Annotated in this window: 54 protein-coding genes (2 of these 54 cut by a window edge); 37 read left to right on the forward strand and 17 right to left on the reverse strand. The window is 44.7% G+C overall.

Annotation, left to right across the window (positions count from 1 at the left end; all coding sequences use genetic code 11):
• From MHI32_RS05575 to MHI32_RS05595, 5 genes are all read right to left on the reverse strand, one after another.
• Positions 1 to 910, reverse strand: the 5' portion of a protein-coding gene (locus tag MHI32_RS05575; protein ID WP_076219686.1) for an alpha-glucosidase. Its footprint begins 779 nt before the window's first position; 910 of the gene's 1,689 nt are visible here — the first part of the coding sequence; the start codon lies at positions 908 to 910; its stop codon lies beyond the left edge, outside the window.
• 34 nt (positions 911 to 944) lie between these two features.
• A complete protein-coding gene (locus MHI32_RS05580) occupies positions 945 to 1,763 on the reverse strand; it encodes a carbohydrate ABC transporter permease (RefSeq protein WP_038574152.1) in 819 nt (272 codons plus the stop codon).
• Positions 1,763 to 2,629 (reverse strand): sugar ABC transporter permease, encoded by an 867-nt coding sequence (locus tag MHI32_RS05585; RefSeq protein WP_038568998.1) that lies wholly within the window; start codon positions 2,627 to 2,629, stop codon positions 1,763 to 1,765. Before MHI32_RS05585 ends, MHI32_RS05580 begins: the two co-directional genes overlap by 1 nt.
• A 77-nt stretch (positions 2,630 to 2,706) precedes the next feature.
• Positions 2,707 to 3,972 (reverse strand): extracellular solute-binding protein, encoded by a 1,266-nt coding sequence (locus MHI32_RS05590; protein ID WP_076129561.1) that lies wholly within the window; start codon positions 3,970 to 3,972, stop codon positions 2,707 to 2,709.
• A 155-nt stretch (positions 3,973 to 4,127) separates the two neighbouring features.
• Positions 4,128 to 5,132: a substrate-binding domain-containing protein gene (locus MHI32_RS05595; RefSeq protein WP_036680403.1), complete on the reverse strand. Its 1,005-nt coding sequence runs from the start codon at positions 5,130 to 5,132 to the stop codon at positions 4,128 to 4,130.
• A gap of 346 nt (positions 5,133 to 5,478) precedes the next feature.
• Here MHI32_RS05595 and MHI32_RS05600 point away from each other — a divergent pair, with 346 nt between their 5' ends.
• From MHI32_RS05600 to MHI32_RS05650, 11 genes are all read left to right on the forward strand, one after another.
• Entirely contained in the window at positions 5,479 to 6,432 is a 954-nt protein-coding gene (locus tag MHI32_RS05600; RefSeq protein WP_076195168.1) for an AraC family transcriptional regulator, read from the forward strand.
• Between the two features lie 6 nt (positions 6,433 to 6,438).
• Positions 6,439 to 7,515 carry a Gfo/Idh/MocA family oxidoreductase gene (locus tag MHI32_RS05605; protein ID WP_312150345.1) on the forward strand — a complete coding sequence of 359 codons (1,077 nt, stop codon included), beginning with the start codon at positions 6,439 to 6,441 and terminating at the stop codon, positions 7,513 to 7,515.
• Positions 7,516 to 7,566: 51 nt separating this feature from the next.
• Complete coding sequence (locus tag MHI32_RS05610; protein WP_038569006.1) at positions 7,567 to 8,298, forward strand: ThuA domain-containing protein; 732 nt, start codon at positions 7,567 to 7,569, stop codon at positions 8,296 to 8,298.
• Entirely contained in the window at positions 8,299 to 9,267 is a 969-nt protein-coding gene (locus tag MHI32_RS05615; protein WP_036680409.1) for a sugar phosphate isomerase/epimerase, read from the forward strand. It abuts the gene before it with no gap.
• Positions 9,268 to 10,992: 1,725 nt separating this feature from the next.
• Positions 10,993 to 11,904 carry a L,D-transpeptidase family protein gene (locus tag MHI32_RS05620; protein ID WP_076129557.1) on the forward strand — a complete coding sequence of 304 codons (912 nt, stop codon included), beginning with the start codon at positions 10,993 to 10,995 and terminating at the stop codon, positions 11,902 to 11,904.
• A gap of 378 nt (positions 11,905 to 12,282) precedes the next feature.
• A complete protein-coding gene (locus tag MHI32_RS05625) occupies positions 12,283 to 14,133 on the forward strand; it encodes an ABC-F family ATP-binding cassette domain-containing protein (protein WP_076303446.1) in 1,851 nt (616 codons plus the stop codon).
• Between the two features lie 147 nt (positions 14,134 to 14,280).
• On the forward strand, positions 14,281 to 14,580 hold the full coding sequence (locus MHI32_RS05630) for a hypothetical protein (protein WP_081386495.1): 300 nt from the start codon (positions 14,281 to 14,283) through the stop codon (positions 14,578 to 14,580).
• Between the two features lie 4 nt (positions 14,581 to 14,584).
• A complete protein-coding gene (locus MHI32_RS05635; protein WP_076220822.1) occupies positions 14,585 to 15,112 on the forward strand; it encodes a hypothetical protein in 528 nt (175 codons plus the stop codon).
• Positions 15,113 to 15,147: 35 nt separating this feature from the next.
• Entirely contained in the window at positions 15,148 to 15,687 is a 540-nt protein-coding gene (locus tag MHI32_RS05640; RefSeq protein ID WP_076145486.1) for an RDD family protein, read from the forward strand.
• Between the two features lie 117 nt (positions 15,688 to 15,804).
• Complete coding sequence (locus MHI32_RS05645; RefSeq protein ID WP_036680418.1) at positions 15,805 to 16,239, forward strand: MarR family transcriptional regulator; 435 nt, start codon at positions 15,805 to 15,807, stop codon at positions 16,237 to 16,239.
• A 46-nt stretch (positions 16,240 to 16,285) separates the two neighbouring features.
• Complete coding sequence (locus MHI32_RS05650) at positions 16,286 to 17,095, forward strand: SDR family oxidoreductase (RefSeq protein WP_076129551.1); 810 nt, start codon at positions 16,286 to 16,288, stop codon at positions 17,093 to 17,095.
• A 77-nt stretch (positions 17,096 to 17,172) separates the two neighbouring features.
• Here MHI32_RS05650 and MHI32_RS05655 read toward each other — a convergent pair whose 3' ends face one another.
• The 3 genes from MHI32_RS05655 to MHI32_RS05665 are packed head-to-tail and all read right to left on the reverse strand — an operon-like array spanning position 17,173 to position 20,316.
• Positions 17,173 to 19,464, reverse strand: coding sequence for a carboxypeptidase-like regulatory domain-containing protein (locus tag MHI32_RS05655; protein ID WP_076303370.1), 2,292 nt, complete (start codon positions 19,462 to 19,464; stop codon positions 17,173 to 17,175).
• On the reverse strand, positions 19,454 to 19,792 hold the full coding sequence (locus MHI32_RS05660) for a hypothetical protein (RefSeq protein WP_076129549.1): 339 nt from the start codon (positions 19,790 to 19,792) through the stop codon (positions 19,454 to 19,456). The genes MHI32_RS05655 and MHI32_RS05660 overlap by 11 nt, the downstream gene beginning before the upstream one ends.
• Positions 19,789 to 20,316 carry a sigma-70 family RNA polymerase sigma factor gene (locus tag MHI32_RS05665; RefSeq protein WP_254857114.1) on the reverse strand — a complete coding sequence of 176 codons (528 nt, stop codon included), beginning with the start codon at positions 20,314 to 20,316 and terminating at the stop codon, positions 19,789 to 19,791. Before MHI32_RS05665 ends, MHI32_RS05660 begins: the two co-directional genes overlap by 4 nt.
• 552 nt (positions 20,317 to 20,868) lie before the next feature.
• Here MHI32_RS05665 and MHI32_RS05670 point away from each other — a divergent pair.
• The 4 genes from MHI32_RS05670 (at position 20,869) to MHI32_RS05685 (ending at position 25,461) form a co-directional block, all read left to right on the forward strand.
• Positions 20,869 to 21,573 (forward strand): YjgB family protein, encoded by a 705-nt coding sequence (locus MHI32_RS05670; protein WP_076305344.1) that lies wholly within the window; start codon positions 20,869 to 20,871, stop codon positions 21,571 to 21,573.
• A 148-nt stretch (positions 21,574 to 21,721) separates the two neighbouring features.
• Positions 21,722 to 22,873 (forward strand): winged helix-turn-helix domain-containing protein, encoded by a 1,152-nt coding sequence (locus MHI32_RS05675; protein WP_076220633.1) that lies wholly within the window; start codon positions 21,722 to 21,724, stop codon positions 22,871 to 22,873.
• Between the two features lie 96 nt (positions 22,874 to 22,969).
• A complete protein-coding gene (locus MHI32_RS05680; protein ID WP_340012011.1) occupies positions 22,970 to 24,271 on the forward strand; it encodes an MFS transporter in 1,302 nt (433 codons plus the stop codon).
• Between the two features lie 623 nt (positions 24,272 to 24,894).
• Complete coding sequence (locus tag MHI32_RS05685; RefSeq protein ID WP_340012012.1) at positions 24,895 to 25,461, forward strand: histidine phosphatase family protein; 567 nt, start codon at positions 24,895 to 24,897, stop codon at positions 25,459 to 25,461.
• A gap of 791 nt (positions 25,462 to 26,252) precedes the next feature.
• Here MHI32_RS05685 and MHI32_RS05690 read toward each other — a convergent pair.
• The 5 genes from MHI32_RS05690 to MHI32_RS05710 all read right to left on the reverse strand — a co-directional run bounded on the left by MHI32_RS05690 (position 26,253) and on the right by MHI32_RS05710 (position 29,831).
• Positions 26,253 to 27,035 (reverse strand): TatD family hydrolase, encoded by a 783-nt coding sequence (locus tag MHI32_RS05690; protein WP_339189897.1) that lies wholly within the window; start codon positions 27,033 to 27,035, stop codon positions 26,253 to 26,255.
• The gene (locus MHI32_RS05695; protein ID WP_339189898.1) at positions 27,032 to 28,165 is read right to left on the reverse strand and encodes a copper amine oxidase N-terminal domain-containing protein; all 1,134 of its coding nucleotides are present in this window, start codon (positions 28,163 to 28,165) and stop codon (positions 27,032 to 27,034) included. The genes MHI32_RS05690 and MHI32_RS05695 overlap by 4 nt, the downstream gene beginning before the upstream one ends.
• 103 nt (positions 28,166 to 28,268) lie before the next feature.
• The gene (locus MHI32_RS05700) at positions 28,269 to 28,580 is read right to left on the reverse strand and encodes a hypothetical protein (RefSeq protein WP_076129542.1); all 312 of its coding nucleotides are present in this window, start codon (positions 28,578 to 28,580) and stop codon (positions 28,269 to 28,271) included.
• A 12-nt stretch (positions 28,581 to 28,592) separates the two neighbouring features.
• The gene (locus tag MHI32_RS05705; RefSeq protein ID WP_339189900.1) at positions 28,593 to 29,240 is read right to left on the reverse strand and encodes a hypothetical protein; all 648 of its coding nucleotides are present in this window, start codon (positions 29,238 to 29,240) and stop codon (positions 28,593 to 28,595) included.
• Between the two features lie 171 nt (positions 29,241 to 29,411).
• A complete protein-coding gene (locus tag MHI32_RS05710; RefSeq protein WP_076129540.1) occupies positions 29,412 to 29,831 on the reverse strand; it encodes a MarR family transcriptional regulator in 420 nt (139 codons plus the stop codon).
• Between the two features lie 218 nt (positions 29,832 to 30,049).
• Between MHI32_RS05710 and MHI32_RS05715 the strand changes: the two genes are divergently transcribed.
• The 14 genes from MHI32_RS05715 (at position 30,050) to MHI32_RS05780 (ending at position 44,060) form a co-directional block, all read left to right on the forward strand.
• On the forward strand, positions 30,050 to 30,616 hold the full coding sequence (locus MHI32_RS05715) for a sigma-70 family RNA polymerase sigma factor (protein WP_076129539.1): 567 nt from the start codon (positions 30,050 to 30,052) through the stop codon (positions 30,614 to 30,616).
• Entirely contained in the window at positions 30,613 to 31,575 is a 963-nt protein-coding gene (locus MHI32_RS05720) for a DUF4367 domain-containing protein (protein ID WP_339189901.1), read from the forward strand. Before MHI32_RS05715 ends, MHI32_RS05720 begins: the two co-directional genes overlap by 4 nt.
• A 613-nt stretch (positions 31,576 to 32,188) precedes the next feature.
• Entirely contained in the window at positions 32,189 to 32,776 is a 588-nt protein-coding gene (locus MHI32_RS05725) for a sigma-70 family RNA polymerase sigma factor (protein WP_339189903.1), read from the forward strand.
• Positions 32,763 to 33,521 (forward strand): DUF3600 domain-containing protein, encoded by a 759-nt coding sequence (locus MHI32_RS05730; RefSeq protein ID WP_076129536.1) that lies wholly within the window; start codon positions 32,763 to 32,765, stop codon positions 33,519 to 33,521. Before MHI32_RS05725 ends, MHI32_RS05730 begins: the two co-directional genes overlap by 14 nt.
• A 255-nt stretch (positions 33,522 to 33,776) precedes the next feature.
• A complete protein-coding gene (locus tag MHI32_RS05735; RefSeq protein WP_076194858.1) occupies positions 33,777 to 35,162 on the forward strand; it encodes a helix-turn-helix transcriptional regulator in 1,386 nt (461 codons plus the stop codon).
• 147 nt (positions 35,163 to 35,309) lie between these two features.
• Positions 35,310 to 35,483, forward strand: coding sequence for an aspartyl-phosphate phosphatase Spo0E family protein (locus MHI32_RS05740; RefSeq protein WP_076129534.1), 174 nt, complete (start codon positions 35,310 to 35,312; stop codon positions 35,481 to 35,483).
• Positions 35,484 to 35,689: 206 nt separating this feature from the next.
• Positions 35,690 to 36,775, forward strand: a complete 1,086-nt coding sequence (locus MHI32_RS05745; protein WP_076129533.1) for an outer membrane lipoprotein carrier protein LolA — start codon at positions 35,690 to 35,692, stop codon at positions 36,773 to 36,775.
• Positions 36,776 to 36,963: 188 nt separating this feature from the next.
• Positions 36,964 to 38,145: an alanine racemase gene (gene alr / locus MHI32_RS05750; protein ID WP_036686775.1), complete on the forward strand. Its 1,182-nt coding sequence runs from the start codon at positions 36,964 to 36,966 to the stop codon at positions 38,143 to 38,145.
• A gap of 215 nt (positions 38,146 to 38,360) precedes the next feature.
• Positions 38,361 to 38,642 carry a CopG family ribbon-helix-helix protein gene (locus MHI32_RS05755; RefSeq protein WP_025698676.1) on the forward strand — a complete coding sequence of 94 codons (282 nt, stop codon included), beginning with the start codon at positions 38,361 to 38,363 and terminating at the stop codon, positions 38,640 to 38,642.
• A 3-nt stretch (positions 38,643 to 38,645) separates the two neighbouring features.
• Positions 38,646 to 38,996 (forward strand): type II toxin-antitoxin system PemK/MazF family toxin, encoded by a 351-nt coding sequence (locus MHI32_RS05760; protein WP_036686777.1) that lies wholly within the window; start codon positions 38,646 to 38,648, stop codon positions 38,994 to 38,996.
• Positions 38,997 to 39,152: 156 nt separating this feature from the next.
• Positions 39,153 to 39,761: a TetR/AcrR family transcriptional regulator gene (locus tag MHI32_RS05765; protein ID WP_081383506.1), complete on the forward strand. Its 609-nt coding sequence runs from the start codon at positions 39,153 to 39,155 to the stop codon at positions 39,759 to 39,761.
• Between the two features lie 172 nt (positions 39,762 to 39,933).
• On the forward strand, positions 39,934 to 41,133 hold the full coding sequence (locus MHI32_RS05770; protein WP_076100052.1) for an MFS transporter: 1,200 nt from the start codon (positions 39,934 to 39,936) through the stop codon (positions 41,131 to 41,133).
• A gap of 172 nt (positions 41,134 to 41,305) precedes the next feature.
• Complete coding sequence (locus MHI32_RS05775) at positions 41,306 to 43,534, forward strand: Tex family protein (RefSeq protein ID WP_076280193.1); 2,229 nt, start codon at positions 41,306 to 41,308, stop codon at positions 43,532 to 43,534.
• 184 nt (positions 43,535 to 43,718) lie between these two features.
• Positions 43,719 to 44,060 carry a hypothetical protein gene (locus MHI32_RS05780; RefSeq protein WP_340012013.1) on the forward strand — a complete coding sequence of 114 codons (342 nt, stop codon included), beginning with the start codon at positions 43,719 to 43,721 and terminating at the stop codon, positions 44,058 to 44,060.
• Positions 44,061 to 44,102: 42 nt separating this feature from the next.
• Here the strand turns inward: MHI32_RS05780 and MHI32_RS05785 are convergent, their stop codons facing one another.
• Positions 44,103 to 45,158: a GIY-YIG nuclease family protein gene (locus MHI32_RS05785; protein ID WP_340012014.1), complete on the reverse strand. Its 1,056-nt coding sequence runs from the start codon at positions 45,156 to 45,158 to the stop codon at positions 44,103 to 44,105.
• A 169-nt stretch (positions 45,159 to 45,327) separates the two neighbouring features.
• On the opposite strand from MHI32_RS05785, the gene MHI32_RS05790 reads away from it, so the two are divergent.
• Positions 45,328 to 46,134 carry a hypothetical protein gene (locus tag MHI32_RS05790; protein WP_340012015.1) on the forward strand — a complete coding sequence of 269 codons (807 nt, stop codon included), beginning with the start codon at positions 45,328 to 45,330 and terminating at the stop codon, positions 46,132 to 46,134.
• A gap of 1,567 nt (positions 46,135 to 47,701) precedes the next feature.
• Here MHI32_RS05790 and MHI32_RS05795 read toward each other — a convergent pair.
• Positions 47,702 to 48,673, reverse strand: coding sequence for an S-layer homology domain-containing protein (locus MHI32_RS05795; RefSeq protein ID WP_076187528.1), 972 nt, complete (start codon positions 48,671 to 48,673; stop codon positions 47,702 to 47,704).
• A gap of 85 nt (positions 48,674 to 48,758) precedes the next feature.
• Positions 48,759 to 49,550 (reverse strand): SDR family NAD(P)-dependent oxidoreductase, encoded by a 792-nt coding sequence (locus MHI32_RS05800; RefSeq protein WP_076220605.1) that lies wholly within the window; start codon positions 49,548 to 49,550, stop codon positions 48,759 to 48,761.
• Between the two features lie 187 nt (positions 49,551 to 49,737).
• On the opposite strand from MHI32_RS05800, the gene MHI32_RS05805 reads away from it, so the two are divergent.
• From MHI32_RS05805 to MHI32_RS05815, 3 genes are all read left to right on the forward strand, one after another.
• The gene (locus MHI32_RS05805) at positions 49,738 to 51,717 is read left to right on the forward strand and encodes a translation factor GTPase family protein (protein ID WP_339189915.1); all 1,980 of its coding nucleotides are present in this window, start codon (positions 49,738 to 49,740) and stop codon (positions 51,715 to 51,717) included.
• A gap of 61 nt (positions 51,718 to 51,778) precedes the next feature.
• Complete coding sequence (locus tag MHI32_RS05810) at positions 51,779 to 52,264, forward strand: hypothetical protein (protein WP_076129525.1); 486 nt, start codon at positions 51,779 to 51,781, stop codon at positions 52,262 to 52,264.
• 61 nt (positions 52,265 to 52,325) lie between these two features.
• The gene (locus MHI32_RS05815) at positions 52,326 to 52,853 is read left to right on the forward strand and encodes a GNAT family N-acetyltransferase (protein ID WP_339189918.1); all 528 of its coding nucleotides are present in this window, start codon (positions 52,326 to 52,328) and stop codon (positions 52,851 to 52,853) included.
• 310 nt (positions 52,854 to 53,163) lie between these two features.
• On the opposite strand, the gene MHI32_RS05820 is transcribed toward MHI32_RS05815, so the two are convergent.
• Complete coding sequence (locus MHI32_RS05820; RefSeq protein WP_076305362.1) at positions 53,164 to 53,727, reverse strand: CGNR zinc finger domain-containing protein; 564 nt, start codon at positions 53,725 to 53,727, stop codon at positions 53,164 to 53,166.
• A 220-nt stretch (positions 53,728 to 53,947) separates the two neighbouring features.
• On the opposite strand from MHI32_RS05820, the gene MHI32_RS05825 reads away from it, so the two are divergent.
• The 4 genes from MHI32_RS05825 to MHI32_RS05840 all read left to right on the forward strand — a co-directional run.
• On the forward strand, positions 53,948 to 54,442 hold the full coding sequence (locus tag MHI32_RS05825; protein WP_036686798.1) for a DinB family protein: 495 nt from the start codon (positions 53,948 to 53,950) through the stop codon (positions 54,440 to 54,442).
• 301 nt (positions 54,443 to 54,743) lie between these two features.
• Positions 54,744 to 56,504 (forward strand): sensor histidine kinase, encoded by a 1,761-nt coding sequence (locus MHI32_RS05830; RefSeq protein WP_038569068.1) that lies wholly within the window; start codon positions 54,744 to 54,746, stop codon positions 56,502 to 56,504.
• Entirely contained in the window at positions 56,501 to 57,289 is a 789-nt protein-coding gene (locus MHI32_RS05835) for a response regulator (RefSeq protein ID WP_340012016.1), read from the forward strand. Before MHI32_RS05830 ends, MHI32_RS05835 begins: the two co-directional genes overlap by 4 nt.
• Positions 57,290 to 57,400: 111 nt before the next feature.
• On the forward strand, positions 57,401 to 57,671 hold the 5' portion of the coding sequence (locus MHI32_RS05840; RefSeq protein ID WP_076219625.1) for an extracellular solute-binding protein. It continues 1,052 nt past the right edge of the window; only the first 271 of its 1,323 coding nucleotides appear in the window; it begins with the start codon at positions 57,401 to 57,403; its stop codon lies off the right edge, out of view.

The raw sequence follows: 57,671 nt of genomic DNA on the forward strand, positions 1-57,671 counted from the left end.
TCCAAGGCTGTACATTCCATTTGCCTCCAGGTCCGGAATCGACGTCCATAAGCTCGAAATGGAATACCATGTTCAGCTCGTTGCGATCCTCGGAAACGTACAACGAAGCCTCCTCGGGAGTGACATTAACGGCTTCGCCCACTGTCATGATATCGTACTTGGACAGGACCTCACGGTTCATTTCCTGCATATACTCATGTACGCGTGGTCCGTTAACGAAATAGTCTCCTCCGAAGTGGTACGTAGGCTGTTCTCCGTTATTTTCTGGGGCAACGCTAGGTAATTCCGGTACTTTGGAGATCAAGTTGATTACATCCATACGGAATCCGTCAATGCCCTTGTCCAGCCACCAGGTCATCATATCGTAGACTTCCTGGCGCAGCTTAGGATTATCCCAATTCAGGTCGGGTTGCTTTCTCGAGAAGAGATGGAGGTAATATTCCTCCGACTTCTCATCGAATTCCCAAGCCGAACCGCTGAAGAAGGAACCCCAGTCGTTAGGCTTCTGTCCGTCCTGGCCCGGCCGCCAGATATAATAATCACGATAAGGATTATCCTGCGATTTGCGGGACTCCACGAACCAAGCGTGCTCATCAGAGGAGTGGTTGACCACAAGATCCATAATCAGCTTCATGCCGCGGCTGTGAAGTCCAGCTAGCAGTTCCTCCCAATCAGAGAGTGTTCCGAAATCATCCATAATACTTTGATAGTTACTGATATCATAGCCGTTATCGTCGTTTGGCGACTCGTATACCGGGCATAACCAGACTACGTCGACGCCAAGCTGATTTAAATAATCGAGTTTCGAGATAATGCCCTGCAGATCACCGATGCCGTCCCCGTTACTGTCTTTGAAGCTGCGGGGGTAGATTTGATAAACTACGCTTTCTTTCCACCATTTCTTATCCATGTATAACTCTCCTATCTCTCTATATAAATCTTAGTTATTTAATGGACCCTGATGTTAGTCCACTGATAATCCATTTTTGCGCGAACAAATAAACCACGAGCATCGGGGATAAAGCAAGCAGATACGAAGCAAAGGCTAAGTTGAAATCTGTGCTGAATTGACCTTGGAAGACATACTGTACAAGCGGAAGTGTGTATGAATCCTGATCACCTAGCAGAATCAACGGCAGCATAAAGTCATTCCAAGTCGACAGACAGGAGAGGATACCAATTGTTGCACTGACCGGAGCAAGAAGTGGGAAAATAATCTTCCAGAACGTTCCGAATGTCGTTGCACCATCTACTGTGGCAGCTTCCTCTAGCTCATAAGGAATAGAGCGGATATAGCCAGTGTATACAAACACGTTAAAAGCCAAGCCATAAACAATGTATAGAATAATAAGACCCAGAATGTTGTTCATATGCAGATCCGTTGTCACTTTGACCACAGGCAGCATAATAATCTGGAAAGGAATAAACATTGCGCTGATAAAATAAAAGTAGAGCGCTTTGAAGAATTTTCGGTTCATATTGCGGGCAATCGCGTAGGCTACCATGGAGTTGGTAAGCAAGATGAACACTACTGATGTTATTGTGATCGTGGCGCTATTTCCTAAGGCGTTGAAGAAATTGGTTGCCTTAATGGCATTGGCGAAGTTCTCAAAATGCAGGCCAGTCGGCAGTGAAAAGATGGATTGAGCCATTTCCTCGGGATTTTTTAGCGCGATAGCAATAGTCATGTACAGCGGAAAAAGGATCAGTAGTGAGCCTAGCGCGATAAGAATCGTTGCAGGCCAGTTGCTTGATTTTTTGATCATAAGTCCATCTCCCGTTTCTGCAGAAATTTAAGCTGAAGGGCGGAGATCACAACGATCACGATAAAATAAATCACGGCGTTCGCCGATTGATAGGCAAATTCTCCGCCTTGGAAGCCGCCTGTATAGATTAAGTGGGCAATGGATTGTGTTGAACGTCCAGGTCCCCCACCTGTCAAGGCTACGATTTGGTCGAATACCATTAAGCCGCCCTTCATCGCCAGCACCATGTTGATCGTGAAGAAGGAAGCAAGCATTGGAAAAGTAATACTCCAGAATTCTCTCCAGCGGCTAGCGCCGTCCAGATTGGAGGCTTCGTAAAGATCTTGCGGAATCGTCTGTAGACCTGCCAGATAGAGAATCGTGTTATAAGCAATTCCCTGCCAAACGGCTACAATGACGATACCGATCCAGGCCCAATCGGAGTTGCCGAGAATGTTCTGCGAAAGGAATTCGCTGCCAAGCTTCTCGCCCCAGATAGGGAATACATTTGCGAACAAATAGTTGAAAATAAAGCCGACAATCAGCACGCTGAGGATATTTGGCAGGAAATATACACCGCGGAAAAAGTTTTTGGCTTTAATCTTGGCGTTAAGCCCAAGCGCAATCAACAAACTGATGATGTTGATGAGAATAGTCGTTAAGATGGCATATTTAAAAGTGAACACATATGAATTCAGCACATTTTCATCTTGAAAAATGTTAATGAAGTTCTTAAATCCTACGTAATCAAAGCTGTCACTGAAGCCGTCCCAGTTAGTGAACGAATAATAAATACCCTGCAGTGCAGGAAAGGTGTGAAAGGCAAAGAAAAGAAGCAATGCCGGTATAGTCATTAGATAAAAGGCGACTCGGCGTTTGGCCATCATGTAATCCTCCTTGGAAAAGAGAAAGAGAAGGGGGAGTCCCGTTCTCTTTCTCGGCTCTTATTTGTCAGGTCTCGTTATTTCCGGTCAGCTACCTTATCCCATTCTTTATCAAGCTGTTTCAGGTACGCATCAACATCTTTCTTTTGCAGGAAGGCTTGATTGATGGTATCCACTTTCATTGCACTTGGGATGTAGTGGTCCGCAAAGTCGGCCAAGTTACCTGAGGTAAATGCTGCTTTGAAGCCGTCCATTGTTGGATCATCTTGAGTTACACCTTGCACAGCTGGGAATGCTTTTTGCTCGTTAATGTAGAGGCTGACATTCTCAGGCTGGAGCAGGAATTCAACGAATTTTTTAGCTTCTTCTTTATGTTTAGTGCTCTTAGAGATAGTCAACAATGTGTCTACGCCAGAAATGACCTTATTGTTAGCAGCATCATTTGTCGCTGGGAAAGGGAATACACCAAGCTCAATGGATGGATTAGCCTTCACGATTTCTGGGATCGCCCATACCCCTTGCAGATACATTGCAGATTCACCTTTAGCGAAAGCTGTGTTGCCGTCATTGTAGCCTTTTCCAAAAATATCTTTTTGACCGAATTCCGTCAGCTTAAGCAGCTTTTCAGCAATTTCGGTGAAGCTGTCTGCGAAAGTCACAGTACCTTCAGTACGTTGCTTGAAGAAATCATTGCCTTTAATGATTGTAGAGAGGGAGTTGAACGGCGTAAGGGTTGTCCAGGAATCCTTAAGGGTCAGGTAAAAAGCATTTTTACCGCTGTCCTTGAACTTTTGAGCGACGGCAATGAACTCATCCCAAGTGGTTGGCACGGTAACGCCGGCTTCAGTGAACATCGCTTTATTGTAAATGACACCACTTGCGTTCGAAGAGAATGGAAGACCATTCAGCTCGCTCGAACCTGTCAGGTCTTTCAGCATTTGAACATAAGCAGGCTGGATATTTTCAGCAAGTGGATCACTTGAGAAGTCTTCAAACAGACCACTTCCGGATAATGTTTTGTAGGTGTCAGTGGCACCGATACCGACCACGTCAGGGATGTCTTTTTTAGCTGCACGAGTCTTCAGCACTGTTTCGGCATCCGGTGGGTTCACTTGAGTGACTACGATGTTCGGATTGGCTTCATTAAATTTCGCAACCAGCTTGTCGAAGGTGGCTTTGGCTTCGGTCTTATTTTGGAAAAACTCGATTTTCACCTTGTCACCGGAGGAGTTCCCGCCGCTAGATGTGTTGTCAGCCGCATTGTTACCACTATTGCTACCGCAGGCGCTAAGCACGGACATAGCCAGTAGACTAACCATTACGGGTTTGATTGTTTTTTTCATGATAAATCCTCCTAATAATGTGTTGGTATTATGGTGAATTTGATAAGAGTAAACGTTTACGTTGACGGCAAACTTAAATGATGTTCGTGTTCTTCTAAGCGACGGGTATGCAATAAAGTGAACAGTAAACGTTTACGTAATATTGATAAAAAGACTTAGGTAAGCGATCTTACCGTTTGTCTTTCCACAATTGTGTGATCGACAATCTGGCTGTTGACAGACTCGCCTGTTTCAATCATCTGAATGAGCTTCTCCACGGCGATCTTTCCAATATCGTACAGCGGTTGGCGTACTGTTGTTAAAGGCGGAATAACCATTTTGGCTAATCCAAGATCGTCATATCCCATAATGGAGATATCCTCGGGCACGCTTAGACCATTTTTGATAACGGTGGAGAGGGCACCAATCGCCATTTCATCACTAGCAGCAAAAACGGCAGTCACATCAGGCGCTTGCTCCAAAAGAGTCTCCATAGCTATACTTCCGCTCTCATACAAAAAATCTCCGTAAGCAAGATAGCGGCTGTCAAAAGGAATACCATTTGCTTCAAGCGCATGCTTATAACCTTCTGCTCTTGGCGCACCAGCGATAAGATCGCTAGGGTTTCCACTAATCATGGCTATTTTGCGGTGACCTTTTGAAATTAAGTAGAGGATAGCGTCAAAAGCTGCTCGATAATCATCTACTTTCACATAAGGGACCTTGGCGAATTCTGTTTGGGAAGAGACCAATACAACGGGGATCCTCATGGTTTCGAGCACATCGTAATATTCTTTCTTAAGGACTTCACTAGAAAAAATAATGCCATCAACCTGTTTCTCTCTCAGGAGCTGTAAGTACTTCAACGTTCTTTTACCGTCCTGATCGGTATTGCATACCATCACACTGTAGTTCCGGTCATTGGCCAATTCTTCAATACCTTTGAGCAGATCGGAAGAGAAAGCACCAGAAACACTAGGGAACATAACACCAATGGTTTGTGTACGCTTATTGATTAGACCCCGGGCAATCGCATTGGGTTGATAACCAATTTCTTTGATCGCCTCATTTACCTTTTGTTTCGTTTTGTCCGAATACCCACTTAAATTGTTTAGCACGCGAGAGACTGTGGCAATGGAAACGTTCGCTTTCTGTGCAACATCTTTAATCGTTGGGTTCATTCCTATGAGCTCCTTAAACTACGGTTATCCTTGAATTAAACGCTTACGCTGATGAGAGTAAGTTATGAAAGAAGAGAACGTAAACGCTTACCCCGAATATAAATGCTGGTAGGCGCTTTTGTCAACTGTACCTAAAAAATAAAAAAATGATCAAAACTACGCAAGAGCAGTAATCTTTAAATAGGAATGAAACCAATGTATATACCAAAAATTTACTTGGAAATATCGGAATTGACAAAAGAATATTGGAGGTCTAACATTTAGAGAGTAAACGCTTACGTAAAATTTTTAAATATGGCATGCAAGCCCTGGTTATAATGATTTACTCGGATAAGGAGTTGCATTTATGAATATTTATCTCGAGATTCCGGATGTGGATAAGCACTTTCCTTACCGCAGTTTACTCTGCAATGGTGATACGTTGTGTTATCCGCATTGGCATAAAGAAATTGAAATTATTTATGTTACCAAAGGAAGCCTGAATCTGGGAATTAATGATACCCCTATTCACATGGAGCAGGGCGAGGTTCAGTTTATTAATGGTGGGGATGTGCATTATTTTCTCTCTTCCCCTGAGAGTGAACGGGTAGTGATTCAATTTGACCTGAATTTGTTTCAAGAAGTAGCCGCTTTGAACGGTAATGACTACTCACTTCGTGAGGTCTTTACGCTTATGGAGTATTCCAGTTCTAGATGGCCCGTGGCAACTGCCGCGAAGGTCAAAGGGCTGATTGAGAGTATTTACGAGGAAGATGTACAGCGTAGAGAAGGATATGTTTTTCTAATCAAGGCTAGATTGTTTGAACTGCTGACCGTTATTCTACGGGAGGTACCGAAGAGTCCGATCAAGAAACAGCCTAAGTTCTCGGAAGATACACTGAATCAATCCAGAGAAACACTGGAGAGACTAGAGCGGATTTTTATCTATGTGGAGCAGCATTACCAGGAGGCTATTACGCTGAATGAGGTAGCTAATTATATGGGGTTTAGTCCTTATTATTTTACCAAATTGTTCAAGAAAAACACGGGCATGACCTTTATCGCGTTCTTAAACGAATACCGGCTTAACAAAGCCAAATGGATCTTGATCAATGAAGATCTGCCGATGTCTGCCGTGGCGGAAGCAGCCGGGTTTGGCAGCGTGAAGACCTTCCATCATTTTTTCAAGGAAGCAACGGGAATATCACCGCTGAAATACCACAAGACAATATTCGGGAATAATACAGCAAGATTGCAGGAAGAAAGCCCTTCCTCAGCTTTGTATGATAGAGATATCAAAACAGGAATAAGTGGAGGTTAGACCAGAATGACTTTAACAGTAGGAATTATCGGCTGCGGAGGTATTGCGAACGGCAAGCACATGCCCGCGTTAAAAAAAGTAGAAGGTGCGCGAATGGTTGCTTTTTGTGATATCGTCGCTGAACGTGCCGAGAAGGCAAAAGCGGAGTTTGGAGATGAGCAGTCCGTAGTTTACACAGATTATAAAGAGCTTCTTAACGATGCAAGTATAGATGTGATACATGTATGTACGCCGAACATTTCCCATGCGGAGATTTCCATTGCGGCTATGGAAGCAGGCAAACACGTAATGTGTGAGAAGCCGATGGCTAAAACCACGGCAGAAGCACAAGCGATGATCGAGGCCTCAGAGCGAACTGGGAAAAAGCTGACCATCGGTTATCAGAACCGTTTCAGACCAGATTCAGCTTATCTGCATGCGGTATGTGAGAATAATGAGCTTGGTGAGATCTATTACGCCAGAGCTAAGGCTATCCGTCGTCGCGCGGTCCCAACTTGGGGTGTGTTTTTGGATGAAGAAGCGCAAGGCGGCGGTCCGTTGATTGATATCGGCACCCATGCGCTCGATTTGACCCTGTGGATGATGGATAATTACAAACCTAAATATGTCGTGGGCAACGCTTATCATAAGCTGTCCGGTCGTAAAAATGCTGCAAATGCTTGGGGCCCGTGGGATCCTGAGAAGTTTACAGTGGAGGATTCCGCCATTGGATTCATCACTATGGAGAATGGGGCTACCATCGTCTTAGAAGCAAGCTGGGCACTGAATACACTCGATGTCGGTGAGGCCAAAACGGTACTTTGTGGGACTGAAGGCGGAGCAGATATGGAGAAGGGTCTGCGCATTAACGGAGAAGCCTACGGTAAAACCTTTGAAAAGTATATCGGTCTGGATGCCGGTGGCGTCGACTTTTATGATGGTGCAGGAGATGATCCTGCGGTGATAGAGGCAGCTCAGTGGATTGACAGCATTGTAAATGACACCGAGCCTGTAGTGAAGCCGGAGCAGGCGTTGGTTGTGACTCGCATCTTGGAGGCTATTTATAAATCCTCTGAAACTGGTATGCCTGTGTTTTTTGAATAATCAAGCAAATTCGATGGTCATAGATAAATATGAACTAGGAGCGTGTCTCAAGTGACAAGAGTAACCGTATGGAATGAATTCCGTCATGAACGTCAGGAAGAAAGAATTCTTAAGGTCTATCCGCAAGGTATTCATGGACAACTGGCAAGTTTTCTGCAAGAGGCAGGACTGGACACTCAGACAGCTACGCTGGATGAACCAGAGCACGGACTGACGCAAGAGGTATTGGATAACACGGATGTACTGATCTGGTGGGGACATATCGCCCATCATGAAGTAAGTGATGAGATTGTAAATCGTGTACATGCGCGAGTGCTGCAAGGTATGGGACTTGTAGTGCTTCATTCGGGCCATATGTCCAAAATCTTTATGAAATTAATGGGCACCAGCTGCGATCTGAAATGGCGTGAAGCTGAGGAGAAGGAGCGTCTGTGGGTCATGGACCCAAGTCACCCGATTGCTGAGGGCATTGGTGAATACATCGACTTGGAGCAAGAGGAAATGTACGGTGCGCATTTTGATGTGCCAGCACCAGAGAGTCTTGTATTTGTCGGCTGGTTCGAAGGCGGCAACGTCTTCCCAAGCGGATCGACCTACCGTAGAGGCAGCGGGAAGATCTTTTATTTCCAGCCTGGTCATGAATCTTATCCAACTTATTACAACAAGGATATTCAAAAAGTTATCATCAATGGCGTGAACTGGTGTGCACCAACGAAACGTGACTATCCGGTTTACGGACATTCTGAAGCCTTAGAGCCTATCAAAGAAAAGGTGGTCGTATAAATGAAATTAGGCGTATTTGATCCTGTATTTGGAAGCTTGAGTCTTGACGAGATGTTAGATAAAATCGCCGCCGCAGGTTTGAATGCGGTAGAAATCGGCTCGGGCGGTAATCCCGGCAATGCTCACTGTCCGACAGATGAGCTGCTTGCGAGCGAGTCAGCACGACAAGAATATTTGGAAAAGTTCACGAAACGTGGCATTATGATCAGTGCCTTCAGTTGCCATAATAACCCGATTTCACCAGATAAAGAAGAAGCCCGCGCCGGGGATGAAATTCTCCGTAAATCGATCAAGCTGGCTTCACTCATGGGTGTTAAGGTCGTGAACACTTTTTCGGGAACGGCTGGGGACAGCGATGAGGCAAAAGCACCGAACTGGCCAGTCACACCTTGGCCTACCGTGTACAGCGACATCAAAACCTGGCAGTGGGAACATAAGCTGATCCCTTACTGGAAGGAAATCGGCAAGCTGGCCGAGGAGCATGGCGTTAAGATCGGCATCGAGCTGCATGGCGGCTTTCTGTGCCATACCCCTTATACGATTTTGAAGCTTAGAGAAGCAACCTGCGATGCTATCGGAGCCAATCTGGATCCGAGCCATCTGTGGTGGCAAGGTATTGATCCTGTAGGTGCTATCAAGATTCTCGGTAAAGCTGGCGCGATTCACCATTTCCATGCCAAGGATACTTACTTGGATCAGGACAACATCAATATGTATGGTCTGACCGATATGCAACCTTATGGCGATGTGCAGACCCGCGCATGGACCTTCCGCTCCGTTGGTTGCGGCCACAGCATATCTGAGTGGTCAGATATCATGAGCGCGCTGCGCACTTACGGTTATGATTATGTGGTGAGCATCGAGCATGAAGACCCTCTTATGACGGTTGATGAAGGCTTCCAACGTGCAGTAACCAATTTGCAATCCATTCTTATTCATGACCAGCCTCAGGGTATGTGGTGGGTGTAAGGTCGAATTAGAAAGCCTTGATTCTCTATTTAGAGAATCAAGGCTTTTTTTGTGTGTAGTGGGGATGGGGGGGGAGAGTGGAAGAGCGGAAGAGCGGAAGGGAGTAAAAACGAGCTGGCAAAGAGATAGGGAGGAGGTAGGGACGAGTAGGAGCTAATAAGAAACGAACTAGAAACTAACTAACTACCAATCAAAAATGAACTAGTTTGCTAACGGACTCAGATGCAGCTATTCGCGAGTTTTAGACCTTTTTGAGCAAGTTTCGGACCCGAGAGACCTTATTGTTCCTGAAAAGCAAGAAATTCGAGGTGTTTGAGCAAATAACTGCGCTGGAGTCCGATAGCATCTCAAAACAGCGGATTTGTTGCAAATAGGGTCTCTGGAGTCCGCGACTAATACGCTAGCTGATCTTCGATGGTAAAAACGTAGTTAGTTTGGTGTTAGAGCGTTAGAAGCGTGGTGGGGTGTGGGAGTAGATAACTGTGCTAACGGACTTAGATGCAGCTATTCGCGTGTTTTAGGGTTTTTGGAGCGAGTTTCGGACCCGAGAGACCTTATTGGTCCCGAAGAGCAAGGAATTCGAGGTTTTTTGAGCAAATAACTGCGCTGGAGTCCGATAGCATCCCAAAACAGCGAAATAGATGCAAATAGGGTCTCTGGGGTCCGCGACTTATGCGCTGATGCGTTAGCTATTTTTCAACGGTAAATCGTAGTTAGTTTGGGGGTTGGTGCGTTGAGCTTCGGGAGAATGGGATACGGGCAAATGTGCAGCGCAGTTAGTTTGGGGCTGGAGCGTCAGGAGCGTAGTGGAGATGTGGTGGAGATGTGGTAGAGATGTGGTAGGTAACTGTGCTAACGGACTCAGATGCAGCTATTCGCGTGCTTTAGGGTTTTTGGAGCGAGTTTCGGACCCGAGAGACGTTATTGGTCCTGAAAAGCAAGGAATTCGAGGGTATTTGAGCAAATAACTGCGCTGGAGTCCGATAGCATCCCAAAACGGCGAAAATATTACAAATAGGGTCTCTGGAGTCCGCGACTTATGCGCTTATGCGCTAGCTGATCTTCGACGGTAAAATCGTAGTTAGTTTGGAGGCTGGTGAGTTGAGCTTCGGGATAATGGGATACGGGCAAATGTGCAGCGCAGTTAGTTTAGGGCTGGAGCGTCAGGAGCGTGGTGGAGATGTGGTGGAGTTGTAGTGGAGATTTGGTGGAGTTGTAGTGGAGATATAGTGGAGATGTGGTGGAGATGTGGTAGGTAACTGTGCTAACGGTAACGGGCAAATGAGCAGACGCAGTAATGTATGAAACATAGGGCGGAAATGTATGAGACGTAGGAAAGAACAAGGTAGAACTGTGCTAACGGACTCAGATGCAGCTATTCGCGTGTTTTAGGGTTTATGGGGCGAGTTTCGGACCCGAGAGACGTTATTGGTCGTGAAGAGCAAGGAATTCGAGGTGTTTTGAGCAAATAACTGCGCTGGAGTCTGAAAACATCCCAAAACAGCGCAATAGTTGCAAATAGGGGCTCTGGAGTCCGCAACTTATGCGCTTATGCGCATGCTGATCTTTGCGTATCTAAAGATCGGCTTTTTGTCGTGCATTCACTGGTTACAGTATTGCAATCTCTGCGTCAAGCGGGAGTGGACGAGTTGAAAAGAATAGGTACAGGCTGGTACGCAACATATTTGAAATGATTTCGTCTTTATATAACGGAGGTGGAGCAAGATGAATTTATGCTTTTCGGGAGGCCGGTTTCAAACTTTTTTACAGCGGAACATTAAACTGATGCTTGTATTTGGACTTTTGTTCGCTGCTTGCTTTACAGGAGTTGGAAGGGTGGAAGCTGCTGGCTCAGATCTGATCATCGTGAACAAAAAAACAAACAAACTCGCGTATTTCAGTGACGGCAAGCTGGTGAAGACTTTTCCGGTTGCCACAGGAAAGTCGAAGGAACTGACGCCAGAAGGTAGCTTCAAAATGGTGGTTAAGGTAAAAAACAGACCCTACTACAAAGAGAAAATTCCCGGTGGGGACCCGGCCAATCCGCTTGGCGACCGCTGGCTGGGGCTGGAAGTGAACGGGACCTATGGCACGACGTATGCGATTCACGGCAATAATAATGAGTCATCGATAGGGAAGTATGTTAGCGCTGGTTGTATTCGAATGCATAATGATGATATTCATTGGCTGTATCCAAAAGTAGCCAAGAATACTCGAGTTATCATTACAACGAGCACACTGGCTATGGAGAATATTGCAACTAAAAACGGGTACTCTGTGGGAAGTAATAAGTTTGCGGGGACTTTTGAGATCAATGGGACGACAACAAAGCTGAAGGATCCTTTTATATTGGAAAATTCCCGTGTGTTTGTTCCGCTGAGAGAATCCGTGGCCTTACTGGGTGGTACTTTGCAGAGTGAAGCGGGGACAGGAGCACTGATAATTACGATCGGCAATCGTACGGTGACACATAAGCCATTATCCAATAAGGCTATTGTGAATGGGAAATCCATTACGATTTTACCGTCACGCAATGAAAATAACCGATTACTAATTCCGCTGAGTATCCTGCCTGATTTATTTGCTGTTCAGGTGCAGTGGAATGCGCAGACTCAGGTGGTAAAGATTAAGTTGTAATTGTTCTTGACCTTTTATTTCTGATTTAAATTGTTATATACTGTACTTATTCTAAAATACGGACAATTACGGAGGGCCACCGACTGATGAATAACTAACACGTTTCCTGAAACAGACCATAAAGTTTGTGAAGTGCATATGCACAAGTCACGGAGCACCCGCGCAGGGTGATAACGGTCAGGGATACGTGTGTCGGTCGGGGGTCTTACGATGCTTTTATATGGATAGTTCTATCTATTGTGTTGGTTTACTCTGCATCCAGCAGGTGAACACGGCCGTAGTCTATCCATGTCTGGGCACATTCCCCCTTCATACGCTATTCGACCGCAGACCGTTGGCTGCGGTTTTTTATTTGCAATGAAATCGGAGGAATGAAAGATGACTATAATTAAAGTGAAGAATTTACGTAAGGAATGGAATGGGATCCCTTTATTTAAGGAGGTATCCTTTGAGATAGCAGAGGGAGAGCGCGTGCTTTTATTCGGACGAAACGGGATTGGCAAAACCACACTGCTTAAGGGGCTGATCGGTCGGCTTACTTTTGAAGAGGGAAGTATCTATCATGGTTTGCCATCTGAAGAATGGGGTGTGCTCGATCAACAGCTTGAGGTACCGGGGGAAGTAACCGCATTGGACTACGTTCTTTCAGGGTCAGCACAGCTGCCTGAATTAAAACGCCAGCTGGAAGCCCTCAGTCAGAGACTGCAGGAGCAGAAAGCTGATAACGAAGCTGAATTGGCTGAATATGCAGAGGTGTACGATCGTTACTTGCAGCTTGATGGATATGGCTGGGAGGTCAAAGCGGAAAAAAGTCTAAAGCAGCTCAAGCTTGAACATGCAGTCTGGGATTTGCCATACGCCTCACTTAGTGGAGGGCAAAAGACACGGGTGCAATTAGCAGCATTATTAGCCCGGCAGCCCAAGCTATTGATTCTGGATGAACCGACCAATCACATAGATGGAGAATCGATGGAGTGGTTGGAGCATTGGGTGTGCAACTACCCTGGAACCGTGTTTTATGTATCACATGATCGTACATTTATTGATCGAACTGCGACGTCTGTGCTGGAGCTTAGTCCGGAGGGATGCCGGCGTTATTCGGGTGGATATACACAGTACCGGGAGCAGAAGACTATAGAGCTGAGAACATTGGAGGGACAATATAAAAAGCAGGAGCAAGAAAAGGAGAAGCTGCTGGAGAGCATTAGGCGGTATGCAGAATGGTTCCAGCAAGCGCATCGTGCTGCCGGACAAAATGATTTTCTGCGTTCGAAATCCAAGAAAAATGTGTCTCGTTTCCATGCCAAGGAAGCTGCGCTGGAACGGTTAAATAAGAACCGTGTAGAATTGCCCCATGAGACTGGCAAGCTGAAGATGAAGCTGGTAAGCGAAGAGTTTCTGGCAGATTCTTTACTGACACTCCGTGAGATAGAGTTTGCCTATCAGGGGAGTGCGCCTTTTCTTAGGGATTTCAGTTTGTCGCTAAACCGGGGAGACCGACTGTCTATTCTGGGTCCTAATGGTGTTGGAAAGTCTACGCTGCTGAAATTGATTGCAGGGATCAATAAGCCTACAAAAGGTGAAGTGCGGCTGCATCCACGGACGACAATCGGTTATTTTGCACAAGAGCTAGATAACTTAGAAATGAACTCTACGATTCTGGATAGCCTGCTTGAACTGCCGGGAATGACCCAGACGGAGGCGCGGACAATTCTGGGTTGCTTTTTATTTACGCGGGACGATGTATTTAAACGGATTGGGGATTTGAGTCTGGGGGAGAAATGCCGTGTGGCTTTCCTCAAGTTGTATTTTGGAAAAGCGAATTTATTGGTTTTAGATGAACCCACTAATTATCTGGATATTGACACTAGGGAACGAGTAGAAGAGGCACTTATGGTGTATCCCGGCGGGTTAGTAATGGTCTCGCATGACCGTTATCTTCACTCTAAAGTGGCTAATCGCTTGGTGATTTTAGAGCCGTCTCAGGCACCAAAGTTTTTTCAAGGAACGTATGCTGAATACTTCGCAAAAGACAGAACCCGTCTGCTTACTGGTATAGAACAGGCTCGGGAGGATAACCTTGCCCTCCTGCAGCTGCGTCTGAATCAGCTGATTCAGAGTAGCAGTGTGGATTCTGAGGCGGAGAATGCAGCGCTAGTGGCGGAAATCGTTAATTTGCAGCGACAAATACAGGAACTAAGGGGCGAGGGGAAACCCTTATCCTCCTAAGCTGATAAAAAACACAACCTTGCTCAGGATGAATTTATCTTGGGCAGGTTGTGTTTTTAGGTAGGAGTCGTAAGGTGTAAGGTGTATAATTTGGAGGAATGTGGATTTTTTTAGCGATAAAGAAACCTTGAGAGGATGATTGCAGAATTGCTGAAATTGGGCTCTTTTATATTGGAATTACTTCGCTTGTGTATATTGCTTGTGCTGACTTTGTTAGTTTTGGGTTGGGCAGAAAGATTGATTTATCAATTGATATTTGGTCAGCCCGTGTATAACTGGAGTATGGGACTCGGGAATTTATTTGTATTTTTTATGCTGTACCGGAATCATTTTCAGTTTAAGGGCTGGTATAAATCAGAGAAAAATAAAAAGCTAACGCTCCTCACCACAAGAATAATCACCGTAATTTCTATAGGACTAATAATCCTGCCGATAGGGCTAGGCTGAGCTTATGAAGATTAGAATCATTGGAGCTTGCGGCAGCGGCAAATCCTATATCGCCCGGGAGTTATCTAGAAAATACGATGTAGAGTATTACGAGACTGACAACTTGGTATGGGACAGAAGTGCCGAGAATTTGCGCTTTTCAGTTGAAGCAAGGGATGCTCAGTTGGAGGAAATCCTTGATAAACCCTCATGGATTCTGGAAGGCGCACATTACAAATGGGGACAAGAGAGTTTTAAAGCTGCTGACTTAATCGTTATTTTGAATCCTAATAAAGTGATCAGGGATTTGAGAGTGTTTACAAGGTTTATAAAAACAAGACTGGGTTTAGAGCAAGCAAATTACAAGCAGTCATTTAAGAATCTCTATGTGATGATTTTTGAATGGAACCGTGGATATGATCATGAGGCCGCACATAGGATTATAGAGTTAACGGATACTCTGTCTGATAAACGGGTAATTGTGAAAAATAACAAAGAGCTGGAGTCCATTATCCAAGAGCATCTGAGGAAGGGATTGTTAAATAGGGATTGAGCGACAAAGTAAATGATAGAGAGAGGAGTGCTTGCATGGATAACATTCTACCCGAGCATTTGGATCAGGAGAATTTTATAGGTTTTTGGAAAAGAGTGCTGGCTTCCATTCTTGATTTCCTGGTCATTGGAATACCTGGGGTTATCGTATACTTGATACTCAATTCATTAGCTGTTTCATTACACTCGGAGATACCTATTATCCTGGAGTACATTTTGTTTATCGCATTTGATATCTTTATGATCGTTAGATTTGGCGGAACTCCAGGGAAGCTGATTTTAAAAATAAAAATTGTCAATGAGCAAGGGAATTACCCTACAGTGAAGGAAGCTCTGATTCGAAATGTTTTCCGAATGATTAGTATGATTCTTTCAATGGTAATTGCGGTCAGCAGCTATGACTTTACCGTTATTTCCGCCAAATTATCCTTATGGTCGGATTTGGCTTTTGACCTCACTCAAATCCTGGGTCCAATCATGCTGGTGGATTACTTGTTGGTTGGATTACATCGCCGTAAACGTGCGATTCACGATTTGCTGGCTGGCACTTATGTTGTTGAGAAATCCGCAATTTGAAGAATGCTTTTCACCAAGCATTCTTTTTTTTAATATTAGATATTTTACTATTAAATATTTTAGTGTTAAAATACTTCTATAAGCAGCCGATCATCATGAATGCCAAAGGAGAACCTCTTGGAAAATCCAGATATTTTTAAGCTAATACATGCAGTTGAATTATTTACGAATGAAGTTATTGTCCGATGGATGAACGCATTTGATCACAATATTGGGATATCTCCAGTTCTAGTCTTGGGCGAATTGAATAAAAAAGGCCCCTTGAAGCAGACTATTTTGGCTAAGAGACTAGGATATACGCCGGGAGCAATGACTAACATTGCTAATCGCCTGATTAAGCAGGGGATGGCCGAGCGAAAATATAACGAAGATGATCGACGGAATGTACTTCTATCTATCACGGACAAAGGAAAAGACGTTTTGAAGGAAGCACAGCTTAAGGGACAGGAGCTAAGAGCTGAAATGTTCCAAAAGCTCAATGAGGAGGAACTGCAGCAATTCTTGAAAATCTATGAGAAGTTGTTAACGAGCTTTGATAGCTCTGAAACATAAACCAAGTCATCTTAGAAGCACAATAACATTATAAAGGGGTATGAACATGGGAAGAGTTCAAGGTAAAGTTGCATTAGTAACTGGAGGCGCTTCAGGTATTGGCTTATCAGCTGCCACTCTATTAGCTAGAGAAGGAGCAAAGGTTGTTATTGCCGATTTTAATGTGGAAGCAGCCAAAGAAGCAGCATCTAAGATTAAAAATGAAGGCGGAGAAGCTGAAGGTCTTTTCTTAGATGCCTCCCAAGCGGATTCGATCAAGGAAGCTGTTGACTTCACAGTTGCTCAGTATGGCACCATCACAATATTGTTTAATAATGTAGGTCTAACTAATCTGCAAAAAGACCTTGATGTGGTCAATATAGATTTGGAAGAGTGGGATCGCCTGATGAACGTAAATACCAAAAGTGTTCTGTTAGGCAGCCGGTTTGCTATTCCTCATATGATTAAAGCGGGCGGAGGCTCGATCATTAACACAGCTTCGATGTCAGCATTCGCAGGGGATTCATTGCGTACTGCTTATGGCTCCTCTAAGGCAGCTGTTGTGAACCTTACTCGTTACATCGCTACACAATATGGTAAAGACAAAATCCGTTGTAACGGGGTGGCACCAGGGCTGATCCTAACACCTGCCGCTGCAAGAAATATGCCGCCAGCGGTATTGGATATTTTCCAAAAATTCAACGCGCTTCCTTATCACGGTGAAGCTGATGATATCGGCAATACGGTTTTGTTCCTGGCATCGGATGAATCCAAATTCATCACAGGCCAAACGATTGAAGTAGAGGGTGGCCACTATATGTCTAACCCAAGTATCACGGATTTCCAGAATTACATGATGGAAGCTAAATCTAAATAAAAGATTATGTGTAATTAAAAATCCGGTCCATGCTCGAATTTGTCGAGCGGGACCGGATTTTTGTTTATTTTAATGAATTAGCTTACCTCTAAAACTGCCTGCATAAAGGTCTTCAAAGCGGAGGGTTTGGCATTTGCGATCCATTGCTTTAACTCATCAGTTTGACCATTCACATACCATCCAAGCTTCTCTTTTAACTCTTGGTCAAAGACTTTAGGTTGATTTTTTCGTTCCGCTAACAGTTGTTTAATCATTTGTGGCCAACGGTATCCACTATGACCAAAGCTGTGTTCAGGATAACGCTCAGCAAGTGTCATTACCGAAGAGAGTGATTCACCAGCGTATAATTCTGCCGCCAAAAAGCTGCCAATAAAACGATGGCTATCATCATACTTTAGGGCGATCGCGAATTGTTTACGAGCTTCTTCCAGCTTCCCTTGTTGCATGAGGGCTGTGGCGTTAATAGAAAGTACATAACCGTTAGTATTGGGTCGGTTTAGTTCGTTGTAGTAGGAATAATATTCGTTATACGACTTCCAGTCCGCATGGTCAAAATAGTACTGCGATAATGTGAAGGCGTAATTAGTAGAAGGCTGTAGTTGTATTAGCTTTTCGAGTAAAGGAATCGCCTTATCTTCTAATGTTGTATCCTTTGTGAGAGATGATTTTGCCAGCATCAACTTTACTAGCATGTGCAGGGCATGAACATCCTGTGGGTCATCGGCAATATTTTTTTGGTACATTTCTAGTGCCTGATCCGTTTTCTTATCCAGTAAGAGTTGGTCAGCCGTAGTAAGCTCTCTTTCCTTGAGATAAAAGAACGGCAGATTGCCGACGGTGTCTTCGTTCAATCTGTAGCCATTACTGCGGGTAATCAAGTGTCCATCTGCATCTAAGGCTTCAATATTCCAAGAAAAGCGCACTTCGGGATTCATAAATCCGAGAAGGGAGAGGGGATCAATAGATTCCCAGCCATCTCCACTGCTGCCATAGGAAAAACCGCCGCCATCGTAAAGTTCTTCTACAGGAATGGAGATATGGTTATCTACAATACGATCCCGAATTTGTACGCCCAACACGGCCCCCTCCCCGCCACCGCTTAAACGATAGTAAGCTGCTCCTTCAACAGATTTCCAGCGGAAATCTATGGTCTTGCCTGTTAGGGTTTCCTGATTAATGGGAGACTGCAGCTCAAGCAGAGGTTGTAGAACTATGCTCTCATTCAACCCGTCATCTGGTTTAACTTCAATCCAATCGTCATATTGTACAGGCCAAGTCCAGCCGTCGATCTGATCATAGCCAAGTCCAAGCTGTAACTGATAAAAGCCCGGAATCACACCGTGAAATTCGAAACGTCCTTCAGTATCTGTGACGATTCGGTAGGGTTCAGCAGAAGTGATGCTATGGTTAACTTCGCTTTCAGCGCGGAGAAAAATACCAGCCCGCGGAACTGGGGTGCCATCGCTTCTTGTAAGGGTACCGGAGACGACAGCAGTTGAAGTATTTCCCATATCTATAGCAGACTGAATTGCGGTTCGAAGCGATTCCAGCTGTCTTTCAGTATCCGAAGTCCCAGCTTCTGGTGCTGCTGCTGATCCTGTATTGTCTCTGGAGCCTTCGTTCGAACTGCTGGTGGCAGCGTTCATTTGTTTATGAATATCCTGCCAGAATTTTTTGTAGCTCTCCAAGCCATCGTTTACTACGGTAAGTGCTTCCTGCGCTTCGCCTTTTGTAAAGAGTAAACGCCCGGTAAGCCATGCCTTTTGTGCGTTTAGCTCTTCCTGAGACTCGGATGGAAAGGGGGTTTGTTCAAGAATTGTTTCAGCGGTTGTTATATCGCCACTATTTAGGGCCCGCTCCGCTCGAAGGAGCTCCAGCTGTTTAGCTACAGAGGAGCTGCTGTTTAACGGTTTCGCTGCGGTGATTAGCGCTTGATCTCCATCTTCCTTTCGGCCAAGAGCATCATATTCATAAGCTAACTGCTTAGCCGCAAATATACGTGTATTATCCGAAGGCCCCTCAAGGATATATTCCTCAAGTAAAGGTACTATGTCCTCCGGTAATAAACCGGAACGCTGGGTTTCATCATTACTCCACTGGCTCATCGAAGGACTGACATTAACGTCATATCTGTAGGGATCATAGCTGTGATCCTTATCAAGGATGTTTGTGCGGATTAGCTCCATACGTTTACTCCCGGTTGTGGAAGCCAGCTTTTGCAGAAGATCAGTCCTAGCTATGTTAGATTGAATAGCTGTGCTCTGATCTATCTGCGCCTGTGAAGGTAAGAAGTTAAACAGAAGAATAAGCAGGGAGGCAGGGAGCAACACGAATAACACCAGATGTTTGATTTTTATCTTAATTCTCATGTTTTTTCACCGCCTGCTCGTAGATATCCTTCCAATACGTATTTCCTCCAGCTTCGATTAGTTCTCGGTTCGCACGCTGCGGGGTGTTTTGTTGTGGCTGTTGTTTAATCTCTGGCTGATGCAGGGTCAGCGAAACGATTAGAATAATGGCACCGATCGCACCTATAGGTTTGACAGGGATCTCAATTTCCTTATTCCACAGCGCCAATAAACGGGCTCCAAAGGTTGGAGGGTGAGTCTGCTTAATGACCCGGTCGTGTCCAGTGAACTGGAGGTTTTTTAATTCTTCATCAAGCTGCTTTTTGACCACATCGCGTTCTGTATTCATAAGAAATGTCCCTCCTTCACCAAAATCTTTTTTAAGAGCGTCCGGCCTCTGGCGAGTCTGGATTTGATCGTATTTTCAGATGTATTTAATTGCTCGGAAATTTCCCGGATGCTCATCTCATGAAAGTAATATAAAGTTAGACATTCCCGGTATAGATAATCGAGATTTTTCAGGGACTCGGTGAGCCTGACATTATGCCATTCCACCATAAAAAGCTCTTCTGCTCCGGCTGTGAAGTCAGCATCCCCGTTGGTTTGCAGCTCTGACCCTCCCGCCGGGAAAATATTACGCCAGCTCCAAGTCCGTTGCCTCATGCGGCAGCGATTGACCACTATCCGTATCAGCCATGCCTTCAGCCGGTCCGGCTCCTGTAACTGACTCATTTTGGTATAAGCTTGAATAAAAGTATCTTGTACCGCTTCTTCGGCACTTTGTCTATCTTTAAGCAGTAAAGAAGCGGTTCGCAGCAGCATATCTCCATATTCGTCCATTAACAGGCGGAGAGCTGACTCATCTTTTGCCACAATTCTCTCTATAATATTCAGATGCAGCTCCCCTCCCTTTACTAATAAGATGCGGCTTGGAGGATTAAGGTTGCGTTTGAATGGAAAATTCTTCAACAAATGTCGCATTACAGTTCGTGTACTCAGAAGGACGCAGGAACGCCGGATATGGGTTTACTGTTGGAATCTATTGCACAGAATGCAATGGATTGCTTTTTAAGCAGGATGATCTCCTTTCTATTGTACGTTCTGCAATGAAACCTTCGAGGCAGGGAATGACGTCTAAGGTCATATGGTTCATGAGTTTATGAGCTTATGAGTTCACGAGTTTATAGTTAAATGGAGTTATGTGGAGATTTTAAAAGAGAAACTTACTTGAGTTAGGTGTCGGAAAAAAGGGTTTTATGTAGAAAAATAGAGTGTGTATGAATTTATATTTGTAGATATGGGTAAAAGAGGGTTGGCCAGAAAAATTGCCGCTATCCTGCAACTATTTGATTTTCACCTCGTCTGTATGTTCAGTTTCATTTTTTGCAAGTCGACTTTAAGGTAATCCACTAAGGAGATGACATCATGTCAGTACAGATAAAATTAATAGCAGGCTCTATCCTGCTCACAGGAATGATTGGGCTTGCTGGATGCAGTTCGAATAATGAGGCGGGGAATTCAGAATCCCAGGCAACGGCGCCAACAGAAACGGCTGTAACAGCAACCTCTGAGCCGGAAGTTAGTCCAGCAAGCACCCCAGCAGCAACTGCACCAGAAACTGCACCAGAAACTGCACCAGCAGCGACTTCCTCCCCTACGGAGACTGATAAAGATTCAACCAGCTCAAATTCACAAAATAGCGACAAACAGCTTAAAGAGTTATTCGAGCTTGCCAAAAAAGGGAAGGTGCCTGGTGTAAAATATGCCGCTCATACCGGACTCATTGATGAGGTCGAAGCGGATTGGGGCAAACCTGATCAACAAGAGTCAGCGGGAAAAGGTATTTATGCTACCTACACTGACAGACATGTCGTGTTTGGATTTAATAAAGGAAGTTTAATCTTCGATGTTCGTTCAAGTGATTCCGCGCTGCAAAAGCTGACGCTGAAGCAAATTGAGGCAACACTCGGTAAGCCTGACGATACCAAAGTGAACGGAGAGGATAAGATTTACACCTATCAAGCCAATGACCAATACCAGCTGAAATTTATTATTCCAAGCTCGACCGGTACAGTAGATCACATATCCGTATTTAGTGAACAGGATTCTTTTAACAATATGGCTGGGTAAGTGGCATGGGTTAGAAGAGGAGAGAGCAATCATGCAGAGGAATCTGTGGGTTGCTCTTTTTGTATGTTCTTTTTTGAGGTGGAGTAGGCCTTGGACGGACTGTTATAATGAAACCAATGAGCGGGTTCGGGGAAAGTGAGGTTCTGTCATGCAGCTGGAATTAAATGAAAGTGAATATAAAGTGACCGCAGAAGGGATAACGATAGAATTATTCCCAAAAGAATTTACGCTTTTTCAGTTCTTGTACAAAAATAGAGGGCGTACATTCAGTCGAGAACAACTATTGGATAAAGTATGGCCGCTTGAATATCCGGTAGAGCGAACGGTAGATGATCATATTTATCGGCTTCGTAAAAAGCTAGGCAAGCTTCAAGACTTAGATATTAAGACTGTTCGGGGATTTGGTTATAGTCTGACTATGCAGGAGCCCTCAGCTGCTATGGCCAATCCGACTACATATGACTTAGAGATGCAAAAGACGATGCGGGAAGTATTCAAGAAATATCACCTATATGGCCAAGGTCGCTCGATGTTAATCCTCGCACGCCAACAGGATGTTTTGGGGTATGCGATGGATCCGTTTTATTCGATCTATATTCATTTTGTACAGGGAGATTTGGATTGGCTGCTGAACACAACCGAGGTGGGGATAGAGGAACGGTTTTATTCCTTATTAATCTGTTATGTTCTATTGGGTGATCCTAAGAAAAAATTAGAGTTCTGCGAGTTGGTCCTTGAGAAAAAAATTCTTTTGCCGCCTCAGCATCGCGAAGTGGAGATTCTAAATATTCTGGATTTGTACATACTGGCTGGGCAACCGGAAAAAGCATTGGAACGACTAAAGCTAACATATGAAGTGATTAAAGAGCCGGGGTATGAGAGTTTCATTCCTATTACGGCGACCTCAGAAATGCTTGCACACTTGTGGATGGGAACAGAAGATCACGTAATAGAACGGATGGCAACAGACATTGAAGCGCTTTTGCTGGAGAAACCTTATTTGCGTGAGATCGGCAGTTATAAAGTTGCAAGGGGCTTGTGGTTTCTGCGGCGCCAGTCTTGGCGTGAAGCCGAGCAACTGTTGGATGAGGCACTTCAGGTGCTTGAGATGTCAGGGTTCGTGCCGATGCGGATATATGCATTATACCGAATTGTTCACTATTGTAACCAATTTCCACCCAAGCCAGCTTTGTATCGCAAATATGTGAATTTATTTGAACGAGAGAAGGAAGAGCGGGGGTTCCATCGGTTAGAACAATCCTTGGATACCGTGCTTACGAACCTTGTGACCGCCCCCTGACCGCCCCCTGACCGCCCCCTGATAATTCTCTGACAATTCTCCATTACATTAAGGTCATGCTAATAAGTTCTTAATTGTAATTTGGAGGAATGTTTAATGAATGCTTCAACACAAGCAGGCACGAGCCTGCTTAAGAACAAGGTGTATATGCGTGTGTACAGCGCATTTGCGACAGCGACCTTTGGGGATTGGTTCGATGCCTTGGCGATTCAGGTACTCGTAGGGTACCGCTGGCAGGCCAGCCCGCTAATGCTGGCTTTGATTCCGGTCTCCATAGCTTTGCCGGGGATTTTGCTGGGTTCGTTCGCAGGGGTAGTGGCTGACCGACTGAACAAGCTGAAGCTGATGCGGATGTGTGATCTGCTTACGGCACTGTTAACCGTATTCGTATTATTTGCACCCAGTATGGTGTGGTTGCTCCCATTACTGATGTTGCGTGCTGCCATTTCTACGTTAAACGTGCCTGCTCAGCAGTCGATGACCCGTAGTATGGTTAGAGAAGACCAACTGCTCCAAGCTACCTCGCTTAATGGGCTTGTAAATCAAGGCTCAAAAATCACAGGACCTTTACTGGGCGGTTTCGCGTTGTCTGTTCTTACGCCTCAGTGGTGTATATTGATCAATGCTTGTCTCAGAGGCTGCTCTTATTTGCTCTTACTTACCGTTAAAAACAGTGAGGCAGGACAAGTCAGCTCAGAAGGTAAAGGTGATCAAGAGGAGCGTGTTGCTCTCCGCACGATGTGGAAGGAAGGCTGGAGCTTTATGCTGCGCAGCAGACTGCTTCTAAACAGCATGCTGTTTGGTTTAGTTGGTGCGTTGGCCATTCAGATGATCGATTTCCAGTTCACTAGTCTATTCAGAATTATTGCACCTTCTGAGGAATCTATGCTGGGCTGGCTTGTTGCGGCAACAGGCGTGGGGGCTGTATTCATGATCATGGTCCTGAACAAATTGAACAGGGGAACAGGCTACGGCTGGAAGCTGGGTACGGGTTACGCGCTTATTGGTATATCGGTCGGAGGGCTGGGCCTGCTTCAGCCGGGAGTCTCCATCCTTACTGTATTGCTGCTAGGATTTTTATTGGGTCTCGGGAATGGAATGTTTATGATCACCTTCAATTATTGTCTGCAAAAAGAAACACCCCCGCACATGACAGGGCGTGTGTTCGGTATTCAGAGTACCATTCTTAGCGGTGTTATGATCGGCGCGCCACTCCTTGGCGGAGTGATGGTGCAGGTTGCTGGGCCTAGCCGTATCTTTTTGAATTTTGGCATCGTAATCGCTCTGATTGGTGTGCTGGGCATCGCATTCGGGCGCGTGCTGTGGCCTACGCAGAAAGAGAAGAGCGATAGCTCTGCGGAGCAGGCTAGGACGGTTGAGGTGATGGAGGGTAGCTAGGAGGTAGCCCGCTAGTCTAGCTAGCGTGACTTCCTAGCCGATCGCTTGCGGGACTAGAAAGTTTGAGTGGGAGAGAGAACCTTGGGTGACTCTCTAGCCGATCCCTAGCGGACTAGAAAGTTTGAGTGGCAGAGACAATCTTGCGTGACTTTCTAGCATTTAGTTGCAGAATGTGCAGTTAAATTCCCTTTCAGCGATCGAACTGGGATTTAGTTGTACTTTGTGCAGTTATTATTTGATTTTCTCCCTTTTAGTCTAGGAAAGATGATTTTTAGTTGCACGGAGTACACTTATTTGCTCAGGAGGCCTCTTTTACCGCTTAATAGTTGTATATAGTGCAATTAATAGTCTCCTTAGTCATAGTCGCCTTAATATGTGACTTCTCAGTGAGCGATTTCTCAATAAGTGATATCGCAATAAGTGACTTCTCAATAAGTATCTCCTTAATAAGTGACCTCTCAATAAGTTATTACTTTGTGATCTAAAGCAACTGCTGCACGAAACGTTATAAGTTACAATATTACCTAGCCCGATAGGACAGTTTCTCGTCCGTAAGGGCTTTTTTAGTGTGTAGAGGAGATTGGTTAGAACATTAGAATTTGTAGAGGTAAAGGAGGGAAAGGATGGCTACTTTTATTTATATGGTGAGGCACGGTGAGTCGCCCAAACTGCCCGGAGGAACTGAAAGGACTCGCGGACTAACCGCGAAGGGGGAGGCAGATGCCCGCAAGATAACGGAAAAATTACGTCTGGAAGGAATTCAAGTCTTCTATTCAAGTCCATACCTTCGGGCTATACATACGATTTCTGGATTGGCGCAGGAGTTAGGAGCAGAGATTCAAAGTGTTGAAGACCTGCGGGAGATCCATTTCTCGGACGGAAGTACGATTATGACTGATCAGGAACTGTATCCATTACTGGCAAAAATGTTTGAAGAGCCGGATTTTGTCCCAGTTGGTGGGGAATCCATTCATGCGTGTCAGAAGCGTTCAGTTAGTGTACTGGCAGAAATTCTGAGTAATCACAGCGGTCAAAAGGTTGCTATTGGAACTCACGGGGCAGTCATGACGCTTATGATGAACTATTTTGATGCCAAATATGATCTGAATTTTTTACTTCAAACCACAAAGCCGGATATTTATAAAATGGAGTTCACAGGCGGAACGTTAGTGGGTGTGGAGCGGTTATGATTATTGGGGGCTGCCTACAGGCACCTCGAGTATCATCAACCTGAGACTTACGGACTCAGATGACATTATTCGCAGATTGTTAGCCTTTGGAGCAAGGTTTCAGACTCCAGCGTCGTTATACCTTAAAAAGAACACCTTATTGGGTATTTTTTATACCAATAGCGACTCTGGGGTCCGTTCTCATCCCAAAAGTGGGGAATTGCTGCATATAAGGTCAGCGGTGTCCGATAGCGGCTTCACACGCGTAAATACGTACAGATAAATAAGTTCGCGTAAACTACGTACACGTAACTATGTACAGGTAAATAAGCACGCATAAATGCGTACAGGTATAAGTACGTGTAAATACGTTTGTGTAAATGCGTACAGGTATAAGTACGTGTAAATACGTTTGTGTAAATGCGTACAGGTATAAGTACGTGTAAATACGCTTGTGTAAATACGTGCATGTATAAGTACACGTAACTACATACGCGTAACTACGTACACGTAACTACATACGCGTAACTACGTACACGTAAATACATACGCAAAAATATGTACGCGAAAATATTACCGAATCAAACGAAAATTGGTAAGGGGATCTGGATTAAGTAAGGTCGGCTTGTGACCAGTACTTCCACTATGAAAAATACGGATTCACAAGCCAAGCTGTGTTTATTCATAATGTTGGTCTGGCGTTAGGCTAGGCTAGCTAAGGCCCTGACTTTCCTCTACTCCTAGAATAGAACTATCTACAAGCTATAGACCTATCTACAAAGCTATAGATCTATCTACAAGCTATAGAGCATCTACAAGCTATAAAATCGCTTAGTATTCGCAGTCAATAACTCTTCCGCTTCACCGGGAGTGTAACCATGGAGCGCTCCCCAAGCAGCGGCGACTTCCCGAATCATAGACGGATGGGTGATTTTCCCTGCAAAAGGTCCTTCGAACGGCCAAGGACCATCGGTTTCAGCCATGACTAGCTCTGGGGGATAACGGCGGGCAAGCGCCTGTATCTCCGGCTCATACAGGATATCCGGGGTGAAAGAGATATAGTAGCCGTTCTTAATCATGCGGGCAATGGCTTCTTCCGGACCTTTGAACCAGTGGAAGTGGGCATGCTGTATGTTATGTTTCTCCAAGAGATCACAAGCAATAAGCGCATCTTCATAGACAGCATGCAGCACCACAGGTTTATAGAGACGGGAAGCTAACCCAAGCAACTGATTCAGCAGCTCAATATAGGGCTCCATATCAAAGGTTTCGCCACGTTCTAAGGCTTCAGCACGCGAATAGTAAGGTAGCCCGATTTCCCCCACAGCAATATAATCCTCACTAGATTGATTCTCGATCCATTTTAGTAGAGCAGCCAGCTCAGCATCCTGCGGCAAGGGTTGCTCTGGATGAAAGCCATAAGCTGGACGGACCACGCCGGGATTTATGGCTGCAAGTCTTTGGGTGCGTATACAAGAGTCCAAGTTCATAGAGACAGCGATAAGGGCTTTAATTCCCATGTCAGGCAGTTCACTCAGTATCTGTTCGGCAACTTCTGGTTCATATTGCTCTAAATGTATATGGGCATCAATCATAACTGTTCACCCTCCACGTAAGAAGCTAACTCCTCATGAACCTCAAAGCGAATAGAGTCGGGTTCCATTCCATCTTTTCCCGGTTTGTAGGCAAAAGTTAGTGTGCCAATACTCTCCAGAAATCCAATATAAACATTTGTTTCCGCCTTTAGCTTGCCCTCTTCCACTATGTAGTGAGTAACAGCACCAATGCCGGCTTCTTCGCCTAGATTGCCATCCTCAGCACGATCTGGATATCGCAAAGTCACCATGGATGGAGTTGAGCCTTTAACTTGAATTTGAATCAGGGCGTCCCCTTTTTCATTAGAAATTTTTGACGTAACCAATGCGGAGGCAGCTTTATCTGCAGAAGGGACAGTGACTTCTTCCCACTGGTTAGGCTTAATCACGTGAAGCTCTTGCATGGACATGCCCGTACCTGTTCCAAGCCACAGAATGACAACGATTTCTTCCTGCCCATCCTGATCGACGTCGGCATAATGAATCTCAGGAGGGTAACTCAGCAATCTGGGTGCTTCCCAATCAAATGTATGCTTGTTACCGTTCACCTCTACAACAAATCCCTCATAGGTACCGCCATCTTTAAGGGCAGCATACAGCTTCACTTGGTCATTTTCTGTAGCAATAGCAAGAGGTTCGCTGGGTGTTCTGACGGTAGTACTAACATCCCCTGATGTTATTAATACTTCAGTTTCAGCTGCATTCAGCTGCGCAGTGGCACCAGACAGAGAGTTTAAGGAATCGGCTGGAATATATAAAATACCGTTTCGTAGAATAGCTGGTCCTTCAAGTGAGGTTTGATAACCGTCAGCTTGCATATACTCATTGTCCGGCGTCAGAACATAACTGCTGCTTCCGTCAGAGATGGTTAAGGTCTTTAAGTTATTATCCCATTTTTGTTCTGAGGTGTAGTATTCCATTAATACTTTTGCAGGTACATAGACCTTATCATCTAGGAAAAAAGGGGAGAGGGTAGGAAGAACGGCTTCACCGTCGACGATTAGTTTCAGTGGTGCTGAAGTAGCTTGTGTTTGGTTAATAGCCATTGTTGTATCCATATCTATGGTTGCCGATGCTCCGCATCCGGCCAAAAAGAGCGTGATAGCTCCGATAGCGATGATTTTATTCATAATTACCTCCAGGATAAAGTCCAGTCCCCTTAAGTATAGAATAAAACAGCGCGTTGTAGGTCACTTTCTATTAACAAAGAGAATACAAGCTTGTTACAGTTCGCTAGTTTTTAATAAAATGCAGGCATCCACGCAATAAACGACGAGTGTAATAGAAAGAAATGAACAAAAGTAAGGAGAGGCAGAGACCGATTGGAAGGCTGAGAATGTTCGGTAAATCATAATCTGGAAAGGCATTTAGTCCTATTCCTTGGATGCCAACAATACCTAGTACACCACCGATAGGTGCAATGATTGCACAGACAACACTCCCCACGGCCCAGACACTAAGGATTGGTACACAGAATAAGATGATGGCTCCTTTGGCGATGTTTTTGAGCACAGTGGCTCCTGACAAATGAGTGCTTTTTTCCATGTAAACTCTCCTTTATGGGTTTAAAAATACAGTTCGGTCAACTTGCGACTTAAGATCCACCGTCAGACTTTTGCTATAGCGGATTTCCCCAATGGTACAACCCGGTCCGACGATGATTTCTTCACCGCACACAAGGTCAGCTGTCGTCCGGTATAACGTTATGTTAGTTCCTTCAATTGTTGTGCAGGTAAGTTTTCGAAAAGGGTGCATCAGCGCATTAATCAACTTGGAAGAGGGTTTAACGATAATGTTACCGTCAGCTGTCATAACCTCGACAGTGCTTCTATTGCCTAAACGGATCTCAATCGATGAATCTGCAGTTAGTCTGTTTATCTTCACAGCACCTTCAGCATAAAAAGTCCCCGCTGCAGCATTTTCTGCTACGGACATGTATCCAGAAGAGCGGAGATTATCTGCTTGGATATTTTGAACGCGCAGACTCCCTAGATTGTTTACCTGATTGGCCTTACAATTGCCCCCAATTGTACAGTCACCAGATACTTTGAGTTTAGAAGTCGAGACGCTCCCTTTGGTACTTAAGTGGCCAAACACATCAACCGTGACCGCATTAATATTCTCTCGAACAAACTGCGAACCTCTTACCTTCAAGGGTGGATCGATCATGTCAGTACGTTCATAAGTATTGTTATTATTGGACATTTACAGTACCGTCCTTCGAAATATATTTTAATGATTAAAATATATATTCATTATAATATATAGTCAATATAATAATTTGGGAGTTAAAGCTAAAAAAACACTGCCGTCAGTTTCCTGACAGACAGTGTTTATAGAAAAGAGTATAGCTGATAAGGAGCAAAATGAAGGCTGTTAGTGCATCATTTGTTCCATCAATTTATTTATTTGTTCTAAAGTTCCGGAGATTTTATTCAGATCAGGGGTAGGAAATGCTTCAAATATTGTATGGATACGCTGATCACCTTGTTCTGTAAGGACAATATTGACAACTCTGCGGTCTTCTTTAGTCCGCACCCGTTCAATAAGTCCAGCTTCCTCAAGCTTATCGCACATGGAAGAAGCAGCTCCGGGTGTAACCACGAAGCGTTCAGAGATGTCAGTAATGTTCAAGCTTCCGGTAAGCCGGAGTTGAAACAGCAGCATGATCTGATTGTGAGTCAGGGTTTCCTTTTTAGTGATCATATCAATGAAAAACTGGGATTTCTGCTGCACATTTGCCATAGATTCCATGACCTTATGGATAGCATTTTGTTTCTCTTCCTTTGTGCTCATAACATTGCCTCGCTCCAATTTACTTTAGTTACTAAAATATATAGAAGCTATAATAAGCTTGTCAAGTTGCCGGGTTACTGTAGCTTGGTTAGAAAGACTGAAATTAGCGCTGGAACTCTTCTTTTTTTATATCTTGTAATGAAATTGGAAATGTATCGTATTAACTGATGAATTTACTTAGCTAAGTGAAAATGTGGTGGGAAAGGAGAGTTCGATTGATGCATGAGCGCGCATTGCTTCATCCTTTTGTAAAAGAGAATATACAGGAAAATGCTGACATAGATGTTTTGTTCACAACGATTTTTGAAACCTACTATAAAAGAATATTTAACTACATCGCTTACCGGGTTAGTTCTCTCCATACGGCTGAGGATCTGACAAGCCTCGTTTTTGAGAAAACGTTGGCGAAACTATCGACCTATTCTCAGGAAAAAGCTCCTTTAGAGGTATGGTTATTCGCCATTGCCAGAAACGTGGTCAATGATCATTACCGGAGTTTTAAAAGGAAAATTTTCTTTTCGCTGGATGCCGTCAAGGAACTGGTTTCTAGCAGGAAAGATCCGGAAAACTTGATCCTCCAGGGAGAACGTAGTGGAAGGCTTAACGAAGCCTTGAATACATTGAGCTCAAAGGAGCGGAATATTGTGGCTCTAAAATTTGGTGCTAATCTGAGAAATAGAGAGATTGCCCAGGTTACGGGAATTTCGGAGAGCAATATCGGTGTGATACTCTACCGGACTATGAAAAAGCTGAAGACTGAAATAGGGAGCGTGGAGCAGCTATGAACAGTAAAGACATACAGCAGAAGTTCTCAGCAGATTTAGATGAAAGTATATATGGAGCGGCAAATGATTTAAAGGGTGCTGGGGAGTACAAGGAGCTGCTGGAGCTAGGCAGGGTTCTGGCCCATAAAGATCTCAGCGAGGGCTCTGACAAAACAGCCATTCTGAATAAGGCACGGAGAAAGTATGCCGGCCAAAAGGAGGAGAAAGGATTGCATACAAAACATAGATTAAGACGTCCTGCTGTTATGCTGGCAACTTTGCTAGTGGTTAGCGTATTAAGTGTAACTTTTGTGCAGTCGTCATTTGCGCAGGAGCTGTTAATGAAAGTATTGCAAACGATAAACTTAGGCCATATTGTAGCCCATGAAGTAGAATTTTCTGCGGATTCCAACGTGATTCCGGATGACTTTAAGGGGAAGATTTTTGATAGTGAAGGAAATGCGCTTGTGACCCTCGATGCTGCTCAAAAGGCAGGTGATATCTACAATGCTGACGGGGAAAAAATCGTCGGAGTGGAAGACGGCAGACTGGTTACGCAATCTGAGAGGGATCAAGAGAAAGCGGAATTGCTGATCGAGAGGGATTCTAGCAAGCTAAACGAATATACGATTTTTGATGTGGGCTTACCGGCGTATTTACCAGAGGGTTATACCTTTGATCGTGCAGAGTTTTATAAGGATAGCAATGGTGATGTGATCCATAGCAAATATATTAATTTATATTTTGTTAATGAAGCTACCGATGAGATCATCTCGATGCAGCAGCGGCACGCGGATTCCGAAACGGCTTATGAGATGTCGACGGATGGCACAATCGAAAAAGTGAAGATTAACGGAGTTGATGCTGTATTGGTTAATGGAAAAGGGTTGGACTGGGAAGCCAATGGAGTGTTATACGGTGTAACATCAGCTAGCTTGGACAAGAATGATTTGATCAAAGTTGCTGAGTCTATCCGCTGACTGATTTTTTAGTAAGATAGGTGGTTACTATTCGAGTATAACGGGTAAGGGGATGATCCATATGGATCTCCCCTTTTTCGCTTTATTGAGGGCACATGCAAACAACGATTGGGAGAATATAGCTGTACTTCGTACAACTATATTTCTGCGAAACAACGCTTCGATGGATATAATTGTATTTCGTACACTTATTTTCACGATTTACACCACTATAGGAGATTTCTCTGCTTTTTAGTTGTATAGAATACACTTAAAATCAGAGTAAACCCTTTTGCATACGGAATAAGTGTACAGAATGCAGTTATCTCATAGATTTCGGCAGGGTCCGGCCAAAGCTGGTGTGAAAAGCTGAAGATCAGCTTCCACCGCGCATAATCTGCTCAAGCAAAGCTGAAGATCAGCTTCCACCTGCGCATAATCTGCTCAAGCAAAGCTGAAGATCAGCCTCCGCCGACTTCATCTACTCCAATAAGCCGTTGCAGAGTAAAAACACCAGGCAGCGATTCTCCAATAACCGGAAAATCGCTGCCTGGTTGTTTTTTTAAAATAAATCGAACGATTTATTCTCTATTTACCAATACATAGTGTAAGACCGAAGGAGGGATTGAGAGGGATGAAACATCCAAATGAATATTCTCAGCTCATTGCGCTAACGGTAGCCGGCAGCCGTGAAGCGTACAGTGAACTATATGAAGCAACGATTCGGGATGTGTATCAGACCGTTCATTTTCTCGTTCGCGAAACCTCCGATGTGGATGATGTTGTTCAGGAGATTTATATTCAGATGCACCGGTCGCTTGAGCAATTTGACGTCAATCGTCCTTTTAGGCCTTGGCTTATGGGGCTGGTTATGCGGCAAATTCATGCCTATCGAAGAAAGAGATGGACGCATCTCCGAATGGTCAAAAAAGTAGAGCAGACTGGTCTAAGGATGGAACCTGATTTCACTAGTGATGTTGTGGACAGGTTAGCTAACCGCCGTTTACTAGCAAGTGTTGATCGTCTTCCATTTAAGCTGAAGCAGGTGATTATTCTGCACTATTTAAATGAATATTCACAGGAAGAAAGTGCCGCGATACTGGGTATCCCTCTGGGTACGGTGAAATCCCGTATTCATGCTGCACTGCATAAGCTTCGTCAGAAGCCAGAAAATCATACTCTTTTTAAGGGAAAGGTGGAGGACCTGCATGAATTTCAATGAAGAGTTACGGACAGTTCTGCAGGAAGAGGCGAGAAATCTAAGTGCCCCACCGGAACTGAAGGAGCAAATACTAAATCAGACCGAGACTAGGTTAGGGGGAAGACGAATGAAAAAATGGCTTGTAGCAAGCATTTTGGCGGCTGCATTATTAATTCCTACTGGAGCATATGCCGGATATAATTATTTGGCGGATACCCTGTATGGCTCACAAGCAACTGCTGCTACGATTGGAGTAACCCAGCAACAATATGACAGGCTTGAAGCCAAACTGCAGAGCGCAAAGCAAAGTTTTAACGAAGAGGAATTCACAAAATTGATGTCATTACTAGAGGAATTGGGAGCTTACAATCTGCAAATGGCCGATGCTGAAGGAGTCTTTCACCTGGAACAGTTAAGTGCGAAGGATCAAAAGGCATATAACGATTTACAGGTTGAGCTTAAACCTTATTTTGAGAAAATGAATGAAACGGAAATCCCTAAGGCAAAGTCGGCTGTCGTTGATCGTGATACTTTCTGGGATGGCTTGCTGGAAAAAGCAGAACAGAGGCTTACTAAAGAAGAGTTTGCGGAGATCGAACAATTAATAAATGAGTTGCAAAGCTATGATGCCAAGGTATTTGATGCAGATGGAAGTGTTCATATGGATCGGCTTTCGAAAGAGGAGATACAAAACCAAGAGAAGTTAATTGAAGCGCTCGGCCCTTATATAAATAAGCTGGACATGATGATTAAACCTAGTTCTTAGTTGAATTTAAATGCATGTATTGAATAACGATGGATAGAAGTAGCATTAGAAAAGCCACCAGAAAAGGTCTAATACACCTTGTGTTCTGGTGGTTTTTTACATTCGGCTAATTTGTATTTTATACATCACTAATTGAATAAATGTATAATCAATTGAGTCAAAAAAAGTATTTGACCACTGGAATAATTAGACATATTATTATTTAAATACTATTGATCTATATATGAATCATGATGGCGAAAGGTGGCTTTGATCATGAAGCAGATGACCATTCGTGCAGAACTGGCGGACTACCTCAAGAAGAATGGAATAACAATTAATCAATTCGCAGAGGTATCTAAAGTAAATTCAGGCACGATTAGCAACATTATGAATGGGAATCGTCCTATAGCCATGCAGCAATTAGATCGGATTACAAAAGGTATGGGATTAGAGGAAGGCTGCTTTTACGATATGTATGTGGAGGAGTGTTTTATACATTCCAATCCCAATTGGAGACGTCTTCGACCTTTTCTATATCGCTGTGCTGAACTAGATAAGCTGGAATGTATAAGCCGGGTGATTGGAATCATGATGGACAGCCTATCTTATACACACCCGTTGTTTGATACAGCAGAAGATTTCTTTGCACAAGGGAAATATGAAGCTGCAGCGTTGTTATACCGGAGTGTGGCGGAGAGTGAGAAGTATCAGCATTCAGAGCGGCTGGCTTTTTGCCAATACAGATTGTTTACGATTGCTCTAGGGGGCGATCAGGATGTGAATTTGCGGGCAGCGGTGCAGTTTGAGGGCTTTGTAAATCGGCTTGATGAAGTTGATCAGCTTGACGCACTGAAGGTTCTGGCGAATACATATAGCGCTTTGAGGCATTGGGATAAGGTAATGGTAATGACTAAGGAATTGGGCAAAAAAGCATCCATTCAATATAATTATAATAATGAGCGAGCCAGAAAAAACGGGGTACAAAAGGAACCTGCAATGCCCTTATTTTCATATATTTTATATTCTTATGTGTTACGTTCAGTAGTTTACAGAGAGCTTGGAGATTATGATAGAGCATTGCATTATATCAACCTTTACATGGACATGAGCTGGATTCGTGAGGATACGGAGGAAGCTTTGCAACTCATGAATCAATGTATGGGTTGGGCGCAGGCTAATATTTTTTTGCTGAAAATTTTAAAAGGTGATGCAGCAATGCTTCCGGAATATGTGACCTATATTGAAGATAGAAAAGAAGAATTTCTTCCAGGCCTGTTCAAAATCCTTCAGGCAGCCAACCACTATGATTTTAATGTGGATGATATTCTTCAGCGGTTTGAGCCAGAAATATCAGATTTTAGAGATCAGCAGCGAAATCTTAAATGTTATAATCGACAAATTATCGAAGACAGATACACTTTTTTTATGGCTGAAATAGCATTGTATTATATAAGAAGAGGAAAATATGAGCTTAGTATAAAATATATAATGGATAGTTTAGAGAATTCTGTAAGGATTAATAACGAATCATGTATAATTAAGTGTGTCGGAATGTTTGAGCAGCTTCGGCATATTGCATCTTTAGAAACGCAGAAAGAGTACCAGAATCTGCTTAGAATCAATGAAAAGAAAAATTGCTTTGTTATTGACAGTGCTTAGTAGTGATAGTTTCATAGAAGATATCAATCAAGAGAGTTCCCTGATTAAATCTGGAATCGCTTTTTTTGAATTCTAGTAATGCACTTCAATGTAAAATTAAGAATTTGACATATACCTCTAGAATATTTCATTAGGGAGGTAGTGTTAATGAATGATCAGGAAATTATCCAAAAGAGAATAGAGGGTGCTAGAAACAAACTTTATTTGATGGAGAGGCAACATGGAGGGCTTTCGCATCCAAATGTGATCAGACAGTCCATGAGATTAGATGAATTAATTAATCAGTACAATAAAGCAGTACATAGTGATAACGAGAATTGAAGAGAATGGTTAAAACACCCTACATAATGATATTGCAACTTCTGATGAAGTATAGAGCCAGCGCTGTGCGCGGGCTTTTTGGCTTGTTGGAGCTCATAAAATAAATCAATGCTGCACGCTTGTCATGCCCGTCTGCATATTGCGGCCAAGTCCCTCATAGACATGTACTAATCAATGCATTCAAAACAGGTTAAGGGGATGATGTCATGCGCCGGATAACATGGGTACTCGCGATCATTATGAGCGTGGCCCTGGTGATGACGGGGTGCGGGAAGAAGGATGCCGCTTCCGTAGTCAAGGATTTGAACAATGTGGCTGACAAGTTGGAAAGTAAGCAGGGAACGTACCAAGGTTCTGGCACAATGACCCTGTATACCGGGGAACAGCCGCAGGAGTATAAGGTAGAGGTATGGTACAAGAATCCTTCCTACTACCGGATCAGCTTGGCAAATGTTCAGAAGGATATTACGCAGATCGTACTTCGTAATGATGAGGGAGTATTCGTACTCACACCAAGTATGAATAAGAGCTTCCGCTTCCAAAGCGATTGGCCGGATGATCAAGGGCAGGTCTATCTGTATCAGACGTTGGTTCGTGGCATAGTTTCGGATAATAATCGCCAATTTGTGGAAGATGGGGATAACTATGTGTTCGAGGTAGCCGCGAATTATCAAAGCAATGCCCTTGTACGACAAAAGATTTGGCTTGATAAAAAGACTTATGAACCTAAACAGGTTCAAGTCTCGGATTCTGAAGCGAAGGTAGTTGTAAACGTGAAGTTTGACACCTTCAAATTCGATACGGATTTCACCAAGGATTCTTTTGATATGGAAAAGAACATGGCCTCGGGTAAGTCCGCAGAGAGCACAGTAGCTGAGGTTGATGAGAATGGTAATCCAATTACAGCTCCTGAAGGCCAAGAACCGGCTGAGCAACCAGTGGCTGCAGAGCTTGGAGACTTTGGGATCATTGAACCTGATTATATTCCAGCTGGTGTAGAGTTTAAGGACTCGCATAAATTGGAGGGCAACAAAGACCATGCTGTTCTCATCCGATATGATGGGATTTATCAGTACACTATTATGGAATCCCGTCCACTGGACCGTGCGGTAGCACTGGCGCCTGGAACCCTGAAAGACCTTGGTTTTACATGGGGAGTTCTGAGTGGGGATGAGCAGCAGACATTGACTTGGATGTCTGAGGGAGTAGAGTACCGAATTACAAGTGCCAATCTTCCTGCTAATGAAATGATGCAAATTGCCGCTTCTATGGAGGCACAATCGGGTAAATAATAAAAAGTAGGCGGATACTGCGTTTTGTGGGATTCTTTCCTCTACAACGTAGTATCCGCTTTTCTTTATTTGCCGGGGCTCCAGCACACATTGACAGCCACCTTCTGTAGCATTACCATTGGTACTAAGACAATGATTAATGCAATGCAGCAATGACGTTTTACTACAACGTAAGAAGGTGACTTGAAGTGCAAGCAAGCTATCGACCGACAGTAGCCGAAATTAATCTGGATGATTTGCGTGCCAATTACGAAGCCTTTCGCCGCTACTTGCCGGCAGAGACAAAGTTTATGGGATGCGTCAAAGGAAATGCGTACGGCCATGGAGCAGTGGAAGTGACACGGGAGCTGGAAAGACTCGGAGCAGATTATGTTAGTGTGGCTTTTTTGGATGAAGCATTGGAGCTGCGTCAGGCGGGAATACTGATTCCTATACTGGTGCTTGGCTACACTTCCCCAGAAGGAATAGCCGTTGCCTGGGAGAACCATGTAACTGTAACACTGTTCACACCGGAGGTACTGGAGGCTATAAGACAGCTTCCTATAGATCCGGAACATCGGCTGAAGGTGCATATCAAGATTGATAGCGGGATGGGACGACTGGGTCTTTTACCAGCTGACGCACCTGCATTTATCTCTGAAGTGCAGTCTGTTGCGCAGGCGGAGCTGGAGGGTATGTTTACCCATTTTGCCAAGGCAGACGAACAAGACAAAAGCTATACACTGGAACAGCATCGACGGTTCATGAGCGTGGCGGAAACGCTGCGGGAGCAGAACATTCAGATCCCGATCATACATACGGGCAATAGCGCTACGGCCATTGATTCACCTTATTTATCCAGCAACATGGTGCGTGTAGGCATCAGCTTGTACGGATTTTATCCCTCCACAGAGGTGAACCGTCAACTGGTAGAACTACGTCCGGTATTGACGCTGAAGACGCAGGTTGTATATGTCAAAAGCCTGCCTGCCGATTGGGGCGTCAGTTACGGCACTAGGTACATCACAGAGAGCGAGGAGATTATTGCAACGCTACCTGTGGGGTACGCAGATGGATATTCCCGCATGCTAACTGGCAAAGCGGAGGTGCTAATACGTGGACGCCGCGTTCCTGTCGTCGGAACAATCTGCATGGATCAGTGTATGGTATCACTCAAATCTTTCGCTGCAGAAGCGGAACAAATTAAAGCAGGCGAAGAAGTTGTTCTCATCGGCCGTCAAGCTGACGTGATGATCACGGCAGACGAGTTGGCTCTCCAGCTTGGAACAATTCACTACGAGGTTATCTGCATGTTGGCTCATCGGGTGCCCCGCGTTTATATAAGTGAAGGCACACTTCCTAAATTAGTAAATGCTCTGCTCACAAACTGAAAGTTCTTGACAGTGATGTTATACAAGGGAGAAAATAGAAGGAATTGTATCGTATTAGGAGATGTGACTAAAAGCCTATACGAACCACCATTTCTAGTTTATAATGGGATGCAGCATACTTGATATACTGGCGGCATATATTCCTTGTATAAAATTCCTTGTATATTGTAACACTGGAACACAAGGGCAGAAGGTTTGTGGGGGTGGAAGAGAAGGTGGCTAATTTGCAGAACACCAAAAGAATCATGATCAGCTTGCCCGATCATCTCTTGCAGGAAGTGGACGGAATTGTTCAATTGGAGAATTCCAACCGGAGTGAATTGATTAGGCAGGCCATGAAGCTGTACTTGAGCGAACGGAGGAAACGTTCCATCCGGGAGTCCATGCAGCGCGGCTACATGGAAATGGCTAAGATCAACTTGACCATGGCATGCGAGGCTTTCCTCGCGGAGGAAGATGCAGACAGCACTCTTGGCCGCTTAGTAAGCGGGGTGTAGACATTGATCGTTAAACGTGGCGATGTTTTTTTTGCTGATCTTTCGCCGGTTGTAGGTTCTGAACAAGGCGGAGTAAGGCCAGTTCTGGTCATCCAGAACGATATTGGCAATCGCTTTAGCCCGACGGTAATTGTGGCTGCAATCACAGCCCAAATCCAGAAGGCTAAGTTACCTACACATGTGGAAATTGACGCAGCTGCTCATGGCTTTGACAGAGATTCTGTTATTTTGCTGGAACAGGTTAGGACGATTGACAAACAACGCTTAACTGACAAGATCACCCACCTTGATGATGAAACGATGAAAAAGGTGGATGAATCGCTGCAAATCAGCCTTGGTCTGATTGATTTTTAATCACCCTAGGTTATAGATAACTCATGAGATTGGCGCTCGGGTACGAATCCGGGCGTCTTTTAATGTGCGTTTTTGCGTATAGTAAATAAAGAATCGTTAGGTCTTCACTTTTTGAAAATGATCTGATATTATTAGACCGTACGGTCGGTTTAGGAGGTGCTTAGAATCAAAGGACGCTCAGACGGAGAAGAAACTAAAAAAAGAATTGTGCGCAAGGCCACGCAGTTGTTTGTACAAAAGGGTTATGCTGCCGTAACTATGAATGAAGTTTGTGTAGCCTCGAATGTCAGTAAAGGCAGTCTGTATCACCATTTTCCGAGCAAGGATGAGCTTTTTCTATTTGTAGTGGAAGTGGATACGTTAGAGTGGCTGCAAGCGTGGGATGATAAGAAACAGGAAATTGTAGGGATCGAAGAACGATTTTATGCGTTAGCCGAACACTACGCAAATGATTTTCAGAATCCATTGATTCATGCGCTCGAGGAATTCTCCAGAAGCAGATGCCACCCGGAAGAGATTAGCAAGCGGCTTTCACTTCTTTATGAAGCAGCCTCACATGCTTGTCGTGATCTTTTGAAGGAAGGTATTGAAACGGGATATTTGGTAAAGGGCGACTTAGAGAACTATGTAATCATCGTGAGTGGCATGCTTGAAGGGATTGGAAGAGTTTCTGAATTCTCGATTCATGAGAAGACCCAGGAGGATATAAAAAAATATTACCGGGAAGCAGTAAATTTATTATTACAAGGGATCCGTACGGGGTAAGATAACGAGGGGCATGAAAAGAAGCTTTACATTCAGGAACATGAAGGCTGAAGCTTCTCAAAGGCACCGGAATAGGAAGGGTTATTTTTTTAATATTATTTAGACCGGATGGTCGGTCTTAACATGCATAATATTCGAAGTTTTGGCTTTAAACACACGGAGGGTTAATACAATGTCATTGTTACTTAGAAACAGAGGCGCTATGCTGCTTGTTATGCTTAATATTTTTCTGGCTTTTACTGGAATTGGGCTAGTAGTCCCAATAATGCCAACCTACATGAATGAGCTTGGGATCAGCGGAAGTACTGTCGGGCTCTTGGTCGCCTCCTTCTCGCTTGCCCAATTATTAATATCGCCATTTGCCGGCAGATTATCCGACAGAATCGGTAGAAAAAAGGTGATTGTAGCAGGTTTGATCGTGTTTGCGATATCGGAGCTGATTTTTGGTCTGGCCAATGTACCTTGGCTCTTGTTCGTTTCGAGATTGCTTGGTGGTGCAGGAGCTGCTTTAATTATGCCGGCAGTTATGGCTTATGTAGCGGACACGACTTCTTTTGAAGAGAGAGCTAAAGGAATGGGGCTAATTAATGCAGCCATTACCACCGGCTTTATTATTGGTCCTGGGATTGGAGGTTATCTTGCTGAGCTTGGAATGCGGGTACCCTTTTTCTGTGCAGCGGGTGCAGCTGGAGTTGCAGCTCTAATTACAGTTTTAATTTTGCCTGAGTCTCTATCTGAAGAGAAACGTAAGGAAGCGACGTTATCAAAAAATAATCAGGAAAGCTTCTTGACGCAGCTGATGCGTTCTTATCGCGAACCGTATTTTTTCGGCTTAATTATTGTATTTGTTATGGCTTTTGGGCTGGCTAATTATGAAACGGTGTTCGGATTGTTCGTGGACCATAAATTTGGCTTTACGCCTAAGGATATCGCTTTTGTAATTACCTTTGGTTCTATTGCAGGTGCGGTGGTGCAGGTGTCCGCGTTTGGCTGGATCTTGAATAAATTCGGGGAGAACAAGGTGATCTCCACTTGTCTTATAGTCTCATCATTGTTTATTCTGCTGACCTTGTTTGTAAGCGGCTTTTGGGCGATTATTACGGTTACCTTTATTGTGTTCTTTGCAATGGATATTCTGCGTCCAGCAGTAGGCACACAGCTTTCCAAGATGGCCGGAGAATCGCAGCAAGGTTTCGTAGCGGGAATGAACTCAGCTTATACAAGTCTCGGAAATATTGCTGGGCCTATCGTCGCAGGGTATTTGTTTGATCTTAGTATTAACTTCCCATATGGGGCAGCCGCGCTCGTTCTGGCTTTGTGTTTTGTATTGTCACTGAGTTCCGGAAAACGGGGAATGGGACAGCGGGCGTAATCGCCGAATCCGGGCTCTGACCACTCTACCATGCCTCGCTTTATCGCACAGCGGTTCAGTACAAAGCGCGCTATTCGGGCTGGTCTTTGGTGCAGAGCCGAATCTGTGATACTATTTTAATTATGAGATCAAGATATGTATAAGCAGATTGTGTACGGGAAGAGGGATACTAATGGCGGTAGATAACAGCAATACGGAAGTCATTACGGATGAGGCAAACGCACAGCGGGAGCAGGAATTGATAACCGTAGCGATTGCCAAGGAATTGAACATTAGTCTGAAACAGGTACGCACTACGGTAGGACTGCTGGATGAGGGAAATACCATTCCGTTCATCGCCAGATATCGGAAGGAAATGACGGGTGAGCTGGACGAGAATGCGCTTCGTGATATTGAAGAACGGCTGGGTTATCTTCGCAATCTAGGCGAACGTAAAAAAGACGTTATACGCAATATTGAAGAGCAGGGTAAGCTGACCAAAGAGCTTCATGAGCAAATTATCAATGCGGTCAAGCTTCAGGAAGTAGAGGACTTGTATCGTCCCTTCAAGCAAAAGCGTAAGACGCGGGCTAGTGTTGCGAAGGAAAAAGGACTTGAGCCGCTTGCTAACTGGATCTTGGAGCAGCAAAGACAAGGGGATCCACAGACTGAAGCATCGAAATATATTGATGTGGAAAAGGGAGTAGAGAGCGCAGACCAAGCGCTGCAAGGCGCACTGGATATCATTGCCGAGAACATAGCAGATGATCCTGCGATCCGCTCTTGGGTTCGCCAGTATACAGCAAGTCAAGGTATTCTTGTGTCTGAAGCAAAGGATGCAGAACAAGAATCTGTATACGAAAATTACTATAGTTACCGTGAACCTGTACACAAAATGCCACCTCACCGCATCCTAGCAATTAACCGTGGTGAGCGTGAAAATATATTAAAGGTAGGCATTGAGGTCGTCACTGATAAAATTCATGCCTATATCGCACGGAAGATCATTAAAGGGCCATCCCCGGTGAAGGAACTGCTGGAAGCAGTGACTGAGGATGCCTACAAACGTTTGATTGCTCCTTCTGTAGAGCGTGAAGTTCGTGGAGAGATGACCGAACGTGGGGAGAACCAGGCGATTTCGATCTTCTCTGGCAATCTACGTAGCCTTCTGCTGCAACCGCCAGTGAAGGGACGTTGTGTGCTGGGTGTTGACCCTGCATACCGTACTGGCTGTAAGCTGGCTGTTGTAGACGATACAGGTAAGCTGCTAGAGGTAGCTGTGACCTATCCGACGCCGCCGAACAACAAGAAGCTCGAAGCTGCTGCTAAGTTCAAAGAGTTGATTGCTAAGTACGGCATTCAGCTCATCGTAATCGGCAATGGTACAGGCTCGCGTGAAACGGAGCAGTTTACAGCAGAAGTGATTGCCGAGATTGGCAATCCAGAGCTGGCGTACCTGATCGTTAATGAAGCGGGAGCGAGTGTCTATTCGGCTTCCAAGCTGGCGCAGGAGGAATTCCCGGATCTGGATGTAGCGGAGCGCAGCGCGGCTTCTATCGCCCGTCGTGTGCAAGACCCGCTGGCGGAGCTGGTGAAAATCGATCCGAAAGCTATTGGTGTGGGACAGTACCAGCATGACGTCTCCCAAAAGCATCTGGAGGAGAGTCTTAAAGCCGTCGTGGAATCAGCGGTAAACCATGTTGGCGTGGATGTGAACACGGCATCTCCTGCCTTGCTTTCTTATGTGGCAGGAGTTAATGGAACAATTGCTAAGAATATCGTTAAATTCCGGGAAGAGAACGGCAAGTTCACGACTCGGAAGCAGCTGCAAAAGGTACCTCGTCTAGGTGCCAAGTCCTATGAGCAATGTATCGGCTTCCTGCGGATTCCAGGTGGAGACAACACCTTGGACCGCACGCCTATTCACCCCGAGTCCTATCCGGTGGTGGATCGTTTGTTCCGTGAGCTAAGCCTCGATGTGAATAAGCTTGGCAGCAAAGAAGTGGCCTCACAGCTTGAGGTGCAAAATGCCGAGGAGCTGGCTGTGAAGCTGGATGTCGGCGTGCCTACGCTGCGCGACATCCTGGAGAGCTTGCAGCGTCCGGGCCGCGATCCGCGCGAGGAGCTGCCGCTGCCGATCTTCCGCACTGATGTGCTGAAGATCGAGGACCTGATTCCTGGCATGGAAATGCAGGGAACCGTCCGCAATGTTATCGATTTCGGCGCATTCGTCGATATCGGCATCAAAAACGATGGGCTGGTGCATATTTCCCAGCTCAGCGGCAGCTTTGTGAAGCACCCGATGGACGTTGTCTCCGTAGGAGACAATGTCACCGTCTGGGTGATGGGGGTTGACCTGAAGAAGGGCCGGGTCAGCTTGACGATGCGTCCGCCGCGTGTTGAGGCGGGAAGCGTAAAGTAGACAGATCGCAGGGATCCTCAAAGAACGACAACAAGAAGCCAGTCTCCATTATTGGGGACTGGCTTCTTGTTAATTATTTTCAGCTGGAACCCTTTTTGTCATTATAGAAGTGAAGGACGTGCACTCTTTGGGTAAGTTTAGAGTAACAGTTGAACTAATGGCTTATTACTAGGAGGAGATAGATGTGGGAAATCCATTGAAAGAATTAAAAAATAGTGTGAATGGCCTGAAGCAATCCCTTGACGGAGTTAAGCAATCAGTAGAGGGGTTGAAAGAACCTATAGATGAGATGAAGGGAAACATTCAGATCACGTTGGAGCAGGCGAAGGACAGATCTGAGGGATTCAAATCGGAGATCAATCGTATGAAGGAATGTGTGGAGGAAACTAAGCTGGTTGTTAATGAGGCGAAGGAAACGGTAATGGAGGCGGGTGAGGTGCTTTACACTCAGAAACGCTATAAAAGATTGTTGAAGAAGCAAAACCGAAAAACGCAGCCTGCAAAGGCAGGCCGCCGTTTACTATAATCAGCCGGAAGTCCAAACATTTACCGCAGTTACGAAATCTTTTTAATTATAGGAATGAGAAGGAACCGCATTTAAAAAAATCTGCAACAGCTCATTTACCGAAGCCTCCATATTGGAACGTTGCTCAGCTGCAAGCCAATCCTCTTGAATGATGATATAGCTGCAGGAGCTGCTTTTTAAATAGCTGTATATTATTTGTGCTTCGTCAATTTCATGGCGGCCGATCGCTGCCGGGGTCTGATTGGGTTCACTGTGAAAAGTGGTCATAATCGCTGACTTTATTGCCGCTTGCAGGTGGGTGATATCCGGTTGATCATATTGTAGCTTGGTATGGGACAGGATACGGTTGCCCTTGAGCAGAATGAGTTTAAGCGTCTGTTCATTCATGGCCTCAAGAACTGCAATATTCTGATTCTCTTGAGCGAATTCGATGACCTTCTCTTTGTGAATCAGGAAGCTGACAGCTCCAATATAGTCCCTGTATTTGGCGGCGGTTTCGAAGTCATAGTGCTCCGCGGCCACTGCCATCCGCTGCTCCATTTCCTCGAGGATGCTGGAATCTGAGCCGTTTAGTAAGCCAATGACCCGATCAATAATTTTATTATATTGAACAGCGGCATCTCCGCCTGCACACATCCCTATGCATAGGCCAAGCGAATGGTTTAGGCATAGGGAATTTTTAAAGCTAGGGTTGCTGCAAAGGATTTTTGAGCTTTCTTTAATGCCTTGTACTGCCCGTTCAACCGTGCTTCTGCTTGTATAGGGACCCAAAACCTGAGTGCCTTCTTTGACCGCAGGATCATACGTAATCTCTAACGAACGTATTTTTTCATCCGCTCCTATTACGATATAGGTATAAGCCTGCGGATTTTTCATTTTTTTATTGTACATGGGTTTGATCTCTTTAATTAATTTGCATTCCAGCATAAAGGCTTCGAATTCGGTATCCGTAAGGATGATTTCCAGATCTTTAATATTTCTTACAAGCTGCTTAACCTTTGGGGAATGAGATTTTGAGTTTTGAAAATAAGATTGGACTCTCCGTTTTAACTGTTTTGCCTTGCCAACATATATAATATGACCGAGATTATCCTTCATGAGATAAACGCCGGGAGTTAGGGGAAGGCTTTTAAGTTTTTCTGTTAAATGAATGGTAACCCCGCCCTCTCATAAGAGTTGTATGATTGATAGTTTTAGTATAAGCTTGCAACCTTCATTTGTTCAAATCAGTCTAAAGAGTGAAGGATCGAAGCTAAGGAGGGATCTTATGTACTTCGCAAAAAAAATCGGTGGGCTGGCGCTGATAGCAGCAATGTTATGGCTTACAGCATGTAGCGGAACGCCAGAAGCAGGGACGGAGCCGAAGCAGACGCCTGAGCAGTCACAAGAGCAGACGGAAAAGCAGAAGCCAGAGCAGACACCAGAGCAGACGGAAAAGCAGAAGCCAGAGCAGACACAAAAGCAGACGCCAGAGCAGACATCAACTGCACAGTCAGCGGTTACTACGGAATCACCACAGGAGACTGAGACATCAAGTACGGGGCAGCCGCAGGATCTAGAGGGATTACCGCCATCAGTTGAGGAAGCAGCGACGACGGTTATAAGGTCAATTAAAAACAAGGATATGAAGCAATTAGCGGCATGGGTACATCGGGATAAAGGGCTACGTTTCTCTCCATATGCATACGTGGATACAAAAAATGATCTTGTATTCACCCGGGAGGAAGTAGAAGGATTAATGAATGACTCTACCAAAAGAGTCTGGCGAACATTTGCTGGCTCCGGTGATTTAATCGAGCTGACATTCGCAGATTACTACAAGCGGTTTGTTTATGATGCGGACTTCATTCAGAAGGCCGAAATTGCTGTGAACAAGGGGCTTGGGCAAGGGACGACGATCAATAACTTAAACGAAGTGTATCCTAAGGAGCAATATGATTTCGTTGAATATCATATTGCTGGTATCGATCCTTCTGTCGAGGGTATGGATTGGCGCAGCCTGCGCCTAGTCTTCGAAAAGATCGGAGAAGACCATGCATTAGTCGGCATTATTCATGATCAATGGACGCCTTAGCTTACGGACCCAGATGGCGCTATTATGGACGCCTTAGCTTACCGACCCAGATGATGCTATTATGGACGCCTTAGCTTACGGACTCAGATGGCGCTATTATGGACGCTGTTTGCCTGCTTCAACTAATTATTCACGTCCGTTGGTATACGCTGATCCTTACGGACCCAGATGACGCTATTCGCGTGTTTTTAGCGATTAGGGCATAGTTTCGGACTCCAGTGCAGCTATTCATTAGAAAAAGGCATATCTATGGTGCTTTTTGTGCCAATAGCGACGATGGAGTCCTTTAGTAGTCCAAATGTGCGATTATACTGCGAATAAGGTCATCTGGGTCCGATAGCTACTGCAACCCCATCCGCTGCAAATCCTTCTGTTGCACACCTAGTTGCTGCACACCTAACTGATGCACACCTAGTTACTGCATACCTAACTCCTACACACCTAACTGTTGCACCTAGCGGTTGCACACCATCTGCTACGTTCGCATACCGCAAACATTGGAACATCGCTGATCTGTATCTTGTTTTTGGGTACCTGCTTCAGCGGATTTTCATATTCGTTGATACAGGATGAGCCTTACGGACCTAGATGACGCTATTCGCGTGTTTTTAGCGATTAGGGCATAGTTTCGGACTCCAGTGCAGCTATTCATTAGAAAAAGGCATATCTATGGTGCTTTTTGTGCCAATAGCGACGGTGGAGTCCGATAGTATCGTGAAATTGGCATTTTTCTGCGAATAAGGTCATCTGGGTCCGATAGAAGCTACGTCCGTGCAAATATGATCTAATCGCTCGAAGTTTGATGTTCATCCCCGTCAAGTAGCCTCTTGCACACAAAAATGATCTAATCCCTGGAAGTTTGATGTTCATCCCCATCAAGTAGCTTCATGCACACAAAAATGACCTAATCGCTCGAAGTTTGATGTTCATCCCCATCAAGTAGCTTCATGCACACAAATATGATCTAATCGCTCGAAGTCTGATGTTCATCCCCGTCTAGTAGCTTCATGCACACAAAAATGACTTAATCGCTCGTAGTTTGATAATCATCACTGCCAAGTAATCAGCATTTCTGAGCCTGAGTTAGCTTGCGAACCCAGCGACGTTATTTGTAAATTTATTGCGATTGGAGCACAGTTCGGGCCCAGTGCAGCTATTCGTTAGAAATAGGCCCATATGGGATGTTTTTTAAGACAATAGCAATTATGTAGTTCGATAGCGGCTGCATCCGTTACCTTATCATTCGGAGTTTGGAGTTTGGAGTTGGGATAAAGGGCGAAGGAACAACAAACAAGGGATGCTTCAGCAGCCATATGATGGCTTTTGAGGCATCCCTTATTTGCTTATAAAAATGAACTTAGATACCTGAGGAAAGGGAAGAGAGGCGAAGGGGAACTTTAGAACTGTAAGAGTGATAATGCCCTCCCTATAGCTTTCCACAGGAAAGCCATCTTCGTAAGCATAAGCTTCTCCGTATCTCAGCCGTCATAAACGGCAGCTGGAAATCCAAATATTCACCGCAGCTGCGACTGACCCTTAACTCTAAAACCCTCAAGTTCAATTTATATTATTGTGCCGCGCTAGACGAATAAGAGGCGGAGCCAGTTACAGGTTGAGCGATAGCTTTGTATCCATCTGGCAGATAAGTGGCAACAGATGCTTTTGTGATCACCTGCGCGTACATTTTCCCTGGTTCAGGAGCAGTCACGTTAAAGTAAATCACAGCTGTATTGTCTTTACCAAATTCGATTCGCTCAATCACCAGCCCATACCCGGGGTTAGGTAGATTATTAACGGTAAGGGTGGCTTTATTTACGCCTTCACCCGCTTTGGTCAACGTAACCTCTGTTTCGTAGGTTGGAGTAGTGGGACTGCCATTAGATACAATTACACGTTTAGCAAAAGCGGCTGCATCATAGATCAGAGCGGCTGCTTCAGAGCGGGTAATAGCATCATTCGGCCGGAAACTACCGTTCTTATCGAGTGTGGCAATATGTGTATTCAGCAGGATCTGGAGACTATTTATAACCTCTGTAGAGAGTTTATCGCCATCCTTAATGTCTACATACATCAGCGTAACAGGGAAGTTACCTTTACTTTGCAACGCTTGCGTCAATAAGTGCGCGAACTGAGCACGGGTGATAGTTCCATTAGGATCCACTGTCCGGTCGAGTGAAAGGCCATTTTGCTTGGCAGTCAGGAAAGCCGAAGCATACCAGGCCTTGTCGTTCACTTTATCAAAATAATCACTGGCTTTGGAAGAACTACTACCTGCCGCTGGTTGCGGAGTCAGATTCAGACCCCCAACGATGAATTGTATCCCTTGCGCAAAGCTTACTTTAGATTTAGGAGCAAACTTATCTTTGTCTACTCCGTTTATAATCCCCTCTTTATGCAAAGAGTTGATTTTTGCTTCCGCAGGATCACCTTTCAAATCTGAAAAAGCAAAAGCGGATGCCCCAAAAGACACACTCGCTGCCAAAATGCCGCAGGCTATAGTCATTTTTTTAGCGTTATTTATGAATAATGGTTTTTTCATTTGCGTCACCTCCATACTCTTAGATGGTAGATTAGACCAAAATGTTGCATAGAATTTAAAATATTATAACGGTTCAAGTAAAATATTATCCACGCAGTAGCGATTCGGCACCATCTACATAAATTTCAGTTCCCGTCACATGAAAAGATTCATCCGATGCGAGAAATAATACCAGATTGGCAACCTGCTCAGGCTTACCCGGTGCATTTTCCAGCGGATGATTACCTTCCGGAAATTCCACAGGAATCTTCACTTCTTGAAGATCATCGCTTTTATACGTATTATCTCCAATTTGTGTATCGATTGATCCAGGACAGATGGCATTTACACGGATGCCGTATTGCGCCAGCTCTAGGGCAGCCATTTTCATAAAAGCAACTTGTCCTGCCTTGGAAGATGAGTAAGCGGAAGCGCCAATGTTCGAGAATACTCGGTTGCCGTTAATGGAGCTGGTGATAATGATGCTGCCGCCATTTTCTTTCATGTGGGGGATGGCGTATTTTACTGTGGCAAAGGTGCTGCGTAGGTTGGTATTCAGTGTCTGGTCCCAATCTTCGATTTCTAGTGTTTCGATGGGAGACCATGTACCATTAATGCCAGCATTGGCAAAAATAATATCAATCTTCTGGGCCGCCTCCCCAACCTTACGAATACTTTCTTCGACCAGACCTGGATTGGAGACATCGCATTCAATTACTGTTGCTGTACCGCCAATAGATTCAATCTCACGTTTAGTTTCATAGGAATCCTCGGGAGTGCGGTCAAGCATATATACCTTAGCTCCCTGTTGGGCAAACCGTATCGCTGTAGCTTTTCCAATACCGGAACCAGCACCTGTAACCACTGCAACTTTATCCTGTAAACGTTTATCTGTCATGATGAATTTCCTCCTCGGCGTTAAATTTCTTATATTAGTAATTACATACCCGGCATAGCTGAATCTAACCATTTGAACTGGAGGGTGGAACAACGTGGATGGATATATTACTATGGAACATAAGGATGTAAATAATAAAAATTCAGATAAATTTAGATAAATCTAGCTCATGATAGGGGAACTATAGATGATTCAGCAGCAGGGAACAGAACGGATTAATGTGGGGATATTTGCCCATGTGGACGCCGGGAAGACAACAACAACGGAGCATATTTTGTATGAAAGCGGTCGCATTCGAGCGCTTGGCAGCGTAGATACGGGGACGGCATTGACGGATTCTATGGATGTGGAGCGGCAGCGGGGGATCTCCGTACGGGCGGCATTGGCTTCTTTTGCTTGGAAAGGTGTGCAGATTAATCTGGTCGATACCCCGGGGCACGTCGATTTTCTGTCCGAAGTTGAGCGGTCTTTGCGGGTGATGGATTGTGCGGTGCTTGTTCTTTCAGCCGTGGAGGGTGTGCAGGCCCAAAGCGAGATGATCTGGAACGCGCTGCGCAAGCTGGGAATCCCCACACTTATTTTTGTGAACAAAATGGATCGTGTAGGTGCTGACCCTGAAGCTGTGCTGGCAGAGGCGCGAAATTATTTGTCTAGTGATATCATTCCAGTTCAGCAACCCATCGGCAAAGAGAAGGAGTACATAGGAGCAAGAGATTTATGGGAGAATGAAGCTGATGCTAACAAGCGAACAGAATTATTAGAGGCTTTAGCTGAACGGGACGAAGAGCTGTTGGAGAAGTATATGTCAGGTAGTCCGATTGATTTGGCTGAATGGAAAAAATATATGAAAACAGCCTCCTCATCAGGTCGCTTTTTTCCGATGGTTTATGGCGTCGCCGCCAAGGGGCTTGGGATTAATGCCTTGCTGGATGCGATGGTTGAGTATTTTCCGCGCGCTGGTGGGAATGTGGAGGGTCCGGTGTCAGGCATCGTATACAATATTCAACGTGATAAAAGTATGGGACGGATGGCGTTTGTCCGCCTTTATGAAGGGACGATCCGTAACCGCGATACGCTGTTGAATTATACGCAGGATATTCAGGGGAAAGTGACCCAGATCCGCAAGGTCGAAGGTGGTCGGACCGAGGATGTTGGAGCGCTTGAAGCGGGAGATATTGCTGTTATCTATGGTCTTTCCGGGGTGCGCATCGGAGATGTGCTCGGCCATCCGGGGGCCATTCCGGAGGAGGCGAAGCTGGCTGTACCGCTGCTAACAGTGCGTGTATTCTGGGAACCAGATATGGATGACCATAAGGTTATCGGGGCGCTGCAGGAGCTGGCGGATGAAGATCCGCTTTTGGATGCACAGTGGCTGCAGGATGAGCGGGAGCTGCATATCAAAGTAATGGGACCGATTCAGCTGGAGATTCTGAACAGTGTTCTAGAGGAGCGATATGCGCTGAAGGTGACCTTCGGTCAGCCTTCTGTCATTTATAAAGAAACGCCAGCCCGTGCCGGCGAAGGTTTTATCGCTTACACGATGCCGAAACCGTGCTGGGCGATTCTACGCTTTCAGATTGAGCCTGGACCTCCGGGCAGTGGTTTAGTCTATGATTCGATAGTGCGGAGTTCCGATCTGTTGCCGCAATACCAGAGCGAAACCGCACTTCGTGTACCGGAAGCCTTGCAGCAGGGTTTGTATGGCTGGGAGGTTACCGACCTTAAAGTGACCTTGACCGAGGGACAGCATCATGTATGGCATACCCATCCGCTGGATTTTGCTGTGGCGACTCCGATGGGAATTATGAACGGACTCGCTCGGGTAGGCACTAAGCTTCTGGAGCCGATTCTGCAGGTTCGCATCGTGGTCCCTGAGGAGAATGGCGGCCGGGTGATGAACGACCTCGTGCAGATGCGCGGCACGTTCGAGCCTCCCGTGCTGCAAGGCGAACGGATGATTATCGAAGGACGTCTGCCGCTGGCAACGTCACTCGATTATCCTGTCAGCTTAAGCTCCTACACGAAGGGGCGCAGCACGTTTACTTCTTTTTTTGCCGGCTATGAAGAATGTCCACCAGACGTATCTGCTGAGCGCACCCGCCGGGGCGTGAACCCACTTGATCAGGCGAAATATATATTAAGCGTGCGAAAGGCACTGCAAGGGTAAATTGAGGTAGAAGGACTATTGAGACTAATAGGCAGGGTGAAGACAAAGGAGCGTGTCAGCGATGTTAGTACTAAGATATACTCAGAAATTATTAAAAGATATGAAAGTAGCTCCAGTAGAAGTAGAAGACATCTCCTCCTTTTTTAGTTGGCATGTGAATATTATGCAACTCAGAAAAAAACATATTTTATTTGTACATGATGCAAGCCGGTTATGTATATTATTGGATGGAATAAGAAGCGGTCAAGCTGATAAATTGGTTGAAAAGTTCAGAATAGAACTTAAGGAGTATTTATTGCAGGAGGGTTTTAAGAAGCAGCTCATAAATCAGTATTTACTAGAGGCCGGAGAAATCACTATATCCCGTACAAATAATAAAAGTGTACTTGGAACAATGAATGAAATAACACTATACAATTCGGTAGCTCAAAGTGATTTCAGCTTGCTTGAGAGGAATAAGTGGTTGAACACTATTATATATAAACCTATTGATTATAAAGAGCCCATTAATGTCTTTAGAGAATCCTTAAATAGTTACTATTCATAAGCAAGTACTGTCAATCTTGGACTAGCTGAAGCTTTTATCGGAAATCTGAGGGGGAAATAAATTGAAGATTAGAGAAGCAACAGCTAGTGATATAGACGGGATCGCTTTTGTCCACGCTGCGAGTTGGAAAACCACGTACAGAGGGCTAATTTCGGACGAGTTTCTCGATAAAATCACAGTGGAAGCAAGAAGAAAGCTCTGGATTCGGAATTTTGAAAACCCCAATAAAGACGAGGTTATGTATGTGGCCGAAGATGGGGCTGGGACGATTATTGGTTTTGCAAATGGAGGAACGCGAAGAGGGTCAGATCTCTCTGATCTCTATGATGCGGAGCTATATGCACTCTATTTGCTTAAGGAACAGCAAGGAAAGGGTCTTGGAAGGCAACTCATAAGAAGCGTAGCACAGAATTTATTGGAGAAAAATTATAGCTCGTTCATGACTTGGGTGGTAACAGGAAATCCCGCGATTCATTTCTACCACAAAGTGGGTGGACAATCTGTTGCGACAAAAGAAGTGAAGATTGGGAATGAGATTGTTGAAGAGATCATGATCGGGTGGAGGGATATTGGGGTTGTTGGGGGTTAAGAGCCAAGGAGAGCGATGTGCAGAAGCTTTTAACTGTATTTTGTACAACTATAATCCCACAAATAACCCGCCAAAGGATATAACTGTATTTCGTACACCTATTTTTGTGATTTATTACTCTATGGGCACATTTTCTAGTTTTTAAGTGTACAAAATACAATTAAAGTCTTGATGATCCCCTTTGGATGCGGAATAAGTGTATGAAATGCAGTTATTTTACGAGTTCATTAAGCTATGCCAGCCTTTTTCCACTTGCCCATAATCTGTCGTAGCAAGCCACCACAAACCGGAGTATCGTTGCTACAACCGCCTATTCCCCCTCAGACTCAGCCTTCTTCCGCGCCCGGAAGCGCCGCACCTTCATAAGGTTGCCACAAGCTTTGTCATCGCAGTACCGCTTGGAGCGGTTGCGTGTATCATCATAATAGACCCAGAGGCAATCGGGATTCTCGCAGATGCGGAATCTTGTGGGTTCTTTTTCAAGCAATGCCTCGGCAAAAGACGCCGCAATCTCCGCCATCACCTGCTCCCAACCGCTATGAAGTGGCAACAGCTTTATTTCCGCTTGCTCGTCGCCTTTCCACACAATTCGCCGTGTAACAGGACCCTTGTCCAAATAGATATTGAGCTGTTCAAGCATTTCTCCATACACCGTGTTTCCTTGCACAATAGCCTGTACCCAGTTCCATAGTAGTGAGCGAAGCTTTTTAAGCTGCGCCATTTCTATCGTGTTCGGCATCTGTGTTTCTAAAAGAGAATACTCCTTCAGCCATTTAAAAACCCATTCTTCTTCATCGAGCCTGTCCCGATCTTTATTCTTATCTCCTGTTCGCCAATCCCGCCAGTAGCTGTTAATGAAATCCTCCCACAACACGGTCTGTTCATCCTTTCCGATTCAACGCTCATTACAAATCATTGTAACAGTTAAAAATAAGTTTAGCTAGTTACTTGAATACAATCTGGAAATATGCTACATTTCTTTTGTAACCACTATATTATGGTTTAAGTCGTTACATATTAGTTCGCTTTGAAGTAGTTCTTTTTGAAGCTACACCATGAAGTTTATGTTTACACAAATTTTTAGGAGGTTGAACATGCAAAATAAAATCAGTGAGGTCTTGCTCCAAAATTGGGATTATTGCATGGATATCGAGGATTGGGCTCCGCCGCTTAGCGATGCGCTGGAAGGTGTGGATAGCAAACAGGCTCTCTGGAAGCCAGAGGGTGGGGCGGCCAATTCTATCTGGGAAACGGTTAACCATCTAACTTATTATAAGGTGCGTTTGCTGCGAAAGCTAAAAGGGTTGCCCAAACAACCCGATGCTGAAAGCAACGATGATACCTTTACTGTAACAGCTGAAGGAGAAGAAGCATGGGCGAAAGCCGTTGCAGACCTGAAGGACGTGCATGCTGCTCTTAGAGAAATCATTGAAGCGTTGGAAGAAGGCGCGTATGATTGGGGCGGTTCGGGTCATGCGCCAGGGGAAGAGGTAATGAGCCTTATCCTACACGATTCTTACCATACTGGACAAATTATTATGCTGCGTAAATTGCAGGGTTCATGGGTGTCCAACCGTAGTTTTAATTAGAACCTCCACATTTAAAAATACAAGCCGTACACTGCTATTCCGGTATACCCGGGTCAGCGGAGGTACGGTTTTTTTGTGTGCAACTCTGGTAGGCACGAGTATATATTCTATATTGTTTTTTTTGGTTGATTTGGATAAATTAAAACGCGATATGGATATGGGCTCAGAAACTAATCACTGATATCATATAATCCAAAGGCTGAATTAACAAATAACTAGAGCTGCAGATGATTCCTGAAGATTTAAGGGTCATCTTTTTTGATGAGGAATCAAGTCTATCAGGCGGAAGGGAGTGTAAAGATTGACGAGGTTTGGACAGTTAAACACATTGCGTAATCAAATTTTCCTGGGTTTCATGTTTGTCATGGTGATCGTACTCGCCACGGTTGGTTTTTTTATGTATGGGCAAGTTTCGGTTCTATTACGCAATAGTGCGGAGAAGCACATTGAACAGACTGCAGTTCAGGCAACGGGCAAATTGGATGTACTGATCCGGCAGATTAATACGTTGACGGCGCAAGTGGCAACCAACGCCTCCATTCAGCGATTGCTCGCTCAAGAGGCCGAAGGAAAGCCGATCAGTTTCGCCGAACGTCAAACCATCCAGCAGGAAGTACGTAAATATGAGGCGTATGCGACAGGGATTCGTTCCATTGAGCTGTATGCAGGTGATTATCAGAAATTACTCTCAGTTGATGACGCCAGCTTGAACAATCGAGTATCCGAAGAATGGATCAGCCGGGTGGACGAGGGCAAAGGACGTCTCGTATGGTTTGGACTTGACCCGCGGAATTCGGATATCGTCATTGCGATTCGTAATATTAGGCTGATTGATCATTCATTCACGAAAGCTGGCTATATTATGGTTCAAATTGAGAAAAGTTACTTCCAGCTTACGGATGAGGTGGACAGCTCACAGGCGGAAACGCGTGAATTAATGAGATTATTTGATGAAGCGGGACGGCAAATTTCTTCCGATTTTTCCGTAAATGTCAATGCAAATAAGATACTGGATCATGGAGGAGAAAAGGTTGAGGTTGGCGGAGAAGACTACATTGTAATTCAGAAGCAGTCCAAGGCAACAGGTTGGAGGTTAGTAATCCTCACTCCAGTTGACTATACGACAGAGGGGATATCTGTCCTTCGTACAGCGATCATCGTATCCGGTGTTGTTGGCAGTTTATTGTTTCTCATCTTTACTTTTATTTTATCCACGATGATTACACGGCCCATACTGAATTTGATAAAAGTGATGCGCGGTTCACGATTTGGAACCTTGAAACCGATTTCAGTCACTTCTACCACTATGGAGATCAATGAGCTCAATAATACTTATAACCAGATGGTTCACTCTCTGAATGAACTAATTGAAGTCGTCTATCAGAAGGAGATCGTCCAGAGTCGCACAGAATTAAAGGCACTTCAGGCTCAAATCAATCCGCATTTCTTATTTAATACATTAGAAGCATTCTACTGGGCCCTAGATGAAAAAGGTGAGGAGGAATTAGCCCAAATTGTGGTTGATATGTCGGGGCTTTTTCGTTATGTCATCAATCGAACTGATGATGATGAATGGGTGACTATCGGCGATGAGCTCGATCATGCCGAAAGATATTTGAAGATTATGGAGATGCGTATGCTCGACAGGTTATCCTGGCGGATTGAGTCAGATGAAGCTTGCCGAAGTGTCCCGCTACCGAAGCTGTTAATCCAGCCTCTTGTCGAAAATGCGATTCTTCATGGCGTAGAGCAAAGGGTTGGACCGGGGACAGTCATGCTAATTGTCAGACCTTCAAGTCGTCCGGGATATACATTGGTTACGGTAACTGACGATGGTCCAGGGATGGATGCAGCAAAGATATCGTCTATCTATCACACCATGGAGAAGGGGAGCATGAGGTCTTCCAAAGGGACTGGGATTGGTATTGCTAATATAGAGCGGAGACTGAAACTCAGTTACGTAGACAATACGGACGGGCTTGAAATACGAAGTGAAGAAGGTTATGGAACTAGCATCTCTTTTGAAATACCAAATGAACCTGGAGAGGGGAAAAACACGTGAAAACTATACTCATCGTAGATGATGAACCGAGAACAAGAGAAGGGGTTCGTAAAACATTAGAAGCCTGGTCATCCGGTCAATATCGCATCGAAACCGCAGCAAGCGGTGTTGAGGCACTGGCATGGCTGCAAAATAACGAAGTTAATCTACTTATTACCGATGTGCGCATGCCTGAGATTGGAGGGCTAGAATTAGTTGAAAAGCTGAACGAAATGCCTCATTCTCCAGTGGTTATTGTGATCTCCGGGCATCCTGAATTTGACTATGCACAGAAAGCCTTGCAGTTTGGTGTAGTTGAATATTTACTGAAGCCACTCGACAAAACGAAGCTGGTCCGAGCAGTGGAATTAGCATTGAAACGCAAGGATGATATATATCGAATCGAACGAATGGAAAAGCTGATCGATCCTAAGCTTATGGAAACGGTACAGCAGGAGAAAGTGTATAGCACTCAAGTGCGTGAGGCACTCCAATACTTAGACGAACATCTTCACGAATCGATATCCATGCGTGATATAGTGGATCAATTACACATGAATGCCAGCTATTTCAGCGTCCTTTTCAAAGAGCAGACGGGACTGACTTACAGTGAATATGTAACGAGAAGGAGAATACAACGAGCCAAAGAACTACTGGTGAGCACACGGTTGTCCATTGCTGAAATCGCGGAACAAGTAGGCTATCAGACGGCCAAATATTTTGTGAAGGTATTTCGTGCACTCGAAAATGTTAGTCCAGGGCAATACCGCCAGAACGTCATGACCACGGAGGAAAGAATCCAATAATAGTGGTATTAGTCCCAATCCTTATGACCTTACGACATCATGGGATCCAAGCTACAATTTAGTTAAGCGGTTACAAGGCCGCTAGACAACAATAGAAAAGGGGTTGTAAGCGTGCGCAATAAAAAATGGACAATATTGTTCTTAACGATGTGCCTCGTTCTTGTCACAGCTGGTTGTGGTCAAAAAGATAACAATGCAGGTGAATCTAAAAGTAGTGCAAATGGGGGAAGCGACAAAGTCACCGTTAACTTCATGCATTTATGGCCAGAAGGTGTTTCTGCCGGACAAAATAAAATTGTTAATCAAATCATTAAAGAATATCAAACAGAGCATCCCAATGTTGTAATCAAGCAAGAGGTTCTGGACAACGAGCAATACAAAA

The sequence above is a fragment of the Paenibacillus sp. FSL H7-0690 genome, from assembly GCF_037980415.1.
GTDB lineage: Bacteria > Bacillota > Bacilli > Paenibacillales > Paenibacillaceae > Paenibacillus_AQ > Paenibacillus_AQ odorifer.

Excerpts from the sequence above, each read along its gene's own strand:
- MHI32_RS05585 (WP_038568998.1), bottom strand. The coding sequence starts at position 2,629 with ATGGCCAAACGCCGAGTCGCCTTTTATCTAATGACTATACCGGCATTG.
- MHI32_RS05590 (WP_076129561.1), bottom strand. The coding sequence starts at position 3,972 with ATGAAAAAAACAATCAAACCCGTAATGGTTAGTCTACTGGCTATGTCC.
- MHI32_RS05595 (WP_036680403.1), bottom strand. The coding sequence starts at position 5,132 with ATGAACCCAACGATTAAAGATGTTGCACAGAAAGCGAACGTTTCCATT.
- MHI32_RS05600 (WP_076195168.1), top strand. The coding sequence starts at position 5,479 with ATGAATATTTATCTCGAGATTCCGGATGTGGATAAGCACTTTCCTTAC.
- MHI32_RS05605 (WP_312150345.1), top strand. The coding sequence starts at position 6,439 with ATGACTTTAACAGTAGGAATTATCGGCTGCGGAGGTATTGCGAACGGC.
- MHI32_RS05615 (WP_036680409.1), top strand. The coding sequence starts at position 8,299 with ATGAAATTAGGCGTATTTGATCCTGTATTTGGAAGCTTGAGTCTTGAC.
- MHI32_RS05620 (WP_076129557.1), top strand. The coding sequence starts at position 10,993 with ATGAATTTATGCTTTTCGGGAGGCCGGTTTCAAACTTTTTTACAGCGG.
- MHI32_RS05625 (WP_076303446.1), top strand. The coding sequence starts at position 12,283 with ATGACTATAATTAAAGTGAAGAATTTACGTAAGGAATGGAATGGGATC.
- MHI32_RS05635 (WP_076220822.1), top strand. The coding sequence starts at position 14,585 with ATGAAGATTAGAATCATTGGAGCTTGCGGCAGCGGCAAATCCTATATC.
- MHI32_RS05640 (WP_076145486.1), top strand. The coding sequence starts at position 15,148 with ATGGATAACATTCTACCCGAGCATTTGGATCAGGAGAATTTTATAGGT.
- MHI32_RS05650 (WP_076129551.1), top strand. The coding sequence starts at position 16,286 with ATGGGAAGAGTTCAAGGTAAAGTTGCATTAGTAACTGGAGGCGCTTCA.
- MHI32_RS05655 (WP_076303370.1), bottom strand. The coding sequence starts at position 19,464 with ATGAGAATTAAGATAAAAATCAAACATCTGGTGTTATTCGTGTTGCTC.
- MHI32_RS05660 (WP_076129549.1), bottom strand. The coding sequence starts at position 19,792 with ATGAATACAGAACGCGATGTGGTCAAAAAGCAGCTTGATGAAGAATTA.
- MHI32_RS05670 (WP_076305344.1), top strand. The coding sequence starts at position 20,869 with ATGTCAGTACAGATAAAATTAATAGCAGGCTCTATCCTGCTCACAGGA.
- MHI32_RS05675 (WP_076220633.1), top strand. The coding sequence starts at position 21,722 with ATGCAGCTGGAATTAAATGAAAGTGAATATAAAGTGACCGCAGAAGGG.
- MHI32_RS05680 (WP_340012011.1), top strand. The coding sequence starts at position 22,970 with ATGAATGCTTCAACACAAGCAGGCACGAGCCTGCTTAAGAACAAGGTG.
- MHI32_RS05685 (WP_340012012.1), top strand. The coding sequence starts at position 24,895 with ATGGCTACTTTTATTTATATGGTGAGGCACGGTGAGTCGCCCAAACTG.
- MHI32_RS05690 (WP_339189897.1), bottom strand. The coding sequence starts at position 27,035 with ATGATTGATGCCCATATACATTTAGAGCAATATGAACCAGAAGTTGCC.
- MHI32_RS05695 (WP_339189898.1), bottom strand. The coding sequence starts at position 28,165 with ATGAATAAAATCATCGCTATCGGAGCTATCACGCTCTTTTTGGCCGGA.
- MHI32_RS05700 (WP_076129542.1), bottom strand. The coding sequence starts at position 28,580 with ATGGAAAAAAGCACTCATTTGTCAGGAGCCACTGTGCTCAAAAACATC.
- MHI32_RS05705 (WP_339189900.1), bottom strand. The coding sequence starts at position 29,240 with ATGTCCAATAATAACAATACTTATGAACGTACTGACATGATCGATCCA.
- MHI32_RS05710 (WP_076129540.1), bottom strand. The coding sequence starts at position 29,831 with ATGAGCACAAAGGAAGAGAAACAAAATGCTATCCATAAGGTCATGGAA.
- MHI32_RS05715 (WP_076129539.1), top strand. The coding sequence starts at position 30,050 with ATGCATGAGCGCGCATTGCTTCATCCTTTTGTAAAAGAGAATATACAG.
- MHI32_RS05720 (WP_339189901.1), top strand. The coding sequence starts at position 30,613 with ATGAACAGTAAAGACATACAGCAGAAGTTCTCAGCAGATTTAGATGAA.
- MHI32_RS05725 (WP_339189903.1), top strand. The coding sequence starts at position 32,189 with ATGAAACATCCAAATGAATATTCTCAGCTCATTGCGCTAACGGTAGCC.
- MHI32_RS05730 (WP_076129536.1), top strand. The coding sequence starts at position 32,763 with ATGAATTTCAATGAAGAGTTACGGACAGTTCTGCAGGAAGAGGCGAGA.
- MHI32_RS05735 (WP_076194858.1), top strand. The coding sequence starts at position 33,777 with ATGAAGCAGATGACCATTCGTGCAGAACTGGCGGACTACCTCAAGAAG.
- MHI32_RS05740 (WP_076129534.1), top strand. The coding sequence starts at position 35,310 with ATGAATGATCAGGAAATTATCCAAAAGAGAATAGAGGGTGCTAGAAAC.
- MHI32_RS05745 (WP_076129533.1), top strand. The coding sequence starts at position 35,690 with ATGCGCCGGATAACATGGGTACTCGCGATCATTATGAGCGTGGCCCTG.
- MHI32_RS05770 (WP_076100052.1), top strand. The coding sequence starts at position 39,934 with ATGTCATTGTTACTTAGAAACAGAGGCGCTATGCTGCTTGTTATGCTT.
- MHI32_RS05775 (WP_076280193.1), top strand. The coding sequence starts at position 41,306 with ATGGCGGTAGATAACAGCAATACGGAAGTCATTACGGATGAGGCAAAC.
- MHI32_RS05785 (WP_340012014.1), bottom strand. The coding sequence starts at position 45,158 with ATGAAGGATAATCTCGGTCATATTATATATGTTGGCAAGGCAAAACAG.
- MHI32_RS05790 (WP_340012015.1), top strand. The coding sequence starts at position 45,328 with ATGTACTTCGCAAAAAAAATCGGTGGGCTGGCGCTGATAGCAGCAATG.
- MHI32_RS05795 (WP_076187528.1), bottom strand. The coding sequence starts at position 48,673 with ATGAAAAAACCATTATTCATAAATAACGCTAAAAAAATGACTATAGCC.
- MHI32_RS05800 (WP_076220605.1), bottom strand. The coding sequence starts at position 49,550 with ATGACAGATAAACGTTTACAGGATAAAGTTGCAGTGGTTACAGGTGCT.
- MHI32_RS05805 (WP_339189915.1), top strand. The coding sequence starts at position 49,738 with ATGATTCAGCAGCAGGGAACAGAACGGATTAATGTGGGGATATTTGCC.
- MHI32_RS05810 (WP_076129525.1), top strand. The coding sequence starts at position 51,779 with ATGTTAGTACTAAGATATACTCAGAAATTATTAAAAGATATGAAAGTA.
- MHI32_RS05825 (WP_036686798.1), top strand. The coding sequence starts at position 53,948 with ATGCAAAATAAAATCAGTGAGGTCTTGCTCCAAAATTGGGATTATTGC.